Annotated in this window: 50 protein-coding genes, 3 tRNA genes and 3 pseudogenes (1 of these 56 only partly in view); 42 read left to right on the forward strand and 14 right to left on the reverse strand. The window is 45.7% G+C overall.

Features of this window, described 5'->3' with window-relative positions:
- On the reverse strand, nt 1–1,291 hold the 5' portion of the coding sequence (locus MUN53_RS02255) for a cytidylate kinase family protein (RefSeq protein ID WP_243323258.1). Its footprint begins 2 nt before the window's first position; the window shows 1,291 of its 1,293 coding nt (coding positions 1–1,291); the start codon lies at nt 1,289–1,291; the stop codon is cut by the window's left edge — 1 of its three bases falls inside, at nt 1.
- A gap of 131 nt (nt 1,292–1,422) precedes the next feature.
- On the opposite strand from MUN53_RS02255, the gene MUN53_RS02260 reads away from it, so the two are divergent.
- Complete coding sequence (locus MUN53_RS02260) at nt 1,423–2,289, forward strand: AraC family transcriptional regulator (RefSeq protein WP_243323260.1); 867 nt, start codon at nt 1,423–1,425, stop codon at nt 2,287–2,289.
- Between the two features lie 79 nt (nt 2,290–2,368).
- Here the strand turns inward: MUN53_RS02260 and MUN53_RS02265 are convergent.
- From MUN53_RS02265 to MUN53_RS02275, 3 genes are all read right to left on the reverse strand, one after another.
- Nucleotides 2,369–2,442, reverse strand: a tRNA-Asp gene (locus tag MUN53_RS02265).
- Between the two features lie 29 nt (nt 2,443–2,471).
- A tRNA-Asp gene (locus MUN53_RS02270) sits at nt 2,472–2,545 on the reverse strand.
- A 28-nt stretch (nt 2,546–2,573) separates the two neighbouring features.
- Nucleotides 2,574–2,647 (reverse strand) — tRNA-Asp (locus MUN53_RS02275).
- A gap of 764 nt (nt 2,648–3,411) precedes the next feature.
- Between MUN53_RS02275 and dnaK the strand changes: the two genes are divergently transcribed.
- The 22 genes and pseudogenes from dnaK to MUN53_RS02385 all read left to right on the forward strand — a co-directional run bounded on the left by dnaK (nt 3,412) and on the right by MUN53_RS02385 (nt 22,944).
- Nucleotides 3,412–5,331 carry a molecular chaperone DnaK gene (dnaK, locus tag MUN53_RS02280; RefSeq protein ID WP_243323261.1) on the forward strand — a complete coding sequence of 640 codons (1,920 nt, stop codon included), beginning with the start codon at nt 3,412–3,414 and terminating at the stop codon, nt 5,329–5,331.
- Between the two features lie 201 nt (nt 5,332–5,532).
- A complete protein-coding gene (locus MUN53_RS02285) occupies nt 5,533–6,099 on the forward strand; it encodes a hypothetical protein (RefSeq protein ID WP_005812876.1) in 567 nt (188 codons plus the stop codon).
- Complete coding sequence (locus MUN53_RS02290; protein WP_005812874.1) at nt 6,096–7,343, forward strand: site-specific integrase; 1,248 nt, start codon at nt 6,096–6,098, stop codon at nt 7,341–7,343. The genes MUN53_RS02285 and MUN53_RS02290 overlap by 4 nt, the downstream gene beginning before the upstream one ends.
- A gap of 410 nt (nt 7,344–7,753) precedes the next feature.
- Complete coding sequence (locus tag MUN53_RS02295; RefSeq protein ID WP_021935591.1) at nt 7,754–8,308, forward strand: hypothetical protein; 555 nt, start codon at nt 7,754–7,756, stop codon at nt 8,306–8,308.
- Between the two features lie 133 nt (nt 8,309–8,441).
- On the forward strand, nt 8,442–8,810 hold the full coding sequence (locus tag MUN53_RS02300; RefSeq protein ID WP_004320284.1) for a helix-turn-helix domain-containing protein: 369 nt from the start codon (nt 8,442–8,444) through the stop codon (nt 8,808–8,810).
- A 43-nt stretch (nt 8,811–8,853) separates the two neighbouring features.
- Nucleotides 8,854–9,195 carry a helix-turn-helix transcriptional regulator gene (locus tag MUN53_RS02305; protein WP_005812869.1) on the forward strand — a complete coding sequence of 114 codons (342 nt, stop codon included), beginning with the start codon at nt 8,854–8,856 and terminating at the stop codon, nt 9,193–9,195.
- A gap of 2 nt (nt 9,196–9,197) precedes the next feature.
- Nucleotides 9,198–10,304: an AAA family ATPase gene (locus MUN53_RS02310; protein ID WP_005812867.1), complete on the forward strand. Its 1,107-nt coding sequence runs from the start codon at nt 9,198–9,200 to the stop codon at nt 10,302–10,304.
- 200 nt (nt 10,305–10,504) lie between these two features.
- Complete coding sequence (locus MUN53_RS02315; RefSeq protein WP_005812865.1) at nt 10,505–11,404, forward strand: toprim domain-containing protein; 900 nt, start codon at nt 10,505–10,507, stop codon at nt 11,402–11,404.
- Between the two features lie 183 nt (nt 11,405–11,587).
- Nucleotides 11,588–12,532 (forward strand): hypothetical protein, encoded by a 945-nt coding sequence (locus MUN53_RS02320; protein WP_229102524.1) that lies wholly within the window; start codon nt 11,588–11,590, stop codon nt 12,530–12,532.
- Entirely contained in the window at nt 12,520–13,299 is a 780-nt protein-coding gene (locus tag MUN53_RS02325; protein ID WP_005812861.1) for a hypothetical protein, read from the forward strand. Before MUN53_RS02320 ends, MUN53_RS02325 begins: the two co-directional genes overlap by 13 nt.
- On the forward strand, nt 13,296–14,066 hold the full coding sequence (locus tag MUN53_RS02330) for a metallophosphoesterase (RefSeq protein WP_007837351.1): 771 nt from the start codon (nt 13,296–13,298) through the stop codon (nt 14,064–14,066). The genes MUN53_RS02325 and MUN53_RS02330 overlap by 4 nt, the downstream gene beginning before the upstream one ends.
- A gap of 221 nt (nt 14,067–14,287) precedes the next feature.
- Nucleotides 14,288–14,740: a hypothetical protein gene (locus MUN53_RS02335; RefSeq protein WP_005812857.1), complete on the forward strand. Its 453-nt coding sequence runs from the start codon at nt 14,288–14,290 to the stop codon at nt 14,738–14,740.
- Complete coding sequence (locus MUN53_RS02340; RefSeq protein ID WP_005812854.1) at nt 14,737–15,069, forward strand: DUF4134 domain-containing protein; 333 nt, start codon at nt 14,737–14,739, stop codon at nt 15,067–15,069. The genes MUN53_RS02335 and MUN53_RS02340 overlap by 4 nt, the downstream gene beginning before the upstream one ends.
- Nucleotides 15,070–15,127: 58 nt before the next feature.
- The gene (locus MUN53_RS02345) at nt 15,128–15,493 is read left to right on the forward strand and encodes a DUF4134 domain-containing protein (RefSeq protein WP_007837354.1); all 366 of its coding nucleotides are present in this window, start codon (nt 15,128–15,130) and stop codon (nt 15,491–15,493) included.
- A 48-nt stretch (nt 15,494–15,541) separates the two neighbouring features.
- A complete protein-coding gene (locus MUN53_RS02350) occupies nt 15,542–15,841 on the forward strand; it encodes a DUF4133 domain-containing protein (protein ID WP_005816074.1) in 300 nt (99 codons plus the stop codon).
- Nucleotides 15,842–15,963: 122 nt separating this feature from the next.
- Nucleotides 15,964–17,331: pseudogene (locus MUN53_RS02355) on the forward strand (TraG/VirB4 family ATPase); the annotation flags it as partial.
- 228 nt (nt 17,332–17,559) lie between these two features.
- The gene (locus MUN53_RS02360) at nt 17,560–18,381 is read left to right on the forward strand and encodes a helix-turn-helix domain-containing protein (RefSeq protein WP_032541195.1); all 822 of its coding nucleotides are present in this window, start codon (nt 17,560–17,562) and stop codon (nt 18,379–18,381) included.
- Nucleotides 18,382–18,420: 39 nt separating this feature from the next.
- Nucleotides 18,421–19,527, forward strand: coding sequence for a site-specific integrase (locus tag MUN53_RS02365; RefSeq protein ID WP_005815567.1), 1,107 nt, complete (start codon nt 18,421–18,423; stop codon nt 19,525–19,527).
- Nucleotides 19,528–19,546: 19 nt separating this feature from the next.
- Entirely contained in the window at nt 19,547–19,933 is a 387-nt protein-coding gene (locus MUN53_RS02370; RefSeq protein ID WP_243323263.1) for a helix-turn-helix domain-containing protein, read from the forward strand.
- A gap of 14 nt (nt 19,934–19,947) precedes the next feature.
- Nucleotides 19,948–20,295, forward strand: coding sequence for a hypothetical protein (locus MUN53_RS02375; RefSeq protein ID WP_243323265.1), 348 nt, complete (start codon nt 19,948–19,950; stop codon nt 20,293–20,295).
- Between the two features lie 32 nt (nt 20,296–20,327).
- A complete protein-coding gene (locus MUN53_RS02380) occupies nt 20,328–21,005 on the forward strand; it encodes a hypothetical protein (RefSeq protein ID WP_243323266.1) in 678 nt (225 codons plus the stop codon).
- Nucleotides 21,006–21,396: 391 nt separating this feature from the next.
- The gene (locus MUN53_RS02385) at nt 21,397–22,944 is read left to right on the forward strand and encodes a mobilization protein (protein ID WP_243323267.1); all 1,548 of its coding nucleotides are present in this window, start codon (nt 21,397–21,399) and stop codon (nt 22,942–22,944) included.
- On the opposite strand, the gene MUN53_RS02390 is transcribed toward MUN53_RS02385, so the two are convergent.
- From MUN53_RS02390 to MUN53_RS02400, 3 genes are all read right to left on the reverse strand, one after another.
- The gene (locus MUN53_RS02390) at nt 22,939–23,844 is read right to left on the reverse strand and encodes a DUF4377 domain-containing protein (RefSeq protein ID WP_243323268.1); all 906 of its coding nucleotides are present in this window, start codon (nt 23,842–23,844) and stop codon (nt 22,939–22,941) included. The genes MUN53_RS02385 and MUN53_RS02390 overlap by 6 nt on opposite strands.
- A 1-nt stretch (nt 23,845) precedes the next feature.
- Entirely contained in the window at nt 23,846–24,676 is an 831-nt protein-coding gene (locus MUN53_RS02395; protein ID WP_243323269.1) for a DUF4377 domain-containing protein, read from the reverse strand.
- A 518-nt stretch (nt 24,677–25,194) separates the two neighbouring features.
- Nucleotides 25,195–26,793 carry an ABC-F family ATP-binding cassette domain-containing protein gene (locus MUN53_RS02400; RefSeq protein WP_243323270.1) on the reverse strand — a complete coding sequence of 533 codons (1,599 nt, stop codon included), beginning with the start codon at nt 26,791–26,793 and terminating at the stop codon, nt 25,195–25,197.
- A 462-nt stretch (nt 26,794–27,255) separates the two neighbouring features.
- Between MUN53_RS02400 and MUN53_RS02405 the strand changes: the two are divergent.
- From MUN53_RS02405 to mobV, 11 genes and pseudogenes are all read left to right on the forward strand, one after another.
- Nucleotides 27,256–28,602, forward strand: a pseudogene (locus MUN53_RS02405) (TraG family conjugative transposon ATPase); the annotation flags it as partial.
- A gap of 220 nt (nt 28,603–28,822) precedes the next feature.
- The gene (locus MUN53_RS02410) at nt 28,823–31,363 is read left to right on the forward strand and encodes a hypothetical protein (protein ID WP_005816117.1); all 2,541 of its coding nucleotides are present in this window, start codon (nt 28,823–28,825) and stop codon (nt 31,361–31,363) included.
- Nucleotides 31,364–31,377: 14 nt separating this feature from the next.
- Entirely contained in the window at nt 31,378–32,103 is a 726-nt protein-coding gene (locus MUN53_RS02415; protein ID WP_005816118.1) for a hypothetical protein, read from the forward strand.
- Nucleotides 32,104–32,130: 27 nt separating this feature from the next.
- Entirely contained in the window at nt 32,131–32,895 is a 765-nt protein-coding gene (locus MUN53_RS02420) for a DUF5045 domain-containing protein (RefSeq protein WP_005816119.1), read from the forward strand.
- A gap of 43 nt (nt 32,896–32,938) precedes the next feature.
- Entirely contained in the window at nt 32,939–33,769 is an 831-nt protein-coding gene (locus MUN53_RS02425; protein ID WP_005816120.1) for a phage antirepressor, read from the forward strand.
- 15 nt (nt 33,770–33,784) lie between these two features.
- Complete coding sequence (locus MUN53_RS02430) at nt 33,785–34,186, forward strand: hypothetical protein (RefSeq protein WP_005816121.1); 402 nt, start codon at nt 33,785–33,787, stop codon at nt 34,184–34,186.
- A complete protein-coding gene (locus tag MUN53_RS02435) occupies nt 34,186–35,313 on the forward strand; it encodes a hypothetical protein (protein WP_317236334.1) in 1,128 nt (375 codons plus the stop codon). The genes MUN53_RS02430 and MUN53_RS02435 overlap by 1 nt, the downstream gene beginning before the upstream one ends.
- Nucleotides 35,314–35,562: 249 nt before the next feature.
- Nucleotides 35,563–35,892: a helix-turn-helix domain-containing protein gene (locus MUN53_RS02440; RefSeq protein ID WP_087321708.1), complete on the forward strand. Its 330-nt coding sequence runs from the start codon at nt 35,563–35,565 to the stop codon at nt 35,890–35,892.
- 8 nt (nt 35,893–35,900) lie between these two features.
- On the forward strand, nt 35,901–36,197 hold the full coding sequence (locus tag MUN53_RS02445; protein ID WP_243323271.1) for a hypothetical protein: 297 nt from the start codon (nt 35,901–35,903) through the stop codon (nt 36,195–36,197).
- Nucleotides 36,198–36,521: 324 nt separating this feature from the next.
- Nucleotides 36,522–37,229 (forward strand): hypothetical protein, encoded by a 708-nt coding sequence (locus tag MUN53_RS02450; protein WP_243323272.1) that lies wholly within the window; start codon nt 36,522–36,524, stop codon nt 37,227–37,229.
- A 274-nt stretch (nt 37,230–37,503) separates the two neighbouring features.
- Nucleotides 37,504–38,967, forward strand: a complete 1,464-nt coding sequence (gene mobV, locus MUN53_RS02455; protein WP_243323273.1) for a MobV family relaxase — start codon at nt 37,504–37,506, stop codon at nt 38,965–38,967.
- Here mobV and MUN53_RS02460 read toward each other — a convergent pair.
- The 7 genes from MUN53_RS02460 to MUN53_RS02490 form a co-directional block, all read right to left on the reverse strand.
- Nucleotides 38,945–39,922 (reverse strand): hypothetical protein, encoded by a 978-nt coding sequence (locus MUN53_RS02460; RefSeq protein WP_243323274.1) that lies wholly within the window; start codon nt 39,920–39,922, stop codon nt 38,945–38,947. The genes mobV and MUN53_RS02460 overlap by 23 nt on opposite strands.
- Before the next feature lie 124 nt (nt 39,923–40,046).
- Nucleotides 40,047–40,748: a macro domain-containing protein gene (locus MUN53_RS02465; RefSeq protein WP_243323276.1), complete on the reverse strand. Its 702-nt coding sequence runs from the start codon at nt 40,746–40,748 to the stop codon at nt 40,047–40,049.
- A 10-nt stretch (nt 40,749–40,758) separates the two neighbouring features.
- Nucleotides 40,759–45,243: a DarT ssDNA thymidine ADP-ribosyltransferase family protein gene (locus tag MUN53_RS02470; protein ID WP_243323277.1), complete on the reverse strand. Its 4,485-nt coding sequence runs from the start codon at nt 45,241–45,243 to the stop codon at nt 40,759–40,761.
- 1 nt (nt 45,244) lies between these two features.
- Complete coding sequence (locus MUN53_RS02475) at nt 45,245–49,453, reverse strand: AAA domain-containing protein (RefSeq protein WP_243323278.1); 4,209 nt, start codon at nt 49,451–49,453, stop codon at nt 45,245–45,247.
- 39 nt (nt 49,454–49,492) lie between these two features.
- Nucleotides 49,493–49,714: a helix-turn-helix domain-containing protein gene (locus MUN53_RS02480; RefSeq protein WP_229094575.1), complete on the reverse strand. Its 222-nt coding sequence runs from the start codon at nt 49,712–49,714 to the stop codon at nt 49,493–49,495.
- 293 nt (nt 49,715–50,007) lie between these two features.
- Nucleotides 50,008–51,153 carry a site-specific integrase gene (locus MUN53_RS02485; RefSeq protein ID WP_243323279.1) on the reverse strand — a complete coding sequence of 382 codons (1,146 nt, stop codon included), beginning with the start codon at nt 51,151–51,153 and terminating at the stop codon, nt 50,008–50,010.
- On the reverse strand, nt 51,150–52,343 hold the full coding sequence (locus tag MUN53_RS02490) for a site-specific integrase (protein ID WP_243323280.1): 1,194 nt from the start codon (nt 52,341–52,343) through the stop codon (nt 51,150–51,152). The genes MUN53_RS02485 and MUN53_RS02490 overlap by 4 nt, the downstream gene beginning before the upstream one ends.
- 235 nt (nt 52,344–52,578) lie before the next feature.
- Between MUN53_RS02490 and MUN53_RS02495 the strand changes: the two are divergent.
- From MUN53_RS02495 to MUN53_RS02530, 8 genes and pseudogenes are all read left to right on the forward strand, one after another.
- Nucleotides 52,579–52,890: pseudogene (locus MUN53_RS02495) on the forward strand (hypothetical protein); the annotation flags it as partial.
- Between the two features lie 65 nt (nt 52,891–52,955).
- The gene (locus MUN53_RS02500) at nt 52,956–53,357 is read left to right on the forward strand and encodes a hypothetical protein (protein WP_005816123.1); all 402 of its coding nucleotides are present in this window, start codon (nt 52,956–52,958) and stop codon (nt 53,355–53,357) included.
- Between the two features lie 3 nt (nt 53,358–53,360).
- A complete protein-coding gene (traK, locus tag MUN53_RS02505; protein ID WP_005816126.1) occupies nt 53,361–53,975 on the forward strand; it encodes a conjugative transposon protein TraK in 615 nt (204 codons plus the stop codon).
- A gap of 12 nt (nt 53,976–53,987) precedes the next feature.
- Nucleotides 53,988–54,407, forward strand: coding sequence for a hypothetical protein (locus MUN53_RS02510; protein ID WP_005816127.1), 420 nt, complete (start codon nt 53,988–53,990; stop codon nt 54,405–54,407).
- The gene (gene traM / locus MUN53_RS02515) at nt 54,391–55,533 is read left to right on the forward strand and encodes a conjugative transposon protein TraM (RefSeq protein ID WP_005816128.1); all 1,143 of its coding nucleotides are present in this window, start codon (nt 54,391–54,393) and stop codon (nt 55,531–55,533) included. Before MUN53_RS02510 ends, traM begins: the two co-directional genes overlap by 17 nt.
- Nucleotides 55,534–55,602: 69 nt before the next feature.
- Entirely contained in the window at nt 55,603–56,448 is an 846-nt protein-coding gene (gene traN, locus MUN53_RS02520) for a conjugative transposon protein TraN (protein WP_005816133.1), read from the forward strand.
- 71 nt (nt 56,449–56,519) lie between these two features.
- Nucleotides 56,520–56,993, forward strand: coding sequence for a hypothetical protein (locus MUN53_RS02525; RefSeq protein WP_425285375.1), 474 nt, complete (start codon nt 56,520–56,522; stop codon nt 56,991–56,993).
- A gap of 8 nt (nt 56,994–57,001) precedes the next feature.
- A complete protein-coding gene (locus MUN53_RS02530) occupies nt 57,002–57,655 on the forward strand; it encodes a hypothetical protein (RefSeq protein WP_005816136.1) in 654 nt (217 codons plus the stop codon).
- Nucleotides 57,656–57,671: the final 16 nt, after the last annotated feature.

Genomic DNA, 57,671 nt, shown 5'->3' on the forward strand with positions numbered 1-57,671 from the left:
ATCCTTTTTGTTTCTTCTGATAGATGTTTTTAATCAGTTCGCAAGCCACCGGAAGTCCGATCTCTCCAGTATTGATCATCAGGTTGTAATGATGAGGTTCGCCCCATTTCTCACCGGTATAATATTCGTAATGGGCAATTCTGCTTCGGTTGATCCGCTTGATTTCACTCTCTGTCTTCTCTAATGGAATGTCATACTCTTGAACACAACGTTTGCGGGCGTTCTCAAGATCTGAATAGCAGAATACTTTGATGACATTCGGATGATGTTTTAATATAAAGTCTGCACACCGGCCGATAATGACACACGACTCTTTTTCTGCCAGTTCCTGTATGATTTTACTTTCGGCAACAAACAGAACATCGTCTGAAGAAAGGCTGCGTTCCAACGATTGCTCGCTGCTTTTGGCCAGTATGCATTTTAACCAGAAAGAGGGAATGGATTGTTCGTTTCGGACAATATACGATTCGTCAATCCTGCTTTTCTGGGCTACCAGGTGAATGAATTCTTTATCATATAATTTAATGCCCAGGTCTTTGGCAAGCATTTCTCCTAAAATATGGCCACCACTACCGAATTCGCGGGCAATGGTAATAATGGTATGACTGCTTGCCGGTGTTGGTGTAACTACCGATTGTGGCATTTGGATCCATTTATCAAAACATTGGTAATATGGACTGATGAAATGGACAATAGGACCAACGACCAATGCGGCTATAACCGTTCCTTCCCGTACACCATAAATACCCGACATGAAACAGAGGGATAACAGGCAGGCTATGACAACGAGTGAAATGTCAAATCCCAATTTGATATATCCAAATTCTCCATGAAACCTTTTGGAAATAACCCGAACGAAATATTCGCCAGCCATCATTGCTATGTCGGCTTTGACTTCAAGGGTGATGCCTGCCGCCAGGATAAAGCATCCGATGAGCAGATAAAGGATATGACTGATATAGCGTACGGGTTCAACCCAGAATAGCAGGTTCATACATACGTCGATAAATGTTCCGAAACATAAGGAGATAGGTATTTGGAGCAAAAACATGCGCAAATCTTCTTTTAACTCTTTTCGGGTCATTAATGGAAGTTCCAATACGACGAAAAGTAAATTGAGGGCAATGGTCCATTGGCCGATTGTCATGGGAGTGAACATACTTAATACGTACGTAACACTTGTGATGGGTGAAGTGCCTAACAATGCTTTCGTGATTAATGCGATTCCCAAGGCATTAACAAACAAAGCGATTGCAAATAAACAATAACGTCTGAATGTATAGGTGTTCATATGCTTGATTTTTTAATTGCGGATGCAAAGTTCTTCTTAATTCCTGAATCCATGTACATAAAAAAACGACCATCATTGGTCAAATACGAAACAAGTCTTACCTTTACGCCCGGAAAAAGATCTTGGTAAATATGTCGTTGATTGAAGAAATAGAAGCTCAGGAAAATACGGAAATCCATGTGAAATGTATCCATATTGATGCAAGTTCGTATGGAAATGATCCAATAAAGTTGGAGGATGGTTTCTTTTTTGCATTGGTTACAAACGGAACAGCCTTGTTAGGTGATTTGTATCAGTCGTATACCATCCGAAAAGGTGATCTGTTTCTTCAGACTCCCAGTATGAGTAGTGTACTTCAAGGTCGGAGAAATGATTTTCAGTTGATCTGTATTTATATGGCTCCTGATTATTTTGATGGATTGTCGCATGGTCAGCCTCTTTATAATCAGTTATCGAAGTATTTAGGAAAGAACTGTTTGCCTATTTTGCATTTGGAGATGCCTCATTTCCGCTATTTGCAAAAGACGATGCAATTATTTTCTGAGGAGCTGGATTTGTTTCATCTGTATAAAAACGGGATTATCCGGAATCTATGTAATTTATTGTCGTTACAAATGACAGATATCCTTTGCCAGCGCACAGAAGAAGATACTTCTACCTATGTCAAGCGTTCCAACGAAATATTCCTGAAGTTCAGAAGATTGCTGACTTCGAATTACCGGAAGCATCATAATATTCAATTCTACGCAGATAAGTTAAACATATCAACTACTTATCTTTCAAGAATCGTCAAGAGAATCACCGGCCGTACGGTTTATTCGCATATATCTGAACTGATTTGTGTGGAGGCAAAACGATTATTGGAATGTTCTGATAAGGACGTCAAGGAAATCTCCGATTGGCTGGGTTTCTCGGATCAATCGGTTTTCGGCAAGTTTTTCTTAAAGCGAACGGGACTTTCTCCTATGAAATACCGGACGATGCGATTGGGTAACTGACGAAAGAACGGACATGCAGAAAAAGGTGATGGGATTCTAACAAAAAAGCTCCGAAATCAATGATTTCAGAGCTTTCCTGCGGTGCGTACGGGACTCGAACCCGTGACCCCATGCGTGACAGGCATGTATTCTAACCAGCTGAACTAACGCACCTTGGATAGGAGAATAATTATTTTAAGAAGCGGTGCGTACGGGACTCGAACCCGTGACCCCATGCGTGACAGGCATGTATTCTAACCAGCTGAACTAACGCACCTTGAATAGGGAATAATTATTTTAAGAAGCGGTGCGTACGGGACTCGAACCCGTGACCCCATGCGTGACAGGCATGTATTCTAACCAGCTGAACTAACGCACCATTCTTTCTTTATTTATTCTTGCTATCTCTCTCGATTGCGGTGCAAAGGTATGCATTATTTTTAAATCTGCAATAGTTTTTGAAATAAAAATGCAAACTATTTTATAAGTGCCTTGTTCTCAGGTATGTTTTTGGAAGCTTGTTTTTGAACTCTCTTTTAGAAATCATTTATCGCGTGCATAGAAAAGGTGGTATTTCCATGTATTTATTTGCTTTACAATCGTTGAATCACCTCATCTTTCAGATAACCAAGGGAATAGAATGATTGTGAAGGATGGTTATTTATGAATAGACCGCTTTCTCATAATATATAATATAAAGAATGATACTAACGAGAATCAAAAATGTTTCTCGAGGGTTCTATTTTTGATTCTCGTTGGAAACATTTACCAATCATATAGGCTTTATTTCAAAAGCCGGCGTATTTTGGTCAAAAGCTGGCGTATTTTGATGAAAAGCCGGCGTGTTTTGAAGATTTCTTAGGCATGAATTTATTTCATGTTGGGAGATTCTGGAATCAAGGCCAGAATGAGTAGGGAAAAGTATAATGGATTTGGAGCCTATCCTTGAGCATAAACTGACAAAAAAACGTTCTAAGAAACGAAAAGATGGATTCTTTAAGCCATTTTGTCAGAAGTTATGACAGGAAAAAGGACAATGGCATCTTTTTTTTCTTTGGCATAAGGTTTGTTGAATATTAGGTGTGCGACTTGAAAACGCACACAAATGAAACTTGAATAATAACAATAAAAAATATAAACATTATGGGAAAGATTATAGGAATCGACTTAGGTACAACCAACTCTTGTGTTGCTGTTTTGGAAGGTAATGAACCGGTTGTCATTGCAAATAGTGAAGGTAAAAGAACAACTCCTTCTATTGTAGCGTTTGTTGAAGGTGGTGAACGTAAGGTAGGTGATCCGGCTAAACGTCAGGCTATCACAAACCCGCAGAAGACAATCTTCTCTATCAAACGTTTCATGGGGGAAACATACGATCAGGTACAGAAGGAAATTTCTCGTGTACCTTATAAAGTAGTACGTGGCGATAACAATACTCCGCGTGTGGACATCGATGGTCGTCTGTACACTCCGCAAGAAATCTCAGCTATGGTTCTGCAGAAAATGAAGAAGACAGCTGAAGATTATCTGGGACAGGAAGTAACAGAAGCTGTTATTACCGTTCCGGCTTACTTTAGCGATGCTCAGCGTCAGGCTACAAAAGAAGCTGGTGAAATTGCCGGTTTGACTGTACGCCGTATCGTAAACGAACCGACTGCCGCTTCATTGGCTTATGGTTTGGATAAAGCCAACAAGGATATGAAGATCGCTGTATTCGACTTAGGTGGTGGTACATTCGATATTTCAATCCTGGAATTGGGTGATGGCGTATTCGAAGTTAAGTCAACTAATGGTGATACACACCTGGGTGGTGATGATTTCGACCATGTAATCATCGACTGGTTGGCAGAAGAATTCTTGAAAGACGAAGGTGTTGATTTGCGTCAGGATCCGATGGCTTTGCAACGTTTGAAGGAAGCTGCTGAAAAGGCAAAGATTGAATTGTCAAGTACAACTTCTACTGAAATCAACTTGCCGTATATCATGCCGGTTAACGGTGTTCCAAAGCACTTGGTTAAGACATTGACTCGTGCTAAATTCGAACAGTTGGCTGACAGCTTGATTCAGGCTTGTATCGCTCCTTGCCGTCAGGCTTTGCAGGATGCCAATTTGTCAACTTCAGATATTGACGAAGTAATTTTGGTAGGTGGTTCAACTCGTATCCCGGCTGTTCAGGCTATCGTTGAGAAATTCTTCGGTAAAGCTCCTTCAAAAGGTGTTAACCCGGATGAAGTAGTTGCCGTAGGTGCTGCTATCCAAGGTGGTGTCTTGACAGGTGAAGTAAAAGACGTCTTGTTGCTGGATGTTACTCCGCTGTCATTAGGTATTGAAACCATGGGTGGTGTGATGACAAAACTGATCGAGGCTAATACAACAATCCCGACCAAGAAGTCTGAAACATTTACAACTGCAGTAGATAACCAGCCTTCTGTTGAAATCCACGTATTGCAGGGTGAACGTTCATTGGCAAAGGATAACAAGTCAATTGGTCGTTTCCACTTGGATGGAATTCCAGCTGCTCAGCGTGGTGTTCCTCAGATCGAAGTTACATTCGATATCGATGCCAATGGTATTTTGAATGTTTCTGCTAAGGATAAGGGAACTGGTAAGGTACAGAGTATCCGTATTGAAGCTTCAAGTGGTTTGAGCGAAGACGAAGTTAAGCGTATGAAGGAAGAAGCTGCTGCTAATGCTGAAGCTGATAAGAAAGAAAAGGAACGTATCGACAAACTGAATCAGGCAGACAGTATGATCTTCCAGACTGAAAAACAGTTGAAGGATCTGGGCGATAAGATCCCGGCTGATAAGAAAGCTCCGATCGAAGCTGCCTTGAACAAACTGAAAGAAGCTCATAAGGCTCAAGACATTGCTGGTGTAGATGCTGCTATGGCTGAATTGAACAATGTATTCCAGGCTGCTAGTCAGGAAATGTACAATGCTCAGAACGCTCAGAGTGGTGCTCAGGCCGGTGGTGCAAACTTCGGTGGTCAGGCAAACAACAATGCCGGAAACAACAACGGTAAAGACAATGTAACTGACGTGGACTTCGAGGAAGTGAAATAAGCACATAGAGAAATAAGAATACAATATCAAATGGAAAGCGTGTAGCTCAATGAGTTACACGCTTTTCTTGTTTTTGGCCGTACACAATAATATTGCTATCTTTGCGTTATTATTATAAACATCTGTACCTTATTTGTACCTGTAAGAAAAAGTAGATATGATGAGAAGAATAGATATTAAGAACTACAAAATGAATGAATTATGGCAGTAGCAAAGTATAAGATAGTACGGAAATGTCCTGTGTGCGGAGAAGAGTTCTTCGCAAGGACTTTGGAGTCCTGGTATTGTTCACCCAAATGCTCCAAGGTGGCGTGGAAGCGTAAGCATGATGAAGAAAAACGCCAACTTGAACTGGACAAGATTGTAAGCAATATGCCCAAGTCTAAAGAGTATATCAGCATAACGGAAGCGTATGCTATGTTTGGTGCAAGCCGCTCAACCATTTATAGGCTCATCTACATGAAAAAGATTTCCTTCATTGAGCCAGAGAAAGGAATACGACTTGTATGCAAAGGAGAACTAATGAATCTGTTTCCGTTAAGACAGTCTCCGCTTGACACCAAGCCAAGGAAACCAGTTACCATGTACCGCATGGAACCAGAGGATTGCTATACAATAGGTGAGATTTCCAAGAAATTTCATCTGGATGACAGCACCGTGTATGCTCATATACGAAAATACTCAATACCGACCCGGCAAATCGGTAATTATGTGTATGCTCACAAGGAATCAATAGACAAACTTTATAAAGATATAAAACCATTATGAAAAGATTAGATTATACTAAAGTCTCCGTCAAATTAAAGAAAAGTGAGTGGAGAGATGAGTGGTTCATCTATCTTGAAGCTTATCCTGTTTATGAGACGGGAAATGACAAACCCAAACGAGTGCGTGAATATCTCAGGAGGTCTATTACTACCCCTATATGGGATAAACGACGAAGCGAGCGAGCCGTTGCTGGTAGAATAAAGTACAAGCCCAAGCGAGATGACAATGGCGTTATTCAGTGTAAATCCAAGCAAGATATGGAAACTTGCCTTTATGCGGATGGCGTTCGAGTCCTGCGTCAAAAAGAGTACGACAACATGGCTCTCTTTACTGACCAGCAAATGGAAATGGCAGAACAAAGCGAACGCTCAAAATGCAATGTTCTGGAGTATATTGAGAAGTTAATCAAAGAAAGAGAGGAAACTGCGTCAGAATCGATAGTTGTCAACTGGCGCAGATTGCACACACTGTTGTCAATGTTTGCCAAGTGTGACTACATACAGTTCTCGCAGATTGACATGAAGTATATTGAGGCATTCCGTTCCTTCTTGATAAAGGCACCGCAGGGTGGTTCTAAGAAAGGAACTATTTCAAGGAATACGGCATCGACGTACTTCTCTATCTTCAAGGCGGCACTCAAACAAGCTTTCGTGGATGGCTATCTGAATTGTGATATTGCTGCCAAGGCTAAAAATATCATGTTTCAGAGTGCTCGAAGAGAGTATCTGTCACTGGAAGAACTTAATATATTGGCAAAGACTCCGTGTGATGATATACTAAAACGGGCAGCCTTGTTCTCTGCACTGACAGGAATGCGACATAGCGATATTCAAAAGCTTAAATGGTCAGAGGTTGAAGAATACAATGGTGGGTACCGTCTCAATTTCACTCAGCAGAAGACTAAGGGCGTTGAATACATGCCTATATCGCCACAGGCATACAAGCTTTGCGGTGAGCGCAAGAAAGACGGAGAACTGTTGGTGTTTGCCGGACTGCCTGACCCTTCATGGATATCTAGGCCTTTGGAACGGTGGGTAAAAGCATCAGGGATTACCAAGCACATCACCTTTCATTGCTTCCGCCACACCTATGCAACGTTACAATTGGCTAACGGTACAGACATATATACCGTAAGCAAAATGTTAGGGCATACCAATGTAAAAACCACGCAAATCTACGCAAAAGTAATTGACAAGAAGAAAGATGAAGCTACAGAAGCTTTTAAGTTGGACATAGATGAATAGTGATTATCATTTGTAAGCACTTAGTATAGAAGACCACTTGTATCAATAAGTCCTTTATTGTACAGGTGGTTTTTAGTGCCTTTCATTTTCAACATTCTATGTAATGATGCTATTGTTTTGGCACTTTAACCTTTCGTGGAAACCAAACATTTATAACAATAAACAGATAAAAATGAAAAAAGACAGCCTTTTTTGGCTTCTCTCTTTTTGAAGAGAGCAAGCGTGTCCACAAACATGTGGAGTGTACAGAAGACTTCTACAGAGAACTGTATGAGTTGTTTGAGATCGCAAGAAGTTGGTATCTTCAAGCTGAAAAGAATCATATGAAGACAGAGTACTTCATAGAACTATTTGAGCGCAGTCACCAATATATTGACTGTGATTGTGCACGTTGTAAGAACTCGCGACAGATGGCAATTGGCATTATTGGTACTTTGTTTAGAGACTCTAAGTGTGTGTCAATAATCAAGAAAAAAGAAGATTATTCCAAGCAGGAACTTATTGAGTTGTTTCTTCAACATGTGGGTACTGGTCTGCCAATCCTTACCCGAAAGAAATCGTCCATCCTCACTTTGGGATGCCAATTGTCAGACAGACAGATGGATTTGTTGGTAGAACTTGTCCAAAGTCACGACATATTTGATTTTGCCGACAACAGTGATGTGCGTAGCGAGTTGTGTCGCCTATTCAAGTGCGACTTGGACGCATCTATCCGTGTAAAGAATGTACGTAATGTAGCCGTACTGTTTGACGCTATGGCTCAATACCATTTGATAAACAATAATTGGCAATATGTCATGGGAGAAGGTCGCTTCTTAACCAGTATCAAAAAGGATGGAACAGAGAAATTCATAACTTCAAGTTGTCTTTCCTCTTCTCTTTCAAGGATAAGAAGAAACGTTTCCATGACAGCAAGTCAATATGCCATCTGCAAATCCATCGAACAGATATTAAGAGAGGAATAAATCACAATAATTCTGCTAAATGAAAGTAAAAACGTGATAGTTTGGTTGATACTGCCTTACTATCACGTTACTTTTTCTATTTAGTGACAGTCTCCCCATAACTTTGCATCAAAAATCATAAAAAATAATTAGCATGGAAGAAAATAGTATAAGATTTGAAGATATTCCCAACGCTATAACGGGGGTACTGAAAAAGCTGTCATCATTAGAAGACAAGATTGATGGTATATATGAACTTGTTCAATCAGAAAAAGAAGAAACATGGTTTACGGTTGCTGAATTATGTGCTTATCTCCCAACACATCCGGTAGAGCATACCATATATTGCTGGACAAGCAATCGGGAAATACCGTTTCACAAGAGAGGCAAACGCATCATGTTCCTCAAATCTGAGATAGATGAATGGCTTCAAGGAACCAAGGGCAAATCGAAGAACGAGATTCAAAGAGAAGCAGAGGAATATGTACTATCTACACAAAGAAAGAATAGACGGCTAATATAACCGTGCTACTGTCTGTAAACAATTTAATTAAGGTACGTGACACATGAATGAAAGACATTTTAGACTCTATGAGCGAATTGTCGCAATAGAAGACAGTTTGGAGGCTTTGGGACCTATTGACAAACTAATAGAGCGAATCGAGGAATTGGAGAAGATGGTCAAGCAGACCAAAACCGTCTTGGGGTTTGACGAAGCATGTAAGTATATTGGTGTTTCTGAAAGCCTGCTATACAAACTTACAGCCGCAAAAGAAGTTCCACACTATAAGCCAAGGGGAAAAATGCTGTATTTTAATAGAGAAGAAATCGACAAGTGGCTGCTCCAAAACAAACAAGAGGTCATTGGAATGGTAACGAAAATAGAAATTGATAATCCGAAAGAATGAAAATGGAAGAAAATAACAAACATGTACAGCCTAACTCAAAAGAGGAAGGAGTACAGCGTCTCAATCGCATATTGAGCGAATCGTTGATAAAGGCAACAGATACTTATAAAACACCTCCTCAGATTATATGGGTTGATAATTCCAGCATAGCCACATTGGGCAACTTCAGTGCTTCTACTGGTAAGGCAAAGGCGAAAAAGACCTTCAACGTGTCTGCCTTGGTAGCCGCTTCCCTCGCCAACGGCAAGGTACTGAACTATCGCGCCAGTCTGCCAGAGGGGAAACGCAAGATACTGTATGTAGATACGGAGCAGAGCCGCTATCACTGCCATAATGTGCTGGAGCGCATCCTGAAGCTCGCTGGTCTACCTACAAGCATCGACAACGAGAACCTTGACTTTATCTGTCTGAGAGAGTACACGCCCTCCGTCAGGATAGAGGTCATAGACTATGCGCTTGCCCAAGACCAAAGCTATGGACTGGTCATCATCGACGGAATCAGAGACCTGCTTCTCGACATCAACAATGCGGGAGAATCGGTCGAGGTCATCAACAAGATGATGGAATGGTCATCAAAGTATGACCTGCACATCCATTGCGTATTGCATCAGAACAAGGGCGACAATAACGTGCGCGGGCATATCGGTACGGAGATGAACAACAAGGCAGAGACGGTGCTTGTCATCACCAAGAGCACCACCAATCCCGACATCAGCGAGGTGAAGGCGATGCACATCCGTGAGAAGGAGTTCAAGCCGTTTGCCTTTACAGTCAATGAGGAAGGGTTGCCAGAGATTGTCGAGCACACGCCGGAGAAGGAAGAAGGTGACAAGCAACCGTCAAGGTTTACTTACCAAGACTTGACATCCGAACAGCATAACGAGGCGCTGACGGCTGCATTCAAGGAGAAACCTATCAAAGGATTCGATCGCATGGTGGAGGAATTAACGCAAGCCTATGCAGACATTGGCTTTAAGCGTGGCAGAAGCGTCATCATCAAAATGCTGAAATACCTGATTAACGAGCAAAAGCTCATAGTGAAGCGGGATAATCATTACTATTTCGGATATACACCTGCCGAGATTGACCTGTTCCATGAAGAGGAATAAAAACAGTTCAGAAACCAGTTTAGTTTACGTCCGTACCTATATATAAGAAATAAGGCCAAAGTAAACCGAAATCGGAGGCTGAATTGGGAAGCGGAAAAGTAGTTTAGCAAATGGTTTAGTTTACGGGTGTGCCTATATAGGAGAAAGGGTAAAGTAAACTGTTTCCATGGACAAAGTAAAACCGAACAAATGAAAGTACAATGAATATTGAACAATCGAAGAAACTGAGCATTATAGACTTCTTAGACAAGGAGAATGTAACGCTGAAAAAGAAGAAGGGCAATGCCTACTGGTATCTGTCACCCTTCAGGGACGAGAAGACCGCATCGTTCAAGGTCAGCAAGAAGGAGAACCTGTGGTACGACTACGCCATTAAGGAGGGCGGTGACCTTGTGGAGCTGGTAAAGCGTATGTATAACAAACAATCCGTTTCCGATGCCCTTGCCTACCTTGCGTCCAAGAGTATTGCCACTGTGGATAAGGCAATCGAGACCGCTATCGCAGCCAAGGAATACACGACAACCAAGATGAACGATGTGAAGCTGCTCCCACTGAGCAACCATTCTCTGCTGTCCTATTTCAGTAGCCGACGGATAGACATCACCATTGGCAGGATGTATTGCAGGGAGATACACTACAAGGTTGAGCAAAAACATTACTATGGCATTGCCTTTGGCAATCTGAGTGAAGGACATGAGGTGCGCAATCCCTATTTCAAGGGCTGCATCGGGCATAAGGACATCACCCTGCTTGCCCATACGTTCAACGAGTGGCAAAACGGTTGTCTGGTCTTTGAGGGCTTCATGGACTTCCTTGCTTATATGACCCTCGTTAAACAGCAAGACCGATGGTTTGTCGTTGAAAGCCCTTGCGACTATATGATACTGAACTCAGTCGCCAACCTCAAACAGGCATTGCATTACCTTGACCGTTACACCCACATCCATTGCTTCCTCGACAACGACCAGGCAGGACGCAAGACGGTTGAGAGCATCAGCAATGTATTCGAGTACAGGGTGACGGACGAGTCCTTCAGATATGCCGACTACAAGGATGTCAACGACTATCTGATGAGGAAGAAACGAACGGCATCTGAATGACATTATAAAGACGAAAACACCATCATTTGATGCAAAAATGGCTCAAATGCATTGAAATTACATATCAAATCTGCACTTTTTCGCCCAAACATGCTTGATTCTCAATTATTATCCTTATTTTTGCATCGTTTTAATACATTATTAAAATGTAGCAGAATGGAATTGAAAAAAGAAATAAGGATATTGGGCAGACGCTTTGAGGTGGAACCTCGTGCCAAGGAAAGCCTGAAAGGCATCACGGTTGGCGAGAAACTCTCATACCGTTTCTATGATGGCACATACCAAGGCACGCCCCTGCTGTTCGTTGAGCCCAAGAAGGGCAATCCCTCTCCACGGACTTGCGCCATCACGGGCAAGCGGTTGACCGAAGCCCTGGGACTGCCTGCGGTGTTTATCCTTGCGCCCGGACCCACCTACGAGCGACACAGACTGGCAGACAAAGGAGTCTTCTTTGTCATGTCCGAGGAATATGCCCATCTGCCAGGCATCATAGCATTGGAGAAGACAAGCAACAGGAAGATTGCCGAAGTATTGACCCCTGTGGCGCAATACATACTACTCTATCACCTACAGGTGGGCAGTATTGAAGGAATGTCGCCAAGGGATATTGCACCGTTGCTTCCATATTCTTACGAAAGCGTCACGTTGGGTGTCACCTGTCTTGAAGATGTAGGACTGTGTCAAAAGATTCAGAACGGACAGCGCAGCAAGGTGGTACACTTCGAGTTGAAGGGCAAGGAACTGTGGGACAAGGCTCAGAACGTCTTGCTGTCACCTGTGGAGAACCGCATCTTTTGCGATGACATACGCTTGGATGCGGAATACCCCGTATGCGGCATCAATGCCCTGGCACATTATTCCATGCTTAATCGTGACCGGGAAGAGATGATAATGATGACAAGCAAGGAATATCGTGCCGTCAAGTCGGCTGATGTCATGGAGAATCCCAACATCTATGACGGCAACTATATCATAGAGGTATGGAAATACCCTGTTGTCAGCAAAATGGGCGACAAAAGCCAGTGGGTTGATCGCCTTTCCCTTGTCCTTTCGTTGAGAGATGATGATGATCCGAGAGTAGAAAAAGAAGTAGAACGAATAATCAGTGAACAGAAATGGAAGGATTAGTCAAGTTCCGTGAAGCATTTGCGGAATACTCAGAAAACTATGTGGTGATAGGCGGAGCAGCCTGTGACATCACCATGACCAATACCGTGGTGCGTCCACGCGCCACACACGACATCGACATGATAGTCATCGTAGAGAACATGACCGAGGCTTTCGCCAATCGCTTCTGGCAGTTTGTGCGGGAGGCTGGCTATCGACCTGAAAAGAGGAAACAGGAGGCTGGTGAGCCACCAAGGTATGAAATGTATCGTTTCCTTGATGGTAAAGACGGCTATCCCGAGATGATAGAACTGCTGTCACGCCACCCCGACGTGCTTGGAGAGCCAAAGGGATTTGTCATAGAACCTATCCCGACCGATGAAGATGTGTCGAGTCTTAGTGCCATCATCATGGACGATGATTACTATCACTTTACTATCGCACACAGCCAACTGACTGATGGCATACGCCATGCCAATTCCGCTGCCTTGATAGCACTGAAGGCAAGAGCCTACCTAAATCTCATGGCAGACAAGCGGGACGGCAAGCATGTGAACACCAAAGACATCAAGAAGCACCGTTCGGACATCCTGAAAAATGTGGTCATAATGACTGAGGACAACATTGAGGCTCCTGCTTCAATAGTGGCATGTATAAGGGAGTTTGTCGCCTCCATCAGAGCCGACTGGTCAACTCTCGCAGAACCATTGTCAAAGTCACTCGGTCAAGACGAGGCATTTGTGACCGGACTGTTAGATCAACTGGATGAATTGTTTATAGAAGCATGACCAATATGAAGATACAATACGCATCCGACCTGCATCTGGAGTTTGCCGACAATTGGCGGTATCTGAAAGCCCACCCCTTGGAGGTGACGGGCGACATACTGCTGCTTGCCGGCGACATCGGCTATCTCGGCGATGACAACTACTCCAAGCATCCCTTTTGGGACTGGGCATCGGAGAACTACAAGGAGGTGCATTGCTGCATGGGCAACCATGAGTTCTACAAATATTATGATGTGGCGACACTGCCCGACGGCTATCTCTTGGAGGTACGTCCCAATGTATTCAGCCACTACAACGGTATTGCGAGGATTGGCGACACCGACATCATCCTCTCCACCCTTTGGTCGAGGATTCCTTTGGAGGACGCTTACTTCACCGAGCAAGTGATAAGCGACTTCCGCCGTATATTATATAAAGGTGAGCTGATGACCCATGCCCAATTCAATGCTGAGCATGAACGTTGCCTCACCTTTATCAAGGATGCAGTGGCATATTCGCAAGCAGCCCATAAGATTGTTGTCACCCATCATGTACCATCGTTCCGTATGCTCCACCCAAAGTTTCAAGGCAGCAAGGCAAACGTGGCGTTCACCGTAGAGTTGGAGGACTATATCACCGATAGCGGCATAGACTATTGGATATACGGACATTCGCACACCAACATCGATGCCAGGATAGGCAACACCCAATGCTTGTCCAACCAGTTGGGCTATGTTTTCTCTAACGAACATCAGGACTTCTCCCATGGCAAGTACCTGACCATATAGCCATCCACATTTTTTTCATCCACCCTCTTTACAAGCTCTTCCCTATCGGAAGGGCTTTTTTTGTGCCTTTCGAGTTTGATTTTTGAGTATGATTGCGAGTGTAATCAAAATTAGAGTTAAGATTTGGCTCCGCGGAAAGTCATTTCGGTTTAAGATTGAAGAAAAGGTAGTTCCTTTGCATCGGCAATAAGCCAAACCATAGTAAAATCAAACTTGAAAATATGAAGTCATTTGTAATATTCGCCATTGTCGTGACCATAATCTATGTCATCTACTATACGGTCATCATCGTGCAGGATCTGTACGGAAAGCCCAAGGACGAGAAGTCACAGGGCGAGTCGTTTGATGTCAGTGACATGACCGACGAGGAAGAGTCGATAGCGGTCAGCGAGAGCGACGGTGGTTTCAGCGTAGGCGACAACCAATATGAGACAGCCTACGAGGAGAAGCAGCTTGCAGAGCCTACAGAGGAGGCAGCCGCCACTGCGGAAGAGAGCAAGCCTCATGTGCTTGAAAAGATACAAAGCGCAATCGAGAAGAAGATGGAGGAAGTGAATACCACCTATTCCGACCCCATGTATTCGGAAGAATTGAACAACACCATCATCGCCCGCGGTCTTCGTCACAATGGACGTGACATGGTCAAGGTGGAATCACTCAATAATGAGATATGATGTCAAAAACAAGAAGTGCATTTCTATCATTATATGCCGCTTTAACCCCAGCTCTGGCCAGTGCTAAGTGTGGCAACGTGGACTACAGCTGGGGAGCGGACGCACTTGCGAGTGCCCATGACTATGCCGTGACGATGATGCTCTATATCGTTTATCTGTGCTATGCAGTGGCGGGCATCGTGGTCATAGTCAGCGCCTTGCAGATATATATAAAGATGAATACGGGCGAAGAAGGAGTGAAGAAGAACATCATGATGCTGGTGGGAGCCTGCCTGTTCCTCATAGGAGCGACCATCGTCTTCCCCGCTTTCTTCGGTTATCAGATTTGAGATACAGGTGATACGAGATAAGATAACTCAAAGTGTAACAAATTAAAAGGTAAAAAGAATGTTTGAAAGGATTAACAAGAAGGTGAAGGGATTCTTCTCTTCACAGCGCATGAAAACGCTCGCCCTGATGTTGCTTGTCGGCACCACCGCAGCAATGGCACAGAACGCAGCCGGCGACTACTCGGCAGGAACGACCGCGCTTACCACAGTGACGGAGGAGATTGCCAAGTATGTACCTATCGTGGTGAAGCTCTGCTATGCCATTGCAGGTGTCGTTGCAATTGTCGGAGCCATAAGCGTTTACATCGCCATGAACAACGAGGAACAGGACGTGAAAAAGAAGATCATGATGGTCGTCGGCGCATGTATTTTCCTCATTGCAGCAGCCCAGGCACTGCCTCTGTTCTTCGGCATTGGAGGTTAAACGCAGCGTGAGATTGTGAGTATGTAGAACGTTAAAACACTGACAGTTATGGCAGATACAAAGCAAGAGCGTTTTCCGGATTATCCCATTTTCAAGGGACTGCAACGTCCATTGGAGTTCTTCGGGTTGCAGGGACGCTACATCTACTGGGCGGCAGCCACCGCAGGAGGAGCCGTTGCGGGTTTCATCCTCGGCTACTGCATCTTCGGTTTCGTGGCAGGACTCGTGCTGCTAGTCCTCGCCGTAGCTGTCGGTGGCGTTCTCATCGTCATGAAGCAGCGCAAGGGCTTGCACAGCAAGAAGAGTGACAACGGCATATTCATCTATGCCTATTCAAAGAAAGTGTAAAACAAAAAAGAGAATCCATTATGTCCAAGTGGAAAGCTATCAATGATTGTAAGTGAATGGAGGTGGGGGCATCACGCATGAGGGTGCGCCCGCCTTTTTGCGATTAAAAAAGAAAAAGAACAATGACCCTATACATCATACTCATATTCTCAGCCATCTGCGTGGGCATGGCCATCAGTGTCAAGGCATTCGGCACGGGAGGGAAGCGCAAGCGCATCTTCCAGGACATCTACTTCTCCATCGAGGAAGTGGATGGCATCGGCGTGCTCTATACCAAGACGGGCGAATACTCCGCTGTTCTGAAGATGGAGAACCCTGTGCAGAAGTATTCCGCCAACATCGAGGCCTACTATGAGTTCACCCACCTCTTCGCCGCCCTTGCCCAGACCTTGGGCGAAGGCTATGCGCTGCACAAGCAGGACGTGTTTGTGAGGAAGGCATTCAAGGAAGAGAACGGTGGAAATCATGAGTTCCTGAGCGAGAGTTACTTCCGCTATTTCAACGGCAGACCCTTTGCCGACAGCGTCTGCTACCTCACCATCACACAGGAGAACAAGAAGAGCCGTCTGATGTCGTTCGACAACAAGAAATGGCGTGACTTCTTGGTGAAGATACGCAAGGTGCACGACCAGCTGAGGGATGCCGGCGTGAAGTCCCGATTCCTCGGCAAAACGGAAGCCTGCGAGTATGTGGACCGTTTCTTCTCCATGAACTTCCGTGACAAGGTGGTGTCGATGACCAACTTCAAGGTCGATGACGAGACCATCGGCATGGGGGACCGTAGCTGCAAGGTGTATAGCCTTGTGGATGTGGATTATGCCAACTTGCCGTCGGTCATCCGTCCCTACGCAAATATCGAGGTGAACAACACCAGTATGCCCGTTGATCTCGTGAGCATCGTCGATAGCGTGCCCGGAGCCGACTGCGTGGTGTTCAACCAGATGGTGTTCGTGCCCAACCAGAAGCGTGAGCTTGCCCTACTCGACAAGAAGAAAAACCGCCATGCCTCCATGCCCAACCCCAGCAACCTGATGGCTGTAGAGGACATCAAGCGTGTGCAGGAGGTGATAGCCCGTGAGAGCAAGCAGCTCGTCTATACCCACTACAACCTCGTGGTGGCAGTGAGCGGCGACACCGACATACAGAAATGCACCAACCATCTCGAAAACTCCTTCTCGCGCATGGGCATCCACATCAGCAAGCGGGCCTACAACCAGTTGGAGCTGTTCGTCAACTCTTTCCCCGGCAACTGCTATGGCATGAATGCCGACTACGACCGATTCCTCACCCTCGGCGATGCCGCCACCTGTCTGATGTACAAGGAGCGCATCGTGCATAATGAGGACACCCCGCTGAAGATATACTATACCGACCGCCAAGGTGTGCCCGTAGCCATCGACATCACAGGAAAGGAGGGAAAGGAGAAGCTGACCGACAACTCGAACTTTTTTTGTTTGGGTCCTTCGGGCAGCGGCAAGTCGTTCCACATGAAGATTCGGAGGTCAAAACGACGGCAAACGGAAGCAAAAGTTAGCGTTATAAAATACTGATTTACAGGATATAATTTTTAACAAACCGAAATTTTGGCTATTGGCGAATCGTCCTTTTTGGAGTAATTTTGTACCGCCATTGTACCACGTGAGAGGGGTCGCACGGCACGACATCCTTTCAACAGCGTGCAACAATGTTCAACAGTGTGCAAATAAATTTCTTCGATTATGGACCGTCATATTAAACAGAATTTAACAGGTCAGTCCCATTCAGAATGGGATATGCCAAGCAAGCCGTTCCTCACCATTGGAGAGGTGGCGAACCTTCTGCAAGTGAGCAACAGAACTGTGTACAACTTGATATACAAGGGTACACTCAGAGCTTGCAAGATAACGTATCACATTACGCTAATCACCAAAGAGGATTTCTTCTTGATGATTAAGGAAACAACCTACTGCAAGCGCAATACTTCGATATTCGCCAAGCAGATAAAAAAGAATAAAGAGAAGATGAAAGCAGACATACAGAATACAGACAAGGTTTCTTCTTTTCAACAAGAGGGAAAGAAGAAAACAAAGAGCACCCCAACAAAACGGCAGCTCATACCATCGAGTAACTACAAACAATCCGTGCGTGACACATTCACGGAAGATAAAAATGTCGGTGGAGACCTTTATACAATGGCTGAGATTTGCCAAAAGTTCAATTATACCTATGGGCGGTTTTACAACCTCCGTATGCGTTACTCTATCCCTTGTGTCAAAGCCAATTCAACCAAGTGCTTCCCCAAAGCGGAAGTGGACAAGGCTATGGCAGAAGAAAGTGAACGGCTGGGCACTAATCTGACCGAGCATTGGTATTCCTGTTTCGACATTATGCGTCTGTTCGGTTTGGGAAAGACCCAAGTCCGCAGGTTCGCCCTCACTCATGGGGTCAGAACCAAGCGCATACACGGCAACCGCCTGTACTATCTCAAAGCGGATTGGGATGCCGCCCGAAAGGTATCAGAGCGGAAAAGCGCAAGCACGAAAGCCAAACGTGAAGTATAGCATCCCCTTAACAAGAGCAATAATCAAAACATCAAAGATATGACAAACATTTGTACAAAGGTAACGGTCAGAAAACGACCTATCAAGAATGGGCAGGTGTCGCTTTATTTGGATTTCTACCCACCTATCAGACACCCTAAGACAGGCAAACCGACAAGACGTGAATATCTCGGCATCTACATCTATGCCAACCCGTCAGAGAAATTTGAGGTGGAGTTCAACAAGACTATGCTCCGCAATGCGGAACTTATCAAGTGCAAGAGAACCGAAGCCATCATCAATGAGGAGTTTGGCTTTCTTGACCACAACAGGGGCAAGGAAAGTTTCTTGGAATACTTCCGCTCAAAGATGGCGGACAATGATAATTTCAGAAATTGGAATACCGCCTACAAGCACTTTGAGAAGTATTGCGGTGGCAGTTGCACGTTCAATGACCTATCAGTGGACTTCTGTCAAGGCTACCTCACTTATATGCTCTCACTCACCACACAGAACAAGAGCAAGATGATGGCTTCCACCGCCAACAACAATCTGAACAAGTTGAAATGCGTGTTGCGCCAGGCATACGAGGAAAGACGTATCAAGGAAAATATCGCCCCACGGCTGAAACACGCCAAAGAAGCCAATACAAAGCGTGAGTTCCTGACACTTGACGAAGTGAAAATGCTTGCGAACACTCCTTGTGAGAAACCAGTTATAAGGTCGGCTGCTCTCTTTTCCTGCCTTACAGGATTGCGTATAAGTGACATCATCCGTTTGCAGTGGGAGAACATCATCAAGGGTGCTGATGGTGGCTGGTGCATGCACATCGTGACCAAGAAAACGAGGACGGAAGCCGTGCTGCCATTGTCTGAAGAAGCCCTTGCCTTGTGTGGTGAACGCACAGAGGGACAAGTGTTCAAGGGACTGACACAAACCATTCTCCCTTTATATCTCAAAGATTGGATTAAGTCGGCAGGGATTACGAAACACATTACTTTTCACGGGTTCCGACACACCTATGCTACCTTGCAACTGGCTGCCGGCACCGACTTGTACACCATATCAAAGATGCTTACGCACAGCAATGTCGGAACGACACAGGTCTATGCCGATGTGGTGAACGACTTGAAGCGCAAGGCTTCCGAACAGATAACACTCAAATAGTAACACAAAACATTGATATATGGACAACATCACATTTGAACAGTTACCGCAGGCGGTATCTCTTTTGATTGAACGTGTCGGGCAGCTTACAAGCAAAGTGGAGGAAGCATTGGGCAAGAATGACAATCCACAGAGCAGAAAGCACAAGTTACTGACATTGGACGAGGTGGCTGTATTGCTTAACAAATCCGCATCCACCATTTATACAATGACTTCCGAGAAGCGCATACCATACCATAAACAAGGGAACAAGCTCTATTTCTTTGAAGATGAAATCATCCATTGGATTGAACAGGGCGGAACATCGGGAACGGGTTGCGAGGAAGATTTCAACAAACGGCTTGAATCCTTGCGGAGTGGCAAGAAGCGCAAGCCGAGTTCTCTGAAAACTGAAAAGAACAATTAAATGCAGGAGGCAATATGAACAAGGACACTTTAATAGTCACCATCACAAATCAAGACCCCAAACTGGCACAGGCGGTCAGCAAAATGGTCGATTATATCCAAGACAGATGGGCAGCACCATATCCCAGCAAGGAACAGACGGAAGCGGTCAACGACTACCTCCGTTCTGTCCATGCGGACAAAGGCGGTGCATTGAATGAAACCGACATTGCCCACCGCAAGATAGCGTCACAGAAAATAACCATCAACGCTATCCGTTTGCTTGACCATGACCAACTCGACCGTCTGCAGGACGTACTGAACCACATAGCAGAGGATAGGGAGTATTATATGCCCGAAAGGAAATACGGAATGGGTAGATAGCAGACCATTGTAACACCATCATATCATAGATTATGGACACCAAGAAACAAAACATACATTATTGCACCATCCTGTCTTCCGAACAATGGATTTTTCTTTTGGAAGGCAAATCATCCGTGAACCGATACAAGTGTCTGTACAGGCTGATGTCCGAAGCCGTGCGGACAAAGACCGTTTATAAAATCAAAGGAATAGAGATTGCTTTGGAGGTGGGACAGGTCGCAACCTCCGATGTGGAGTTAGCCGAATACTTGGACTGTAACCGCAAGACCATCGGCAAACTCATAGACAGTTTTAACAGGCTCGGTATGCTGACCACCAAGACCAACAACCGAACTTCCGTTCATACCTTGCATTTCCTCACAGGCTGGTATGTCAATGGCGTTCTTTTAACCAATCCCCATTATGTCAGACCTTCGGCTACCGCCAAAGGACAGACTGGTGATATACGGACACCTGCCACCGACACATCTTTTTCTTTTGGTGGGCAATGCAATGCCCAACGGCAAGAACAGGAAACGGACAGCACAAAGTGCGATACATTCTCTCTTTCTTCTTCCCTCTGTTCATCTGATACTCCCGACCTGCCACCTCCTGACTTTTTTACCGAGGATGAAACGGACAATCCCCATATCATAGACTATGGGAACAGACCGTTTGACAACATTTCCACGGAAAGCCACAAAAAAGGCGCAGGACGGCACGAATGACGGCGAGACTATCCCGACATAGGTGCGAGTGAAAGACGGGCGCAGAAAGCGGAATTTCAAGCGGTACTCCGTTGTCGTTGGGGGGGACTGACTGGACTTGTCCAGATATAGCCCACTATAACTACACGCTCCGCTTCCGTAGTTGTGGGCTCTCCCGAGGGGCTGGGCTTTGCCCCGTCCCACTTATGGCTCTGCCCTAAGAACCCGGTCGGATGGCTGTCTGCCCCCAACGCCCCTGACCAAAGAGTGACCCTCTCTTTGGAAACTCCGCCCAGTGGTCTCGACCCCTGGGAACCCTGAGCAGGAAGTGACCCTCTCCCTGCACCCTCCGATTAAGGCTCCGCCCTAATAACCCTTTCCCTATTGTAAATCTGTAAACATCATCATGCCTATGGCACAGAAGACATCAGTCAATATCAAGCCCTGCAACATCGGAAGCAGCGAGGAACACAACAGGCGGAAAGCCGAATACCTCGCCCGTGTCAATAAGGAAAAGCTCTACATCCGTACCGAACTCATGACCCGAAACGAGGCATGGGTAGCACCTGATTTCGGCGGCACTTCGCTGTCGGAACGCTACAATCAGATAGCCGCGATGGTAAAGGAAAAGACAGGTCGGGCGATGCAGACCAAAGACCGGGAGCGTGTGAACAAGAAGACCGGGAAGGTGACCGTCGTGCGCGGCAGCACTCCGCTCAAGGAGGGTGTCGTGGTAATCAAGGATGATACCACGATGGAGCAGTTGCGCCGTTTCTGCGAGGTGTGTAAGGAGCGGTGGGGTATCACGGCTTTGCAAATCTTCATCCACCGTGACGAGGGGCATTACGGCACTCCCGGAGAGACCGCCACTTGGAAACCCAACCTTCATGCCCATATCGTATGGGACTGGATGAACCACGACACCGGGAAATCCTGCAAGCTGGACGAGAAAGCCATGAGCGATATGCAGACGCTTTTGGCTGAGTGTCTTGACATGGAAAGGGGCAGCTCAAAGGAGCAGACGGGAAAGGAGCATCTTGAACGCGCTGACTTCATCATCGCCAAGCAGAAGCAGGAAGCCGAACAGGTAAAGGCGGAAAAGGAAGCAGCCGAAGCCGACAGGGATGCCGCGCTCCGGGAAACGGACAATGCCAAATCCGAACATGAAAAACTCCAGATCGGGAACGAGGAGAAGCGGCGGCGCAGCGTGGAACTTGACAGCGAAATCGCCGAAAAGGAGGAACGTGCGAGAGAGGTTGACAGGGAGAACACGGACAGCATAAAGTCCGGCATCGCCAACCTTTTCGGCAAGGGCAAGTACGCAGCCATCGAGCAGGAGAACGAGAGACTGAAAGCCGAGAACGAGCATATCAAAGAATCGTTCCCCGATGAAGTCAGGAAAGAGGTGGCGAAACGGACAAAGGCACTGACCGAGGCGAAGCGGACGGTCGAACTGGAGCGTGACAGTGCTATGGCAATCGCTGACACTTATGAATCCGAGAGGGACACGGCTCTGCGACAGCTTCAGGAGCAGAAGACCGAGGAGCAGCACCGCATCAGCATGGCGGTGAGCCGAGCAACGGCGGAGAAGGACAAGACCATAAGACAGTTGCAAGGTGCGCTGAAATCGAGCCGGGATATTCTGAATATCATCGCCGATATTCTCTACAAGGCAAGCGAGGTTTTCCGGCGAGCCATTGAAGCGATTATCCATTTCGCCACGGAACAGCACAAGTCAATCTTCTCTCCCTCCGAAGCCGCCGACATCAAGAGCGTCATGCAGAGCTACGGCGAAACCATCGAGCAGCGGAAAGCGGTCGGCACATGGCTCTGTGACTATGCGGAACACCGACAGCCCTTTGATGAAATAAAACATCGCCATACACTCAACGAGGTTGGCGATGTCGCGGAAGGTCGGTATGATTGGAAGATTGATAGAGGGCGAGGACGTTCACTATAATTTCTCCACCGTATAACGAATCACGACAGCTTTGACATTAGCTTTCGGGTATTTGTTTTGATAATATGCCGTAAGGTCTTTATATAGCCATATCTCAGCAATCTGCGGTGCAGGTGCATAGTCTCTGCTTCGATTCCGAGTATATATAAACGCATCATACTGCATTACAGAGTCTTCCATATCATCGCCTTTAACAAAATAAAACTCTCCATATCCGGAAACTTTACTTTCCGGCGGAAGGAGCTTGTATGATTCCGGGAACTCTGCTGGTTCCTTGCCCCTGCTAATCAAAAAGCCTTGATTAACAACGTGCATATCGGCATCCAATAAGAACCATTTACTTGTTCCGGTAAAAGCAATATAACAACGCAAGCCTCCGAATTTATAGGCCGCATCAGTTTTAAGGTCATTCTCTATATCCTCCTTTTTGTCGGCTTCAATGGCATAAGCAAATTCAGGATCGATATATGGGCAATGTTGCTCAAAATACCAGTCCGGGATAAAATGAGGAGGCAAATTCTCGGAGTCCTTGCGTTTTTTCGATATGACTTCCAATAGCTCGTATTCAGTCCATGCCGGATCGCCCATACTATAATCCAGATAGTTCGTTTCGCTGATGCGTATTTGGTACTCATATCCTTCTTCGTATCCAAACTTACCGATGCTTCCATGAGCCTCCCAATCGGTGGACTGCTCGTTTTTTACAGCATATACATCTGAAAGTACATATTTACCACTCAATGTTAAAACACCGGGAAGTTTTACAGAAGCTACCGTAAGCGTGTATTCCTTATAACCGGTTACCTTCCTACCTTCTTCATCATCGTCATTACACGATGTTACCCCTATCATAGCAAGAATAGCTACCAATAGTATTGTTAAATAATTTTGTTTCTTCATTTTATTGTTTCTTTATAGTAAATTCCACCTTTTGAAGACCTTTTTTATAGACATTGGCAAGGATAAGCGCATAGCGGACTTCCTCGCCGGAGTTCATGGATTGGGTAATGCGTGTAAACTCATCTTCGGGAACAACATTCTTGAACATCGGACCTGAAGACTCGTTGCGCACCAAACGAATGTTGTCGGAAAATGGAGACAGGACAAACGAGTAATATGCCTGATAAGGAGCAGTTTGGAATTTTACCCAATTAGGGTCTTCCATATCGAGAACTTTTTCCAGCCAAATACGGGCATGCTCATATGACGGCAACGAGGAACCATCGCCATAGAGTATTTTCCCATCCTTATCGACAATAAACTCTTTGCTGATAGCATACTTCTCAAAAGGGCACAAGTCATAGTATTCTATGTCTGCTTCCGTTTTTATCTCTTTATCAATCGGAATTTCAGGGTCTGCTACAAGCCTGTCTTCAAGAACACGGATAAGTTCATATGTGCGGTCGGAAGCATCTGCAGGTGGATTAGCGAGGATTGTGCGCTTTACCGAGAGATAATATTCGTGTCCGCGTTCATAGGTAAAGCCTTTTATCTGTTCAAATCCAAGGTTTTGCCATTCTTCGGAATCACCTTCCGTCTTGACGAGCAAGCACTCTATGGGGTTTTCCTTCATGTCATCGCCCCACGCGTACATCACGCCTGTTTCTGCCGACACCAGCATCCTGATTTCTTTGGCTGAATCTTTAGGCCCATCATCATCGCTACAGGCAGTCAACCCTACAACAGCGAGGAATGCCATGAGTAGCATTCTGAAAAAGTTTTTATTCTTCATTCTTTTTAAGTTTTAATTGTTCTCTACATAATAAATGCCGGAAATGCAAAAACATTGCATCGCAAACACAACTTTTTTATTTCGAGGGCTCTGCATCTTAGGCAAAAGCTCCTCAGAAATTCATACCCTGTCGGCTCAATGGGGAATTATAGTTAAAGAAAGCGTGAGCCAACTATGCCACGTCTTAAGTGAAGGTCGTAGGAAACCATTTGAGCAGATGTAACAATAGCAGCCCACGCTATATGCGTGAGAACCACTATGCTATCCTTGCTCGGTCGAAAATTTCCTACGTTTTCACTTACAAGATAAGCATAACGCTTCTTATTATTTCAAAATGTCGTGGAAAGAGTTGCCCCAATCCAAATACAAAGGTAATACAAATACATTAAAGAACCCTCGTTGACAGGCAAAAATCAGCGTTTCAAAGCTCATTTTCCTTCATTTTGTACCGCTATTGTTTCTCCAAGCGTCCAACCCCCTGTTTTATAGCAGTAAAAAACAATTCCTTGACAACTATATTAAGAAAAATTTATTGTCCGCTCTATACCCAGATCATGGATGAATTGCTCATCATGACTGACTACAAGCAATGTTCCTTTGTAGTTTTTTAATACCGCTGCCAGTATATTCATACTTGCTATGTCGATATTATTAGTCGGCTCGTCAGCGATGATCATGTCTGGCGCATCTTCGCAGACAATCAGGTGACATAAGGCAAGTTTCATTTTCTCTCCTCCACTAAGACTTCTACACTTCTTGTCCCATGTAGAAGGTGTAAACAGAAAACGGTTCAACAGCATCTTAAGTTCGTGCTCTGGTCTCTTGGAGTTACAAGCCTCCAACTGATTGTAAACAGTCAACTCATTGTCAAGGCACGAATATTCTTGGTCAAGATACAATATGTTCAGCGTTTCTTTAAGAAGTATTTCACCGCTTGTAGGCTGCAATGCCCCTGTTATAAGTTTGAGCAAAGTGCTTTTACCACATCCGTTATCTCCCTGAAGCCGTATGCGTTCACCGCTGAATATGGATAAATCCAAGGGATGTTGCCTCCACATAGTATTCCGACCAACATACTTGAAAGTAACATGTTTTGCCTCCACAAGTAGCTTTTTGCCTGCCAAGGCAGAATTTCCCATGTCGATTTTTATCTCTGTATATTCATTGATGGACGAACGTATTTCGTGTATATCTCGTCTCATTGCCTCCATTTTTCCCTGTTGCACCTTATTCAGCCTCGATGTTGTTGCTTCCGATTTGTTACGTAATAATCCCATGGAAATGCGTGCGACACATTTCTTTGCATTCTGCTTTTCTCCTCTCGAAGCATGTTTCTGTTGCCGTTCTATTGTTTTACGGGCAGACTTCTCGGCTTTTGCTAGCTCCTTCTGTTGATTTTCCAGCCGTGTCACTTTAGCTTTAGTTTCCGCATCAACAGTTTCCCGATACGCATCATAATTCATGGGATAGAATTGCATCCCTGTCGGAGACATTTCATAAATTGCGGAAAGCCTGTTTAATAACGTTCTGTCATGGCTGACAATGACGGTGGTACGGTTTGTATGGGCAATGTCTTCATACACCAAAGCTCTGCCTGTCGTGTCGAGGTGGTTGGTCGGTTCATCCATTAGGACAATGGAGGGTTTGAAAATATCCTGTCCGGCAAGAAAGACTCTTGTTTTCTCGCCGCCGCTAAGGTTGCCCATGAGCATATCTGGAGCGATATGTCCGATTTGCCATTTGGCGAAAGCTTCCGTCAACCTTTCCGGAATGTCCCATTCATCGTTTAGCTGTTCGTATTCTTTCTCTGTACCACGCCCGTCCAATATGATTGACAAAGCTCTTAACTTATCTGCCAATCCTAATGCTTCCGCAACACTCATACCATCGAATTGCCCGAAATGCTGTGGTATCATGTACAAGATGTCATCACACACGATGGTTCCTGTTGCAGGAGGGATTTTTCCTGCCAATATTCTCAGGAGTGTGGATTTTCCTACACCATTATTCCCGACAATGGCGCATTTCTCTCCAGCCGGTATGGTGAAAGTGATATTTTGAAACAGGAAATCCTTATTTGGATGTATATACGATAAATCTTGAACTATTAAGCTCATAATTATTTGCAATTATTAAATGTAAAACAAAACGGGATATGACATAAGTTATACACAAGGATCTGGCATAAATCCAGCCCGCTCTATAATTTGTATTTCGTGTATAACCTTTCTTTTTACATGATTAAATAACTATTTTGTGCAAAGGTACTACTTTATAGCGATATATCAAAATGACACGTTGCCTTTTGGGGTAGAATTATAGTATTCTTGATATATATCAACAATTTCAAGAGTTGCATTTGGTGTCTTTGATCCTTCCAATTCGCTATTTTTCAAAACACTAAAAATGCTTATCAACTGTTAAGATTTAGTTAAATCTTCCATTCAAAAACACACGACTTTTCTAATCCTTTCACTCCCTGAAAACAACTTTTTCTTTCCCACTTTTCCCTAACGGATAGCTGTACCGTTATTTTCTTATATAGTTGATTTTCAGCAATAAAAGTCGTTGAAAATCAATTCCACATGAACAGCGTGGTGCGTCAGTTGTGGGAGCAGAACACCGACATCGTCATGGTCGATACGGGTAACTCGTATGAGGGACTCTGCGAGTATGTGGGCGGCAAGTACATCGCCTATACGGAGGACAAGCCCATCACCATGAACCCCTTCAACATCAGCAAGCGGGAGCTGAACATTGAGAAGATAGACTTCCTGAAGAACCTGATACTGCTGATATGGAAAGGCTCGGAGACGCAGATACCCGAACTGGAGTTCCGTGTCGTGGAGCAGTTGGTGACGGAGTATTACGATTTCTATTTCAACGGTGTGCAGCCCTATCCTTCCTCACAGAAGGAGACACTGAGAAAAAACCTCTCCACCATGGAGAAGCGGCGCGGCACGGAGCTGACGCAGATACACGACAAGGTGGAGAAACTCATCAAGGGACTGGAGGAACGGCGCATGGCATTGAGCGTGAAGACCCTCTCCTTCGACTCATTCTATGAGTTCGCCTGTGAGCGTCTCGACCAGATCTGCATCGAGAACAACATCACCACCATCGACTGCGACAACTTCGCCTATATGCTCCAAAACTTCTACCGTGGCGGCAAGTACGACAAGATTCTCAACGAGAACGTGGATAGCACCTTGTTCGACGAGACCTTCATCGTCTTCGAGGTGGATGCCATCAAGGAGAACAAGCAGCTCTTCCCCATCGTGACGCTCATCATCATGGACGTGTTCCTGCAGAAGATGCGCCTGAAGAAGAACCGCAAGTGCCTTGTCATCGAGGAGGCATGGAAAGCCATCGCCTCGCCGCTGATGGCCGAGTACATCAAGTACCTATACAAGACAGCCCGAAAGTTCTGGGCGAGCGTGGGCGTAGTGACACAGGAGATACAGGACATCATCGGCAGTCCCATCGTGAAGGAAGCCATCATCAACAACTCCGACGTGGTGATGCTGCTCGACCAAAGCAAATTTCGTGAGCGATTCGACGAGATCAAGGCGATATTAGGATTGACGGATGTGGATTGCAAGAAGATATTCACTGTCAACCGCTTGGATAACAAGGAGGGAAGAAGTTTCTTCCGTGAGGTGTTTATCCGACGTGGATCGACGAGCGGAGTGTATGGTGTGGAGGAGCCGCACGAGTGCTATATGACCTACACCACCGAGCGAGCTGAGAAGGAGGCATTGAAACTCTATAAGCATGAACTGAAGTGCAGACATCAGGAGGCTATCGAGCGGTATTGCAGAGATTGGGATGCCAGTGGCATCGGGAAGTCGTTGGCATTTGCGCAGAAGGTCAATGAGGCGGGGCATGTGCTCAATTTGACGGACGATGGAGCCACTCGCCGCTGACACGGCGAGCACGGGGGCTGATTGATGGAAACGGAAATCCCGGAATAGACGTAAAGCCCAGATGCCCGAAAGCAAAACTTTCGGGAACGGTGGCTGGGTAGTATTTACGATTAGTAGTAAATACGATTAGTAGTGAATACTACCAATAGTAAATACTACAAGTAGTAAAGTAGTGGAATAGTAGAAACTGAAAGTAGTAAAAACGTAAAGTAGTGAAGCAATGAGACGTTTATACCTTATTATAATATATATGTGTCTTACACTTGTCGTGGGAAGGGTTCATGCGCAGTATTACAGCGTGAACTACGACAAGCAGATCGTTGCCGCCATGGCTGCCGCATTCGGTGCTGGAGCTATGGCAGAGAGCTATTATAACGAGCAGGTGGGCGAAATCTTGAAGCACTACAATGCCGCAGAGGTTGCCACTGCCGGCATCTTCGCTGCCAAGTTCTTGGAGCGCAAGGCATTCACCGACCTCGGCATTTGGAGCAGTAGCACGGAGAACTACTATTACCGCCGCATCCACAATATGGTGGCGAACAAGATTATGCCCAAGATATGGACGGTGGCAGGAATGATGCTGAAAAGTCCGCAGACCGCCCTCTACTGGGGCAGTTACCTGATGAAGATATGCGCCGACACAAAGTCGCTGTGTATGCAGTTTGAGAGTGTCGTGACCAACAGTAGCTTGACCTTTGCCGACATTCAGTTCTTGGAAATCAACCAAGAGATAGCCGCCATCCTCAAACTCTCGGAGATAGGCAATGTAGATTGGCAGCAGCTGTTGGATGACATCGCCAGTGTGCCCGGCAACTTCACCGTGGAGAACCTCACCGCCGACATCGAGACGCTTTACAATATGGGAGCATCGTTGGCGACGGCAGGTATCAACGGGGCATCAGGCGCACTCTTGCAGCAGAGTGCCTTCAACGACCTTTTCAATGGCAAGGTGAGTAAAATCATCGACATCTATGACAACTACCATGACCTCTATGAACAGGCAGAGAACGGCATCGGCAGCACACTCCTTAGTCTGGTGGGTGGCGAGGACAACGTGGCAGCCCTCTTCGACCTCTCCAACTACAACATCACCTCGTGGATGACAGACTATCTGAGCGAGACGCAGGGCAACTACTATACACAGCGTTGGTACATTGCCCGACGAGACCAAGGCAGCGTAAGCCTCTGTGACTACTATCCGCCGACCGATGACAACAGTATTCTGAACGGTGACCATTGGTATCGTATCAACACCTCCGACCCCAACTTCTACCCTAACAGCACGCAGCGAGAGCAGATACTGGCCAACTCGGAGAACCATGCCGGATGGAGCCGCAGCCGTGTGCAGCAGCTCAACGCCCAGAGCGACGGCTTCACCTATACGATGAACTATTGGATGTCGTCGTACATCATCAGCCGTGGCGGCAAGCAGACCAAGAAGGCCTACGCCTACGAGATACACGTTACCAAGAGCTGGAACAACGTGGAAGAGGTGTATGAGGATGTCTTCGACTCCTACAGCATGGACTTGAATACCTTCAAGCGTCAGTTGCAGGCACGTCTCTCGGAGTATAACGACAACGAGGAGGGCTATGTCTATTACATCGGCAGTGACGCACGCCGTTACTATCAAGCCACCGATGCCGCCAAACTGAAGGGCGTGGAGAGCGTGACCATCAGCGTCACCTGTTCGGACGGTGTCACCCTCGGACAGGGCAGCACGCAGTACAAGTGCCGTGAGTGCGGCGGTTCGCTCAATGCCCACAGCAAGGAATGCGCCATGAGGACAAGCGTATCAGAAAATAATCTCGACCTATCGGAACTGGACGAGAAGGAACGTGAGGCGAATAGCAAGATAGCCCTGTTGGAGGCGCAGATAAGCCAGTTGGAGACAGAGAACAGGAACCTGCTCACGCAGATAGCCAATGCCTCTGTGGAGGAAGCCCCTGCCTTGCGGCAGCAACATAATGTCAACAAGACGAAGATAGACAACCTGAAGAAGGAATTGGCGACATGGCAGCAGCAGTTGGCAGACATACAGAATGCCAAGAGCGAGGCGGCTAACGACAATGCCACCTCCACCGATGACTACTACCGCATCCCTGCCATCATGCAGGATGTGAAGTCAGCCTACAATCTCACGTGGCAAGGTGCCGGTTCGTGGAACGGCTACACCTACGTCCGAACTGCCACCATGCCCAACATCAACGGCATTATCACCTTCAAGGCGACACTGTCCATTGCAAGGAAGCCCAAGTACTTCCTTGGCATCAAGATACACCGTGCGATACTGCAAATATCGTGGGAGCTGACCTCGGAATACACCGACACACAGGTGGTGGATGTGCTGACCCTTGACCCGAATGCCTCTGACGAGGAGAAGACGAGGCAGGTGAACAGCCGTATCTCGGAGATAGCCCAGGAGTTCCCGTCGTGCAGCATCACCACAGAATATGCCAAGAGCGAGGCAACCCAGACCGCCGACAATGACGATGTAATACACCTGCTCTGGTCGAGCGACCGTCTGGAGATAGCCCGTGAAGTAGATAGCCGTATCACCAAGATTTACGCCGACTTGGTATCATTAGAAAAAATGATGCACTACAAGCGCAGCATCATTGACGTGCTGAAGGACATTCTTCCTTCAATCGACGCAGACCAAGGTCGCAGAAGGACACTCATTGAAGAGTGCTACGAGCGATGGAGAGAGAATGCAGACCCTAACAGAGGGAATGGTGAAGATAACGAGAACGAAAACTGAGGGAGGAACGGAGAATGAGACATACCATCATCATAGCTCTCCTGCTGATTACCCTCTTCCCCAATACAGCCTTGGCGCAATGGGGATTCGATGCGGTATCGGTGGAAGCATACATCAACGACCACAAGAAGCAGCGCAGCCTCTTGCTGGCACGCAGCACTTTGGAGTACAGCAATCAACTGCTGCATGAATACAGCAGTGAAGAGGTGGGCAAATACAAGGAACTGAATGTGGATTTGGACAAATACACCCGGGCCTTCGACATCATCGATGTGATGTACCAGTCGTTGCGCACGGTGCTGAACGTGAAGAGCACCTACCAGACGGTGAGCGACCGCATCAGTGACTACAAGAACCTGTTGGAGGACTTCAATGATAAGGTCATCAAGCGGAAACACATCGAACTGGCTGACACGATGCTCATCAGCATCAACAAGAAAGCCATCGACAACATATACAACGAAGGAAGCCAACTCTACCATAGCGTCAACGACCTCGTGTTGTATGCCACAGGAGCGGCAGCCTGTTCAACTTCCGACCTGCTGATGGTGTTGGACAATATCAACAATTCGTTGGACCTGATAGAAAAACATCTGAACCAAGCCTACTTCCAGACATGGCGGTATGTGCAGCTGCGCATGGGCTATTGGAAGGAGAAGGTGTATCGGACGAGGACGAAGGAAGAGATACTGGAAGATGCCTTCAGCCGATGGAAAGTGGCAGGAAAACTTGACTATTGACGGATTGTAAACAAAAGAAGAACGGACATGAAGAAGACAATGATACTCATCATGGCGGTAGCAACCACCATCAAAGCCACAGCCCAGAGCGTGACCTACAACCACGACTCCTCCAAGCAGAACCAGATAACGGTGATGGAGACAGGTGGCGGTTCTCTCACCCCTGAGTTCTATTATTGGCTGTTACATAACAACTATAAGAAGACAGCGGCAGAGAAGAACAAGTTAGGTTTCCGCACTCTTGCCGGCATCAACCTCTACAACCAAGTAGATGATGCGGAGAAGATAGACTCTGCCCTCACCAAGCGTGCTGAGGTGGAAGCCTTGAACGTAGCCGACCGACAGATAGACCTCGCCTGGCTTGCCGAAAGCAGCAAGATCAACGGTCAGTTGGACAAGATGAAGGCGAACATAGACCATATCATCCCTACAGGAGGCACCATCAACGACAAGCGTCGGTGGGAGGAACTGTACAATATGTACCAGTGTGCCGTGAAAGCCACCAAGGATGCCTATATGCCCAATGCACAGAGAAAGCGGCAGTATCTTAGCATCTATGCCGACCTGACGACACAGAACGAGACACTACTGAAATACCTTGTGCAGCTCAACACCCAAAGCCAGACTACCGCCCTCTTGGCAGCCACCAACGACCGTGTAGTACATAAAGGCAGCATCATCAGCGATGCCAAGAGCCGTTGGCAGGAAAACATGAAGGGCGTGAGGAGCTCGACAGGCACTGACGGCGATGATGCCAACAGCGGTGAGGGTGAAGAAAGTGTGAACAGATAGAAATAAGGGAAGAGAAGAAATAATCACAAAACAGCATAGAGATATGAACGATATTCAGATTTTCAACAACGAGGAATTTGGAGCAGTCCGAACCACAGGAACACCAGAGCAACCCTTGTTCTGTTTGGCTGATGTGGCAAGAGTTCTTGGACTAAAAACCAGCAAGTTGGTACAACGACTTTCGGATGATGTACTTTCAAAGTACCCCATCTCGGATAGTCTTGGAAGAGAACAGGTTACAAACTTTATCAATGAAGACGGACTGTATGATGTCATCCTTGACAGTCGCAAACCCGAAGCCAAACGTTTCCGCAAGTGGGTGACATCGGAGGTGCTCCCCTCTATCCGCAAGCATGGTGCCTATATGACACAGCAGACCATCGAGAAGGCATTGGCAGAGCCAGACTTCCTGATACGGTTAGCAGTCAATCTGAAGGAAGAACGACAAAAGCGTCTGCTTGTCGAACAGGAGTGTGAACACCAAAGGACACGCATCGTTGAGTTGGGATCCAAGGTGGATGACCTGCAACAGGAGGTGACGGAGATGAAGGACAAGGTGAGTTACCTTGACATCATCCTTGCCACGAAGAGCAGTGTCCTGGTCACACAGATAGCACAGGACTATGGCGAGTCGTCCATCCGCTTCAACCGACGTCTGAAGGAGATGAACATCCAGTATCAGCGTGGCAAGCAGTGGATTCTGTATGCCGACTACAAGGACTGCGGTTATGTGACCAGCGAGACCTACCTCATTAAACACAAGGACGGTACGGAGGATGTGCGCATGAACACCAAATGGACACAGAAAGGTCGCCGCTTCCTCTATGAGAAACTGAAGAGCGTGGGAGTCATTCCTGTTATCGAAAGAACATAAAATAAAGAAATAGCTATGGAATCAATATCAAAAATACAGTTACGTCTCTATGCCGCCAAGAGGAAAAACGGCAAGTGGCAGTTGGAGATGTCAAGGATGCCGAAGCGAATCAGCGTTATCGGCAGGACACCCATCGTTGATGAGCATTATATGCCATCTGATTTAGAGGTAGTTTCAATGTCAAAGCTTCACAAATATGTCGGAAGTTACTACGGCAAGATTGTGAAGACCCTCAAAGAGGAAGGCATCATCACCAAGGAATATGGAATGTGGAAACTGCGTGAAGACCTTCAGGACAAGGGCATTGCGGTATATGTCACAGGCAGGATGCGCTGCTTCTACCACTTCTATCTGTCATGGACACCGAAAGGCATAGAGTTTATCAAAGAGATTATCAACAATAGAACCAGGCACTGATGGCAGACAACATACTCAGCGATTTCGGCATCAACATCCTCGAAGAGGAGATTGACGATGTGATATTCCAGACCAACGAGTTCCTGACCGATGCCACCTTCACAGGCTCACAAGGGCCGTTCTGGTGGATCCTCCAAATGTGTATGGCATTGGCGGCACTGTTCTCTATCATCGTGGCGGCAAGCATGGCCTACAAGATGATGGTGAAGAACGAACCGTTGGACGTGATGAAACTGTTCAAGCCCTTGGTGGTGAGCATCATCCTCTGTTGGTGGTACCCACCTGCTGACACAGGCATGACCAACAGCGGCAGCAGCTGGTGCGTATTGGATTTTCTATCCTATATTCCCAATTGCATCGGCAGTTACACCCACGACCTCTATGAGGCAGAGGCGACCCAAATTTCCGACAAGTTTGAGGAGGTGCAGCAGTTGGTATATGTCAGGGACTCGATGTACACTGACCTCCAGGCACAGGCAGACGTGGCGCATAAGGGCACATCAGACCCCAACCTGATAGAGGCGACGATGGAGCAGACGGGCGTGGACGAAGTGACCAACATGGAGAAGGATGCCAGCAAACTGTGGTTCACCTCACTGACGGCAGGGGCCGTGGTGGGCATCGACAAGATAGTGATGCTGATAGCCCTGATCGTGTTCCGCATCGGTTGGTGGGCGACGATATACTGTCAGCAGATATTGCTCGGAATGCTCACTATATTCGGTCCAATACAATGGGCATTTTCGTTGCTGCCCAAGTGGGAAGGAGCGTGGGCGAAGTGGCTAACCCGTTATTTGACAGTTCATTTCTACGGAGCCATGCTCTACTTCGTAGGTTATCTTTACAACTTAACTCATTCTATATCAGACAGATTATATCTATACATAAGCCATCCGCAACAAACCTGCACCAAAATAGCAATAAAAAAATCAAATGAAGGTGGTGCGAGGGCATATTGGCAGGTCGGGATTGAAAATATAGATGTTTTTCTTTTTCGATTACCCTCTCATCTTTCTCTTGTTTGTAGTTGCTTTCTCTCTAATTTTTGTCCTCGGATTTCATCAGATTTCGGTCTCGTCATATGGCACGAAGTTGCGATGTTTGATATATTTTCAAATCGAAGATAAAATCATTCCCCGGCACTTTTAAGTATGATTATTGGCTCAAAATCATACTCAAACGATAATAAAATCAAAATTCAGCCTTCTATTCGATACTGAATTGCATTACGCTGATATACCCATAGTAACTTTGCTCTTGCCAGACTGATGTTCTTGGGCAGATGTGGACAGTTGTTCCTTATCGAAGTGGCTTATACACCTCCTGACATCATCAAGGCACATAGACATATATATTCACTCTAATAATAATTGCGTATGACACAACAAGTACAAAGTAACAAGGAGGCAAACCTCAGCAAGCAGGTTGCCGAACTCCAGGGGCGAGTCAAGTCCTTGGAGCAGCTTCTCCATCAGGGGAAGGATGTGCTGACCTTGGAAGAGGCAGCCAAGTTCATGGGCATTGCCCGCAGTTCTCTCTACAAGATGACCCACGAGCAGACCATCCCATTCTACAAGCCGAATGGCAAGATGATCTTCTTCGAGAAGTCAGACCTCTTGGCATGGGTACGAAAGAACCGTGTGTCCTCTGAGGCGGAGATTTCCGAGGAGGCTGAACGGATCATTCAGCGTCTCGCTACCAAATAGGCTGGAGTATGGCAGAATACGAGGACAAGCAGAAACTGGCAGTAGAGCTGGCTGTCCACTGGGCAAAGACAGGGCTAAGGCAATTCTCCATGCGTGATGCAGTCAATGACTATATGGAGGAGGTAGGTGCGAACAAAGCCATGACGGATGAGAGCATCATCGGCAGGAGAAGAATCTGTGCGCAGCAACTCACCATCAAGAGTATTGCTTTCCTAAGCAAGGATGAATTGCAGAGGGTGGAACAGGAATTGAAGCGGATAGCAGAGGACGATGCGCCCAAGCAACAATTGGGCTGGCATAGATGATATTTCCCTTTCTTCCCTCTGTTTTGGAACAACAACGTCTATTGACTTCTGTGCTTAGAAGGTTAATAACCTTAATGCCGTAAGATTAATAATCCTACTGCTGCAAGGTTAATAACCTTATCAGGAATGGAACCGTATAACTACGGAAGGACAACAGAATTACACGTTACATCTTCCTATCTCTCCCGACCAGTCCAAGCCAACGGCACAGCAATCGTACAGACCTTTGCACGAAGACATTATATCTGTCTTGTAAATGTGGAAAGCCCACGGAATTTATCAATTAACCAAATGTCAAACCCGGGACGGCATGGCAGGAACACCATGCGCAAGAAGCAAGGCACATCTGTCTGCCGTTCCTTTTTCTCTTTACTGAATATGCAAAGTAACAACAACGAGGCAGCAATTCTGCCTATTGACTCCTTTCTGGAGAAGTCATTTCCCTTTACTGACATCACGCTTCATCTTTCAGCGGATGCGATTACATTCCTTATGGGGACAACAAAAGGACGGCTTAACCTCATGTACTATCTGTACATCCTCCACACTATGACCATCGGTGACAAATCGCAAATGGTGCGAGGCATCCGTGTCGATACGGGCACCTGCCAATGTTCGCTCTCGGTCTCTTCCCTTGAAGAAGTGTGGGGTATCAAGCGCAAGCAAGGGCGTAACCTGCTCGACAAGATGGAACAGCTGGGACTTATCAGCCGCTCGTCTGATTTCGTCACCTCCATCGTTGATGTCGTGAGTGTGCAGGATGGTCATGCTATGGGACAGGTGTTTACCAATCCCAACCGTCTTCTCCTTGCTGAGGGAAGTCAGACCTCACCAGTTTTATCACCACCAGTCCAATCTGCACAAGGCGCAGATATGGCTACTGTCATCATGGAGACATCAGAAAAGCCTCAGACGGCTATTGTAACCTCTTCCGAGGCAACTATACCCTCCAAGGCTACAAAGATGCCCCAGAGCCTCTTTGATTTCAATGACGAAGACGGAACTGTTGTTCCTTATGGGCGGCATGAGTAGGATGGTCGGGCACGCAGAGCTTGCTCCACGGCCCAACTGATTAAGTGGGGGCATAACACAATATGCCCATTCACCTCTGCGAGGTTCAGGGCGGCACAGCAACAGTCTCATGCCCCACATGTTCCCGTGCCAGCCATGCCAGCCTATCGTCAAGGACAAGGATGAATGCCCCCACAACCCCAAAGCAATACAAGAAAAGGGATGTCTCATGATCCATAGGCATGGAACGTGAGGACATCCCCAATGTAGAACGATAACGTAACAGAACAGAAATATGAGTAATGAACCAAAAGGTGCGATGCACTTTGAGGGCAGAAAGTCCATCGGAGCGATGGAGGCTGCCGAGAACCAGCGCAGGTGGGACGAGAAGCACTATCAGACAGTGAACAAGAAACCGCTACATTGGTACGACATCACCCGGGCGCATCTCAATTTTGAGGTTGCCAAGGGTGGTATTATCCAAAAGATAGGAACATCAAAACCTGTTGAGGAACGTTTCAAGGAGAGGCTGGAAGAACTGGGTGTGAAGCCTAACCCAGAGGTAAAGAAGAACGACCCAGCAGCTGCGAAGATGTCTAACCAGATTGTGGAGTTCGTTTTCAGCGGTGACCACGAAGTAATGAACATGATGGCATTCGGCAATCAGGCTGTCGATTTCGAGCGTGACGGAACAGCGGACAACAGTCACGTCCAGCGAATGAATGAAATCGAGCAATGGGCTATCGACCTTTATGATTGGATGGCAAAGAAGTATGGCGAGGAGAATATCATCGGATTTGATGTGCATCTTGACGAGACTACGGCACATTGCCATGCGACCATCATTCCTGTTGTGATGAGAACAGAAAAGAAGACTGGCAGGGAGCGACCTGTGGTTTCATACAAAGGGCTGTTCGGCAAGGACAAGGCAACAGGACAGGAGATTATGAAGCAGCTGCACACGGAACTCTACGAACAGGTGAACAGCCAATATGGATTGATGCGTGGCGACCCTGTGGAGATTTCGGGCGCACAGCATAAAGACAAAGTGCAGATGTACTATCAGTTGAAGCGGGAGTTACCGGAGTTGGAAAACCGCGCCATTGAGCTTAGAATCTTTATTGGCAAGTTGGAACTGCAATACAATGGACTTAGCCATCAGATTGAATCCTTGAAGCAGGACTTGGAGAACAAGAAAATCACTCTGGATGAATATGAGGAACGAACATCAGAACTGATGAAGCAGAAGATTGCCTTGGGTGACAAAATCCGTGACCGCAAGAGCCGACTCATGCAATGTGAGAACCAGATTGCATCGCTTCGCCAGCGGCAGGCTAATGCTGAGGTAGCGGTGAGACAAGCGGCAAATAATGTGGAAAGGATGAAGGAGGCACAACTGGGCAATTCAGTCATGATGGTCAAAGGGGCAATCTTCGATGAACTGCTTTCTGGCTTGCGAACATTCCTGGAGAATATGCCGAAGCCAACTGCCTATGCTTTGCAGAGTGTGCAGGGAACTATCGTTGAAGACCTGTTTGACGGCTCTCTTGGTGATGTCATTTCCAGTGCCGCAGGGATGGTGGCAGCCGCCATCGGTGATGCTACCACTCCGATGTATTCAGGTGGTGGCGCTTCGTCTTCGGATGACAAACCAAAGAAAGATGATGATGAGGACTGGTGGAGGTATGCCCATCGTGCAGCACGATATGCCAGCAGGAACAAACTTTCCAAGTCTGCTACTCGGAGCCCGAGAAGATAGGCATCAACCGCTTCCAATGCTCTATGCAGGGGAAAGGGTCGTACAGGGTGAACAGCCCTCGGAAGTACGAGACCTTTTCCCCTTTTCTTATGGCTTCCGTTGCCACCTCTTTCACTCTCTGCTGTTCTGCAAGTGCGGTCAGTTGCCGTTCCATCCGTTCACGTCTCTTAGAGAAATGGTCTATGGAATAAAGGCGTAATGCTTCAAACGCATCGTTCTTGCCATTGTTACGATACAGTTCCAACAACTCATCGTAGGCATCAGGTTCCCAAGGATGATGCCCTATAAGGAACAGATAGTATTGTTCCGCTGCCACAAATCCTTGCTTCTTCTCAACATCCCTACAATAGGCGAGTGTGTCTGCCAACCTGTTCAGGTAATCATTGATTTCCATGTCCGCATCAGCTGGGATTTTGTCTTCGTTATCACCCTCATAAAAGTCAAATGGTGGAAGACTGGCACAATACTCGTCATAGCGTTCTCCGAGGGTCGGGTGCTTGATATTCGTTGGAAAAGTGAGAACGAAAGGTTTCTTTTGCTGTTCCTTTTTCTCGCCTTTGGGCGAATCCGCTGTTTTCGGGTTGGATGAACAAATCTTTGGCTCTTTCGGATTTTGCTGTTCCTTCACCTCTATTGGCAACAGACCTTGCCTTCTGAGTTGCTCAATGGTTTCCTTTTCAATCTTGTCAATCCACCCTGAGTTTTCTTTTGGAAACCTCTTTCGATAGACTTTGATACAATCAGGTAACTTTTTCCATTCATCATGTTCCATGCACAACTCAATGTAGGGCACAAATGGCTTTACGCCAAGGTCACCATGATTGATGACTTTGGCGTAATAGCTCAATGCTTCAACTATATTGCCTTTGGCTTTCTGTTTCTCGGCATAGTCGAAGTATTTCTGTGCATCATATTTTGTTGGTGCGCCACCAAACAGGCTGTATAGGAATCCCATTCTATATTATTATCCATTCAATTTGTGAATTTGTCTGCAAAGTTACGCTTGAAAAGCGCAAATTCAATCAAATGGACAGAAGTTTTACTTTGATTAATAATGCCAACCAACTTATGAATACAAACTATTCTGTAACAAACAAAGCTGTCTGTTTCTGATATCTCATCACTATCTTAAAACAGCATTCCATCGTTTTGATTCCAATACCAGGATATGAAATGAGAGAAATCATAGATTTGAGATTATCGTTACGAAGTGCATTGTTTATGGTTTCAATCTGTCGCTTCTGCCGAATATGAGTTACTTTCTTCAATTCATCGTATGGAATGGATAACCATTTTTCTCGGAATGTTTCAAACATGTCATCTGAAGCCATAGGATCATAATCGTAAATCTCAACAGGAATATTGCATTGCGACAAATAGCTTACCATGAGTGTTCGGACAGTGTCTTTATCAAGTCCACCGTTATGTGTTCCCAACATCGGGAACGCAACGGATGTAATGCCGCGTTCCTCATATGTGTCAACAAACTTTTTCAGTCCTTGTTCCAGATACTCAATTTTGCTTGGATATTTCCAATGAAATTTTGTTGGGAAATTCAGCACCCACGGGTCGGTTTCATCACCTTTATAAAGCCACAGCTTGCCAATACCGATAAGATGCCGCTTGCAATAATCGTGGTAAATATCAAACATCTGCGGATAACGCAGTTTATAAACCAGCGCAATGCCTTTTCCCATCACGCCCACGCAATTAACCGTGTTGACAACGGTCTGTGCTTTCGTATTGAAGATGTTTCCTTTTACTATCGTTATGTTGTTCATATCGTTTATGCTAAATGTTTTGATATACGAGCCATTCTTTTGTCCTTGCTTTCGGGTCAACGAAAGAGATATTGAACGGAATGTCTGTCTTCTTCCATGCTATAGTTCCCTTTAAGCGTAGTTCGTTTGTTGTGTCATAGATAACTTCGCAAGCAGACAAGTCGAACTCTACTTTAGAGATTTTCTCGCCCGTGATGTTGAAATAGTATTCATCCTCAAAGTCAGTTGACAGACGAACGTTGTCTCCTGATGACGAAAGATTAAGTCTGCGGTTTTCTCTCTCAAAAAGACTCTCATCGCAATATGCCACAATTTTCTCAGATATTGGATCATCTGCAAAGATTTGTTTCAATAACTCCGCATAAAAACTGTCGTAGCATATAATTTGGAGAGACTTGAGTTCGCTAAAGTCAAATTCCGACATAACAAGAAATTCTTGCTGAGAGTATCTCATTACTTTACTCATCTCGTTCAAATGAACTTCACGATTATATTTGCCAGAACTTTTTGCTGTTCTATATGCATCTTGCATTGTGCTATATAGATATTCAAGCCCTAATGATTCTGGTTTAGCAATGATTTGATACACATTCGGGTTGTCCGACTGCATATTTTTGTCACTGTAATAACATTTCTCTGGAATCTTCGCCAAGACTTCATCTATATCAAACCTGAAGAACACAGGTATAGGACATTTCGGTAAGCCCAACCCGACAGCTTTTGGATATTTGCTTTTCCATTCGGGTGTTGATTCCCATTCTCCATACCAATTTTTATACCACTTTGTTCTCCACTCTCCTAATTTTGAATCAGCGCCCAAAGCCTCATTGTAATACTGTGTGGGAGTACAAGGACGGAAATAGAAGCGAGCAAATTTGTGTGCCTTGCTGCTACGGAACACAACAGAACCCGCAGAGTCATATTTCAATAATCCCAATTCCTCTGCACTGTCACGGCTGAGGATTTTTCGACTACGTATAACATCTATTGCGTTGTAGAAATGCGTGAAATGGTAGATGTGCGGATTGCTGTGATAATCCTTGATTCTGTTGGTAAATGTCACGATGCTGCGATGGTTAGCAAAGATGCTTTCAAAATCAGGAATGTCTTCTTGAACTTTTATATTCCGCATCAATTCTGGCCAGAACCATTTGTCCTCGTACTTGCGAACCAGTTCCTCTGTAAACTTTATTTTCTGCGACTGAGAAACAAATCTCCAATTGAGTCGGTTGGCAAATTCCTGCAACATTTCAGTCGTAACATCCACACCAAGACGTTCATTAAAGTCATCCCATGAAATAACATCCTTGTATTTCTTCAAGAAATTAACTGTTGCGATAGAAAGGAGTGCGGGACAACTATTGACAAACACATTCCAGTTAATTTTATCCTTGAATGTATCAATGACATCGCCTGTAAGTTTCTTATTCTCAGAAACTGAATTCCAGTCTATTTCATAATCATGCTCGGCAAGATAAGTCAACAAATTAACAGACGGCTCAAAGATGTCGAGAGTTGATAGATAATGCCAATCCCAATCTTTTTCCTTGTGGCTGAGAACTACATCAAACGGCAAACCTTCGCGATGTGCAAGGAAATGCCAATTCCAAGGTTTGTCTTCGTGCTTGTCGATATATTCAAACGAAAAGTTTATGCTTTCGTTCTGCACCAAAGCATCCCAATCCCATTGCTTTTTCTTGTCGTATCGTTCAATTACTTTTTCTGTTAGCTTAATGTCTGTGCGATGTGACAACTTGCCAAAATCCAACGAGTCGGCAAACAGGTTGAAGTAATAGTTTCTGCCTTCCTGAGCAGATATCCATGTTGCGTGTTCAGATATGTATTCCCAATCCCATTCTTTTTTCTGTAAGAACAGTTTTGGTAGTTTCAAGATGTTTGGCTGTTTTGTCAGTTTGTTATAATCCCATTGATAACTGTCATTGTTCAGAATATCTTCGTATATGCGCAACCACAAACTTTGTGTTTTGCTTGCACCAGTCTTTGAGAACAATCTGTTTGCTGCGGCAGATGCCGAGAACTCTGCCCACCGCACTTTCTCTGTATGTTGCTCAATATATTCCTTTGCAGGGAAATCAGTCAGCTCATACATGTGAGCATAATCCCAATGGTATTGTTCGCCGTTGTATTCCTCTACGAGCGAAATGAGTTCGTTTGCAGGGAACTTGCATGTTATTACTGGCCAGATTATTTCTGCCAAGTTCTGTCCATAAATTACCTCGGCATAGGTTTCCAAAAACTTGTCAGCCAACAATTCTTTGCCAGTAATACGATTGGCAAAAACAGTATGATTCCATTTGTCAGCATACTTGTTTATATTAGATTGAATATCTGCAACAGGCAGATTTGCTGTCAGATATTCCCAATCCAACATTTCATGCCACGCCATTTCATCCAATGTTGTCAAGTCAACAGATTGACAAATACTTTCTGTGAACAGAGTTTTGTTCCATCCTTCTGAGTAGCTGTCAAGGATGGTTTCTGTAGAAAGATTTGTAATCAGCCGTTTCTGAATATCCAACGACGTAGCTAACAATTGACCGACCATTGCTTTCGCTGATAGCGAAAGGAACAATTCCTCCAACATTGCAATATCGCAACACATGATAATTGTAGCGGCATCCACTACATCCCAATGCGAGGTAATGAAAGCGATATCGTGGCAAATTGCAGGATTCTGTGACAACGCAATCTTATTCCATTTGAAATTCGGGTTGTTATCAACAATTGATGAATCTGTTACACGGCGAGAGACCCAACTGTAACCTTGCTGAGTTGTTACTTTATCGCTGTATTTCTGGAAGAAGTTCGCATCCCATACCAAGTTCGGGTTACACTCAAACCCCATCTTATATGTAGTTGATGGCCAAGAAATCAACCCACACGATTCACAGAAATCAATAATTTCGTCAGTCCAAACAAAGCCAAGACTGTTGGCATTGAATCGCAGAGGAAGTTCCGAGGCCCGAATACTGTCTTTCAGCGGTTGCGATGTCGCATAAAGGTTGGCGAGTTCATTATCAGTAAAAATGCGCTGCACAAGTATCTGCATATTGATATGCGGATACAAGACAGTGATGTTAGAGACAATAAAGTCAATAGGATATTCAGTCACTACAAATTGCCAATCCCAACGTGCATCGGGATTTGTTACTATGTATTGACGTCGTGTATCATCCAGTTCTTTTGTGATATCGGTAAGGTCGAACGGAATGTCGCCAAGATGTTGCATGATGAAGTCCATACCAACAATAGGTAGAACATCATCCCAATCCCATTGGTCATCGTCTTTTCCCTCTGGGAATGAATGCTCGACGAGGAATTCCTGTATCAACTCTTTCTCTACGGGAGTGCGGGCAAACAGCGTGTATTTATCCCACGGATAATCCGTTGAATGAGTGGAAATATATTGGCTGTCAAGCCTAACTGTCAATGTGCCCCAGTCCAAATCTTGAATGTGGTCAGGGATTATATTTTTTAAAACGTCTACATCGCAATGTTTTGACAAAGAATGCCAACGATCAGCATCACATCGTGAAATTATAAGCTGAAGTAATTGTGGATCAGTCCAAACTAATCTGGAATCTTTTATCAGTCGGTCAACCTCGATAATATCATCAAATGGCTGCAATGCATTGTAGTCCAGAATAACATCTGGATTGTTGACAAGGCGATAGTACAGGCATTGTTCAACTTTACGTTCTTTTGCATCGGCATTAACTTCAAGGTCAAACAGAGCATTCAACATCGGACAGTTATTGCCAGCCGAGATGAAATTCAGTAAATATTTGCCTTCTGTCTCATAAAGTTCAATATCCAGTTTGATTGGCTTTACACCCAGGTAATTTGTGAACTCGGCTTTGTAAACACAGATTCCTTCTGGAACTTGCAACTTCAAGCTGTTTACCAGCACATCGTTTGTCTCACTGTTGATTACTTCACACAAACAATCTTCGTAATTGAGAGTTTTGGAATGGTCAAGCGAAAGAGACAAACCTAATTCAGAATGGAACGGATAAAGCGATACGATTCTGCCATCAGCAGCTTTCAAATTGACAAACTCCAAAGAATTTGTGTTAGCAGATAAGAACTTATATTTCTCTTTGTTCTGCAAACAAACCTTGCCTAAAGCTGTAAGGGCTACAATACCGTTTTCTTTGTCAACGTTAATTATTCCCCATTCTTGCACCGAATGTAGGAATTTATGGAACAGATTATCTTCTGCCTCATCGTAGTACATGCCATTTTCCGGGTGCGCTTCTACGTCGAAACCGAGAACTCGTCCAAGAGCAACACATTCCAGTTGTGCGTTTGCGCTTTCCAAAAGCAATTCGCCAACAAGTATGTCTAATGGCTCCAGTTTATGGGTTGTGTAGTATTCAACTGTGCAAGAGCGCGTTTTCAGAAGAAGTGAACGCAATTGACGGTCTTCTTCTATAGAACGATATATCAAATTGTTATATGTCTGATTTTCCATATTAGTCGGCTACATTAAAAAGATGCTGCAAATAAATACCATACCACAAGCCTGTTCCACAAACGTGGATTTGCTTGATATTAAATTTCTCCATAAGCAGAAGATACATCGGCAATCCCATGCGCAGGGTGAGCATATCGTCAATGGTGTCGCCTGTCATTTGTCGTTCCCAACGTACCAAATCGCCAACGGTGTTGAACATCTCCAGCAATTTTGCTGTGAGATTTTCTATTTTATCTGCAATCTGCTCGTAGTTGAGAATACAATCATGTTGTTGCGCATTTTTTTTCTTTCCTGTCGCATGAGTTATGGCAGAACCTACGCTAACGCAGAATGTTTCTTCGTTGGTTTGCATTGTTGTGTTCATATTCTTGGTGAACGCCACCATTCTTTCTCTTAGCATTTGGTCGCTCTTTTTGAATGCATCGACCAAAAGTGTGGTTGGTGGAATGTCTTTTGTCAAAATATTGCGCAAGGCTGTTGTACCGAGGTTTATACTGTACGAACCTTCCAATTCACCCCGATTGAACACGCTGACTTCGGTAGAACCGCCACCTTGGTCAACCATCACAGAATGTCTTGACTTCTGAATATCCAACTTGTAGCGTGATGATATGCCATAGGCAAACATTGTCGATACAGATTCCTCTTTCTTTGACAGAATGCGCACATTTATTCCAGCCTCACGACGGATGCATTCTATCACTTCGTCACGATTCTTTGCTGTACGATAGGCAGCTGTGGCAACGGTGTAAACAACATCGACACCTTCAGAACGCATTTTCTGTTTCATCCTTTTGATTACAGGAAGAACCCTGCCCCTAAAGTATTCCATATTCATCAAGTTCTGACTGTCCAATCCTTTTCCTGTTTCTGGTTTGGCAGCATCACGAATGAAGTTATTGAAATCGAATCGTGTTGCAGTCCTGATTGTTTCCTCGTTTCTGCCGATAAGCAGTTTCACAGCTTTTGTTGACAATTCAAGAACTGCGAAATGCGGATTTTCAGTAGGTTGCCCGTCTGGTGTAAGCCATGTTTCTTTTATACGCAGATTCTTGTCTGTTTCTGCGTTGATATCACGAGTGTTCAGGTTTACAGAACGTTGTATAGGCATTGGTACTCTGACAATCTTCGCCACACGTTCTTGTTTCGGTTTGCGAACATTCCATTCTATAATCCTGCCATTAGGATTGTTTTTTACCTCATCAAATACATTCTTGTAAATGGCTTGCCCTTGCGGATTAGTGTAGTTGCTGAAATGTTCGCCGTTGCCAACGATGATAAGCAGCCTCTTTGCTCGTGACAAAGCCACGTTAAGACGATTGGGCGATTTGGCAAAACCATATTCTTTTTGTGCAGGAAAACCTACATTAGGGAATCTGTTGTAGTCTGGTTTCTGTCCCCATTTCTGTGCCATGGAATTGCTTCTTACCATCGAGACAATGATGATGTTGCGCTCCATTCCTTGGAATCGGTCAACAGAACTCATCTTTATACTTAGTCCTTTCTTCGTTTCCTTATCCACAATCCCTTTCAATCGTTTCAACTGACTGCCATAAAATGTAATCAGTCCGATTTCTCGGTCTTCATTGGTAGGCAGAGATTCCTGATAGCAACGGAAACTCTCTGACTTTGAAAGCTGCGACAACACCCACTCTATGGCTTCCACCTCACCTCTGTTTGCTCGTGATGTTCCGTCTCGAACTTCCGGAGAAGATGTGTTTATCCAAATAACATGATTGTCTGGCGAAATGAGATTAGGAATATCAATGCCGTGTTCCCGGCTTTCGTTGGCTACACCACATTTAAGTCCACCGTCATCAACATAGAACTGCTCAATGACACGATTTATGTCATTGTGCATACGATACTGTGTGTCGAAAGTACCACGTAGAGACGAGTCAATCTGTCGGAAGAGTCTTTCAAAATGAGACTTCTCCAAAATGTCGAAATTCTTTCTTACATACGACTCTAATTGTTCTATCTGGTCATGTTCTTCCCTGCTGTCGGCTTTCAACTTTTGCATATGCAGTTTGAACAAGATGTCTTCCCTGTCAAGATTAGGTGGCAACTGACGATGGTCACCAATGACCACGGCCTTCTCGCCATATACAAGAGGAAGAGACAACTCGGCTGGAGTCGCTTTGCTGGCTTCGTCTTGAATAACCGTGTTGAAACGCAAGAATACAGGATAACCGTTTATCTCTGTCTCGCCAAAAATTGCACGGAACCGTTTGATGAAACGGGAATCTCTATGTTTTCCCTTTGCTTCTGTGGCAGAGTAGTTAGTATCGGAAATAGAACTACAAGTAGCTCCTATGACATTGCAATGACTGACGTATTCCTGATAGACTTCCTTTCGCCATTTGGACGGCAAATCCATGAGAAAATCAAACCACAAGCGCTTCAAATCTTCTCTTTGCAAGTGAAGTTGTGAACGCTTGTAGATGTTCTTCATCCATCTGTTCAATACAAGTTCCTGCGGATTAAACGACTTGTATTCATCTGTATCTATGGCAACAGCATTGTCTTCTGTATCAATATCTGACATTTCGATTCCTGCCCACTTCTTCATCTCCACTTGGGAGTACGCAAAGCCTTCGGCTGAAAATTTGTCACCCGCAGCTACACGAATTGGTTTAACGATGTTGTGGAGGGAGAATTTCAGTCGGTCTAAAGCATTGTCAACTGCAAGGTTGGCTTCCGATGTAAGTAATATTCTACTGTCGGGCTTTTGCTGTGCCAGTTGCCAAATCAGTTCGGCAATAGCTGTTGACTTACCTGTTCCAGGAGGACCTTGTATGATGGCAAGGTCTTTGGCTTCAACTGCTTTTGCTATTGCCTGAATTTGTGATTCATTGAGAGAGTTGTTAAGTTGGCATTTCTTTATTTGTTCGACTCGTTGTTCTATAACTTCATGTGTTAACTTGGTTGCTTTTGAAGCATCAAACAAATAGGAAGCCAGTTGAGGGTTGACCAAATCTTCGGGATGCTCAGTGATTCTATCGAACGAATCTCTAAGGCGATTAACCTTTTCTATTTCGCCAGTCATATCATCCATGTCTGGAATAACTGCTGTGATGCAATCATTCTCAGCCATTTTCTTTATCTTGTCGCTATCTTCTGGCAAAAGATTAAACGTAACATTTGGATATTCAATCTTGCTAAGTTTGCCGAGTTTGTATTCTTTCTCTCCGTCTTTGATGATGAAACTTTGTCCATAAAGTCCACCAAAGCGAAGTCCTTCTTTGTCTAATAAAGCTTCATTGTCGAGAGTCAACAGGAAACGGTCTGCTCCATCTTGCGGATAATTAATTTCATATACAAATCTTGCCGGATCGAAAGTGGTTTGTTCGCCTTCTTCTGCAAAGTCTGGCACACCATTGCGAATACCGTTGAGAGCATAGCCGAGTTCTTCCTTCAAATCCTCCAAAGCAGCACGGTTCTCGTATGGAACAGTGACAACCATTAAATCTTCGTTGATTTCAAAAAAATCCAACTGAGAATAGTAGTTCTGAAGGCGAGTCTTTATGATTCCTTTTGAAGTTGAGTCTGCACCCTTAATCTGTATCTCAACAACTGGATTTGAACGAACAGCAACATACATATTATTGCAAGAGTCAACAAACTGTTGCATATCTGAACACAAATCAGCATCTGTTTCAAAATACCAAAATCCAGGCAGTTGACTATGACGGACAACATTTGCACTATACAATCTTCTTACTTCGCTCTTGAAATTATCAAAGTGGATTTGTGAGTCTATCTGAGCAATCAGTTTGTTTCCTTTTGTATTCAAACAGGCAGAACCTTTCTTCAATGGAATTGCCAACTGCATGTATTTTAACATGTAGTGTTGTATATTGGTCAACACCATCCATATAGAACGTAAACTCGTGTCTTCATCAGACATGTTGGCGATATCTTTTTTAACTTGTTCAATCTGATGTTTGCGCTCAATGCGCTTCCTGATTTTCATCGTCAAATTAATCTTTCCATCAAGTTTGATTTCAGACACAGCACATCGCACTTTATCCCCAACAGACAAAACATTACCAATATTGCCATATTCGACTTTCGGAATAATCTGCGAGAAATGAATCAATCCATCTTGAAATGGACTGATTTCAACAAAAACTCCAAAATCTTTTATATTGACAATTTTTGCTTCTTCTATAATGTCACCAACTTGCATATTAATAACAGTCATTTTTATATCACAAAAGATATCTCATTATTTTACCAGTTGCTATTTTTTTAATATCTCAATGTTTAAAGCGCTTTCTATCTTACACAATGTTTCCAACGACATATTCTTTTGACCTTTCAACACTTTGGAGACATATTGCTGCGTGCAATTCATCTTCTCTGCAAGCATCTGTTGCGTCATTCCGAGTTCTGCCATTCTTTTCGACATGGCTAACACTATTTGTCGGGAGTATTTCTCCCAATCTTTGACTTCTTGTTCCATATTCACTCGTTGTTCATTTACGCTTGTTTGCGTCAAAGTTCTATTGTCAATCGTTGTGCTCATGAAGATATTCCTGCATCTTATTATACGGGTGCAAAATTACATAAAAAAAATGAATAACACAACTTTCTGGTTGTATTTTTGATATTTAGCGTAGAAAAAAACTCCTTTTGTATGTGTTTTTGCCTAACATTCCCATTTCACATAAGTATTTTTTCATCAACAAGAGGGAAAAGAAGTGTTCCAAGCACGAACCCTTATTGTGGCTCGCACATAGAACACTTCTTGTGAAATCAGAAGATGCCGTTAAGCATATTAACCGCATCGACTTTCTTTTCCATCACCACATCGGCATAGATTTCCGTGGTGTGGATGTTGGTATGCCCCAACATCTCACTTGTGGTGTAGATGTCACTTCCTGCTGTCAGGATGAGGGTGGCGAAGGTGTGACGGCTGCAATGGAAGGAAATGGATTTGTCTATTCCTGCTTTAGCTGTCATACGCTTCAAAGCACGGTCGGCATTGCAGAGAAGGGGGATATGTGTGAACACCCTGTCATCAAGTGAGGCGGTGCCACGTTCCGGCATCCATTCCAAAGCCTGCCTCCCCAAAGGGATTACCGCAGATTTCTTCGTTTTCTGCATGGATTGGACATACACTTGTAGCCCATCCTCTGTTTCTCGGATGTCTCGCCAATACAGTTGCAGCAAGTCGCTATGGCGCAAACCTGTAAAGCAGCAGAACATAAATGTCTGCTTCGTAACAGGACTGCCAGTTTCGACTTCCGCCATGCGATTCAACTCTTCTACGGTAAGATAGTCCCTGTCGCTCGGTGTCTTTGCAAAGGTTTCTCGCTTTTCCAGTTCATAAAACGGATGCTTCTGTAACACGCCTTGCTCCACCGCATATTTCAGCATAGAGTTGACATTGGTCTGTATCAGAAGCATTGTTTTGGGTGACAATGGTTTCGGACGATTGGGAGACTTCATGTTTCGGTACACATCTTTGATATATGTGAGAAAGTTCTTGTAGAAGGACTTGTCCACCTTGTCCATCATGAGACTGGGACGGTTGATGTGAGCCAGATATGACTTGACGGTGTTGACGGTACTCCGCATATGCTTCTGATACGCAAGCGAATATCTGTCTCCCTTTTGAAGGTGAAGTAAGTATTCATCCATCCATTTTGAAAACTCAGCGGTAGGTGTAGATACCGCCTTTCCCTCTGGTTTGCTGCAAATACCCAGTATTCTCTCAGACTTTATCTTCAATGCCTTTTTCAGCGTGGCTTCGTTTACCCTGCGGTCGTTATCTGTCTTCTCGGGAATAAGGTAAAGGTTCAGCGATTCATACTGACGCTTTCCTCCCTTTTCATAGAACTCCAGATATAGGGTCGTGTTGCCGCTCTTATGCTTGCGGCTGCGTAGTTCTATCTTCATAGTTTTTCGGTATTATCATCCTTTGTAAATAGGTCGTTGACGAGGTTCATTGCATCCACTTTCTTCTTGTCCACGATTTTGGCATAGATGGCTGTTGTAGTCACATTGGCATGACCAAGCAGCTTGCTCGTCGTGTATATGTCCACTCCGAGAGTCAGCATCATGGTTGCAAAGGTGTGGCGGCTGCAATGGAAAGAGACCTTCTTCTCTATCCCTGCTGCCTTTACCAACTTCTTGACATGATAGTTGATGGTCGCATCACTGGCTGGTAAGGTAAATATAGGCTCATCCAAATCATCCTTCGCCTGCAAGCAGTTCAGCGCCTCCTGCGACAAGGGAATATTGTTAGGCTTCTGCGTCTTCTGCATGAACACATGGATGTAGAGGGTCTTGCCATCAGGAGTCTTATAGACCTTGCGCCATGTCAGTGTGCGTGCATCACTCAATCGCAAGCCTGTGAAGCAGGAGAAGACAAACGCTTTCTTCACCTGCTCATTGGAACACGGCAAAGCCATCAATGAGCGCAGTTCCTCAATGGTCAAAAACTCCCTGTCCTCTGGTGAAGGCTGGAACTTCTCTTTACGGTCAAGGCTCTTCATCGGATTTGCCGTCAACAATCCTTCTCGCACAGCCTTGTTCAATGCTCCATTAAAGACGGCTTGATGATGGTGGGCACATCCTGGAGATATAGTTCTCTCATTGATTGTACAAACGCTGTTCTTAGCTGTTGCAAGGAATCGGAGGAAGCCACGACAGAAGTCAGCATCCACCTCGTTCATGGAAATATAAGGTGTCTTTTGCTGTTCCAGATATTCCTCCACTTTCTTCCGCATATCGACACGACCTTTCAAAGTCGATGGGCGAAATCCGAAATTCTCCTGTTCGTACTTGCGCAGCCAGTCAAGCAAAGACATGTTCGACTGCTTAATCTTCTCGTACTGTTTGATGCCTCGCTCCTGCAATGCAATGATACGGTCTGCCTTGATTTTCTCCGCCACCTGTCGGGTGTGGATGTTCATCTGCTTGTCCAGTGGGGTCTTCTCTGGGATGAGATACAGCCCTAAGGATTCATACTTGCGCGTACCCTTTACATAGATGTCGAGATAGAGCCCAAGGTTGCCGTTAGCAAGCTTGCGCTCCCTGAGCCTTATCGGCTCTTTTACTTTTAATGCTTTCTTGGGTCTTCCCATATTTGTCTGTTTTTATTTGTTTTGATTTGCTTTCGGCGGTGCCTCAAGCATCTGATTTTGATGCAAAGTTATACCAAATTTCTGAGAATACGCAACAAATCTGCAACAAATTTGCACCTAAAACATCAAATATAAGGAAATCAAAGAATAAGAAAGAAATAAGCGTAATACGTTATATATCAGTTATATTACTTCACTTTTGTTTCTTTTTATTAGATTTGTTATCATTCGTTTTTGCCTATACTTCGTCGGTTTCTACGTCCTGTTGCTGTTTGATATTGTGCTCTGCATACAGGTAGAGAACCTGACGGCCATCACCGCCAGTGAGCAGACGATGGCAGCCTATCTGCAAAACTCGTTCTTCTCGGCAGGCTATCTGATGGCAGCGAGCATCGTGGCGTTGAAATGCCTGAACCTCGTGCCCGACCTTGCGGCATGGATGATACCAGAGGGCGACACCGCCTTCTCAACCCGAAACTTCGGCGAGGGCGTGGCACAACAAGCCAAGATGACGGCTACGGGAACCATGGCGACCGTGATGAGATAACATGTGAGTGTGCGGTGAGTCACCGCACCTCCTATTGAAACAAATAAAAGTAACCATCAAGAAAAATGAAAGCAAAAAATGAAATTGAGCGTTGGCTCAAAGATGAGAAATTCATGGCGTTTGCCAACAAGCGTGCAAAGGAAGAGTTTTTCAATTCCGAAAACAACTACATCGACCCACAGTATGAGGAGATGGCAGAAGGCTTTGAGGATAACGACGAGTATGTAGTGCCTATGGTAGATTACCTGAGTTATCGCTTGCATCGTGCCAAAATCTACAGAAATCGACGGAGACGTGAACGTGACATCTGGTGGGTGTGGATCCAACTGAAATACGAAGGCATCTACGTAGAGGCTTGCATCAAGTATTACGCCAAACTGGTGGAAGAAGTTGAGAAGGACATATACACCATCCTGCACCGTGAATATGTGAGAATGAAGAGAAATCAGACCTCAAACAAGCAGTAACGTATGGTAATCAAGAACTTAGAAAACAAAATCAAGCTGGTGGGCATCATCTGCTCTGCGTTCCTCATGGGCTGCATCATCATCTCGGTGTCGAGCATCTGGACGGCGCGCTGCATGGTGACGGACGCGCAGCAAAAGGTGTATGTATTGGACGGCAACGTGCCCATACTGGTGAACCGCACCACGATGGAGGAAACGCTGGATGTGGAGGCAAAGAGCCATATCGAGATGTTCCACCATTACTTCTTTACGCTTGCTCCCGATGACAAGTACATCCGCTATTCGATGGAGAAGGCGATGTATTTGGTCGATGAAACTGGTTTGGCGCAGTACAATACGCTGAAGGAAAAGGGCTTTTACAACAATATCATGGGTACGAGTGCCGTGTTCAGCATCTTTTGCGACAGCATCAAGTTCAACAAGGAGAAGATGGAGTTCACCTACTACGGTAGGCAAAGGATAGAGCGAAGGAGCAATATTCTGATGCGTGAATTGGTGACGGCGGGACAGGTGAAGCGCGTGCCGAGGACGGAGAACAATCCTCATGGACTGCTCATCACGAACTGGAGAACCTTGCTCAACAAGGATATTGAGCAGAAGTCGAAGTCAAACTTCTAATATCCTAGCGGTATGAGTGTAAAAGGAATCAGACGGATGCTTGTGGGCGAGGATATGCCCGACAAGAACGACCCCAAGTACAAGAAGCGGTATGAGAAGGAGGTGGCGGCAGGGCGCAAGTTTGCCAAGACCGCGAGGATAGACCGTGCGGCGGCTAAGGTGCAAGGCTTTGCCAATGCCCACAAGACGCTGTTTCTCGTCATCGTCTTCGGCTTTGTCGCCACGTGCTTCGGCATCAACATCTACAGGATGGTGCGGTATTACGGTCATCGGACGGAGGCTGCAAGTGCCATCGAGCGGCAGGAAGGGCGCATGAAGCAGATGATGAATGCAGCCCATTGCATCACTCCTCCCGTGACGCATCGAACCAACGAGGAGAATCGAGACAAGTCAGTAACATCAAAATCAGACAGCGATGAGAATAACAGATAAGATAAACTTCCGTCAGCCGAAGTACATGCTGCCAGCCATCGTGTACATCCCGTTGATTGCCACAGGCTATTTTGTCTTTGACATGTTCAATACGGAGGTGGCGGAAACGCAGGACAAGAACCTGCAGACCACCGAGTTTCTGAACCCCAACCTGCCCGGAGCGCAGATTAAGAATGGTGACGGCATCGGTGGCAAGTATGAGAACATGGCGAAGTCGTATGGTCGCATAGCAGACTATTCGGCTGTTGATAACATTGAGCGTGACAACGAAGAAGAGAAAGAAGCGTATGAATCCAAGTACACAGAAGAAGACCTTGCGGAACTCGTCCGTCAGGCAGAAGAGAAGGACGATGCAGCCGAAGTGGCCGATGCCAAGGCGCGAGAAGCGGAAGCACTCGAAGCACTCAACAAGGCACTCGCCGAAGCGAGGCTGAGAGGACAGGCGGCAGTTGCCCCCGTGGCCCAGGATACCACACAGGCTGGGCCTCCCAAGGAGCAGATTGAGGTGAAAGGTCAGATTGCCGAGGACAGCAAGGCGGTGAAGGCACTGGACGAGGAGGACAAGGCACAGGAGGTGGTGAAGAAGGTGAAGGTGACTTCGGACTATTTCAACACCCTGACGCAGAACGAGCATGAGCCAAAGCTCATCAAGGCCATCATTGACGAGGACGTGAAGGCTACGGACGGGTCGAGGGTGCGGCTGAGACTGTTGGACGATATTGAGATTGGTGAGACCGTGGTGAAGAAAGGGTCGTACCTCTATGCCACCATGAGCGGTTTCGGTTCGCAGCGAGTGAAGGGTAGCATCAACTCCATCCTTGTGGATGACGAGCTGATAAAGGTTTCGCTTTCGCTTTATGACACGGACGGACTGGAGGGACTGTATGTCCCCGGCAGCCAGTTCCGTGAGACCACGAAAGATGTGGCGAGCGGTGCTATGCAGAGCAACATGAACATCGACCAGAGTGGAGCGAACAACAGTTTCTCGCAATGGGGAATGCAAGCCGTGACCAATGCCTACCAGAAGACAAGCAATGCCATCAGCAAGGCTATCAAGAAGAACAAAGTGAAGCTGAAGTATGGGACGTTTGTTTACCTTGTAAATGGGAAAGAGAAAAGGAAATAGACACTGCCCGACAACGGAATTGTCGGGAACGGTGGCTCATAGAGTATAAACATCAAAAAATCAACTAATATGAATTGTTTTCAGAAAATGAATGTCTGTGCATTGCTTTCGCTGAGCGTGCTTTCAGCCAAGGCGCAGACCACCTACATGGAGATGGAGCAGCTGACGGTCAACGACCAAGTGACCACCGTCATCACCGCCTCCGAACCCATCCGCTTTGTCGATATATCCACAGACAAGGTGGTGGGCGACCAACCCATCAACAACACCATCCGCCTGAAGCCGAAGGACAACGTGTATGCCGACGGTGAGGTGTTGGCGATAGTGACAATCGTGACGGAACGCTACCGCACGCAGTATGCACTGCTCTATACCACGAGGATGCAGGAGGCAGTAACCGATAAGGAAATAGAATGCTCGGAGCGCAATGCCTACAACAATCCCGCTGTAAGCCTGTCCACTGCCGACATGACCAAGTATGCACGTCAGATATGGTCATCGTCTGCCAAATACCGCAACGTGGCGACGAAGATGCACCGCATGGTAATGCGCCTGAACAACATCTACAGCGTGGGCGAATATTTCTTCATCGACTTCTCCGTGGAGAACAAGACCAACATCCGCTTCGACATCGACGAGATGCGCATCAAACTATCGGACAAGAAGCAGAGCAAGGCTACCAATGCGCAGATAGTGGAACTGACCCCATCTCTTGTGTTGGACGATGCGAAGACCTTCAAGTATGGCTATCGCAACGTGATTGTGGTGAAGAAGATGACCTTCCCCAACGACAAGGTGCTGACCATCGAGCTGTCGGAAAAACAGATAAGTGGACGCACCATCTCGCTCAGCATCGACTATGAGGATGTGCTGTCTGCCGATTCGTTTAACCATATACTGTTGGAGGAGGAATAATGAGAATTAGGAATGAGGAATTAGGAGTGAGGAATTGGCTTGTGCATACCTTACTCGTTGTCATCTGTTTTATGGCAAGCATGACTCCGGCAATGGCGCAGCAGAATAGCGACCGCATATCCTTGGGGTTCGGATGCCTGTATGAGCGAGGACTGGACGTGACGCTGTCCTACGAGTATGAGACGAAGTACCACAATGCGTGGGAGTATTTTGCAAACGGATATATCAAGTGGAACGAGTGCGCATCGTGCGGTCATGTCTGTCCTGAGAGTTTTTGGAACAACTACCGCAGTTATGGTTTCGGCTTTGCCTATAAGCCCTGTGTGGCAAGAGGACGCAACCACCATGGCAACATGCGCATAGGAGCATCGGCAGGTAGCGATACTGACAGGTTCTTGGGTGGCATCCACCTCGGCTATGAGCAAAACTATACACTCAGACACGGCTGGAAGCTCTTCTGGCAGGTGAAGACCGATGTGATGATCAAGGGTGAAGACCTGTTCAGAACGGGTATTGTCCTGGGTGTGAAACTTCCTGTAAAATGACTATGCGTATGAAGAAACTGTTTTCAATCTTGGCAGTTGCGGCAACGGTGTTGCTGACTGCCTGTGACGAGCATCAGGACTTTCCCGACACAGCCATGAAGGTCACCCATATCTTGACCACTGACGGCAAGGTGATGCCCTACGAAACCTACGAGCAATCGTGCAAGCAAGCCATTGCAGTGGTGTTCAACGTCAATCAGAGGGAAGAAATGGAGGGAAACGGATATGCCGTCTATCTGTGGGACATCGCTCCCGAAGCCTTTGCTGACAGTATCGGTGTGGAACAGGACACATCCTGTGACCTCACCGCCTACGACGGCAACAAGAACACTTTTGCCCTTTATGGCACGACCGATGTGAAGTCGCCTTTGGCTGAGCGTGTCTTCGACATGTGGCGTTACGGGCAAAGTGCCTATATCCCCAGTGTGGCACAGATGCGTCTGCTCTATCATGCCAAGGACATCATCAACCCATACATCCTGAAATGCGGCGGCACACCTATCCCCGATGAGGATGATGACTGTTGGTATTGGACTTCAACGGAGGTAGAAGGACAAGCGACCGCCAAGGCATGGCTTTACTCACTGGGAAGCGGTGCCATACAGGAGACTCCCAAGTGGCAGCCGCATAAGGCGAGACCCATCATCACGATTATGGATTAGCCCATATACAGACATC

The organism is Parabacteroides faecalis (assembly GCF_022809355.1).
GTDB classification, from domain to species: Bacteria; Bacteroidota; Bacteroidia; order Bacteroidales; family Tannerellaceae; genus Parabacteroides; species Parabacteroides faecalis.

Excerpts from the sequence above, each read along its gene's own strand:
- MUN53_RS02260 (WP_243323260.1), top strand. The coding sequence starts at position 1,423 with ATGTCGTTGATTGAAGAAATAGAAGCTCAGGAAAATACGGAAATCCAT.
- dnaK (WP_243323261.1), top strand. The coding sequence starts at position 3,412 with ATGGGAAAGATTATAGGAATCGACTTAGGTACAACCAACTCTTGTGTT.
- MUN53_RS02285 (WP_005812876.1), top strand. The coding sequence starts at position 5,533 with ATGGCAGTAGCAAAGTATAAGATAGTACGGAAATGTCCTGTGTGCGGA.
- MUN53_RS02290 (WP_005812874.1), top strand. The coding sequence starts at position 6,096 with ATGAAAAGATTAGATTATACTAAAGTCTCCGTCAAATTAAAGAAAAGT.
- MUN53_RS02295 (WP_021935591.1), top strand. The coding sequence starts at position 7,754 with ATGGCAATTGGCATTATTGGTACTTTGTTTAGAGACTCTAAGTGTGTG.
- MUN53_RS02300 (WP_004320284.1), top strand. The coding sequence starts at position 8,442 with ATGGAAGAAAATAGTATAAGATTTGAAGATATTCCCAACGCTATAACG.
- MUN53_RS02305 (WP_005812869.1), top strand. The coding sequence starts at position 8,854 with ATGAATGAAAGACATTTTAGACTCTATGAGCGAATTGTCGCAATAGAA.
- MUN53_RS02310 (WP_005812867.1), top strand. The coding sequence starts at position 9,198 with ATGGAAGAAAATAACAAACATGTACAGCCTAACTCAAAAGAGGAAGGA.
- MUN53_RS02315 (WP_005812865.1), top strand. The coding sequence starts at position 10,505 with ATGAATATTGAACAATCGAAGAAACTGAGCATTATAGACTTCTTAGAC.
- MUN53_RS02325 (WP_005812861.1), top strand. The coding sequence starts at position 12,520 with ATGGAAGGATTAGTCAAGTTCCGTGAAGCATTTGCGGAATACTCAGAA.
- MUN53_RS02330 (WP_007837351.1), top strand. The coding sequence starts at position 13,296 with ATGACCAATATGAAGATACAATACGCATCCGACCTGCATCTGGAGTTT.
- MUN53_RS02335 (WP_005812857.1), top strand. The coding sequence starts at position 14,288 with ATGAAGTCATTTGTAATATTCGCCATTGTCGTGACCATAATCTATGTC.
- MUN53_RS02340 (WP_005812854.1), top strand. The coding sequence starts at position 14,737 with ATGATGTCAAAAACAAGAAGTGCATTTCTATCATTATATGCCGCTTTA.
- MUN53_RS02345 (WP_007837354.1), top strand. The coding sequence starts at position 15,128 with ATGTTTGAAAGGATTAACAAGAAGGTGAAGGGATTCTTCTCTTCACAG.
- MUN53_RS02350 (WP_005816074.1), top strand. The coding sequence starts at position 15,542 with ATGGCAGATACAAAGCAAGAGCGTTTTCCGGATTATCCCATTTTCAAG.
- MUN53_RS02360 (WP_032541195.1), top strand. The coding sequence starts at position 17,560 with ATGGACCGTCATATTAAACAGAATTTAACAGGTCAGTCCCATTCAGAA.
- MUN53_RS02365 (WP_005815567.1), top strand. The coding sequence starts at position 18,421 with ATGACAAACATTTGTACAAAGGTAACGGTCAGAAAACGACCTATCAAG.
- MUN53_RS02370 (WP_243323263.1), top strand. The coding sequence starts at position 19,547 with ATGGACAACATCACATTTGAACAGTTACCGCAGGCGGTATCTCTTTTG.
- MUN53_RS02375 (WP_243323265.1), top strand. The coding sequence starts at position 19,948 with ATGAACAAGGACACTTTAATAGTCACCATCACAAATCAAGACCCCAAA.
- MUN53_RS02380 (WP_243323266.1), top strand. The coding sequence starts at position 20,328 with ATGGACACCAAGAAACAAAACATACATTATTGCACCATCCTGTCTTCC.
- MUN53_RS02385 (WP_243323267.1), top strand. The coding sequence starts at position 21,397 with ATGGCACAGAAGACATCAGTCAATATCAAGCCCTGCAACATCGGAAGC.
- MUN53_RS02390 (WP_243323268.1), bottom strand. The coding sequence starts at position 23,844 with ATGAAGAAACAAAATTATTTAACAATACTATTGGTAGCTATTCTTGCT.
- MUN53_RS02395 (WP_243323269.1), bottom strand. The coding sequence starts at position 24,676 with ATGAAGAATAAAAACTTTTTCAGAATGCTACTCATGGCATTCCTCGCT.
- MUN53_RS02400 (WP_243323270.1), bottom strand. The coding sequence starts at position 26,793 with ATGAGCTTAATAGTTCAAGATTTATCGTATATACATCCAAATAAGGAT.
- MUN53_RS02410 (WP_005816117.1), top strand. The coding sequence starts at position 28,823 with ATGAGACGTTTATACCTTATTATAATATATATGTGTCTTACACTTGTC.
- MUN53_RS02415 (WP_005816118.1), top strand. The coding sequence starts at position 31,378 with ATGAGACATACCATCATCATAGCTCTCCTGCTGATTACCCTCTTCCCC.
- MUN53_RS02420 (WP_005816119.1), top strand. The coding sequence starts at position 32,131 with ATGAAGAAGACAATGATACTCATCATGGCGGTAGCAACCACCATCAAA.
- MUN53_RS02425 (WP_005816120.1), top strand. The coding sequence starts at position 32,939 with ATGAACGATATTCAGATTTTCAACAACGAGGAATTTGGAGCAGTCCGA.
- MUN53_RS02430 (WP_005816121.1), top strand. The coding sequence starts at position 33,785 with ATGGAATCAATATCAAAAATACAGTTACGTCTCTATGCCGCCAAGAGG.
- MUN53_RS02435 (WP_317236334.1), top strand. The coding sequence starts at position 34,186 with ATGGCAGACAACATACTCAGCGATTTCGGCATCAACATCCTCGAAGAG.
- MUN53_RS02440 (WP_087321708.1), top strand. The coding sequence starts at position 35,563 with ATGACACAACAAGTACAAAGTAACAAGGAGGCAAACCTCAGCAAGCAG.
- MUN53_RS02445 (WP_243323271.1), top strand. The coding sequence starts at position 35,901 with ATGGCAGAATACGAGGACAAGCAGAAACTGGCAGTAGAGCTGGCTGTC.
- MUN53_RS02450 (WP_243323272.1), top strand. The coding sequence starts at position 36,522 with ATGCGCAAGAAGCAAGGCACATCTGTCTGCCGTTCCTTTTTCTCTTTA.
- mobV (WP_243323273.1), top strand. The coding sequence starts at position 37,504 with ATGAGTAATGAACCAAAAGGTGCGATGCACTTTGAGGGCAGAAAGTCC.
- MUN53_RS02460 (WP_243323274.1), bottom strand. The coding sequence starts at position 39,922 with ATGGGATTCCTATACAGCCTGTTTGGTGGCGCACCAACAAAATATGAT.
- MUN53_RS02465 (WP_243323276.1), bottom strand. The coding sequence starts at position 40,748 with ATGAACAACATAACGATAGTAAAAGGAAACATCTTCAATACGAAAGCA.
- MUN53_RS02470 (WP_243323277.1), bottom strand. The coding sequence starts at position 45,243 with ATGGAAAATCAGACATATAACAATTTGATATATCGTTCTATAGAAGAA.
- MUN53_RS02475 (WP_243323278.1), bottom strand. The coding sequence starts at position 49,453 with ATGACTGTTATTAATATGCAAGTTGGTGACATTATAGAAGAAGCAAAA.
- MUN53_RS02480 (WP_229094575.1), bottom strand. The coding sequence starts at position 49,714 with ATGGAACAAGAAGTCAAAGATTGGGAGAAATACTCCCGACAAATAGTG.
- MUN53_RS02485 (WP_243323279.1), bottom strand. The coding sequence starts at position 51,153 with ATGAAGATAGAACTACGCAGCCGCAAGCATAAGAGCGGCAACACGACC.
- MUN53_RS02490 (WP_243323280.1), bottom strand. The coding sequence starts at position 52,343 with ATGGGAAGACCCAAGAAAGCATTAAAAGTAAAAGAGCCGATAAGGCTC.
- MUN53_RS02500 (WP_005816123.1), top strand. The coding sequence starts at position 52,956 with ATGAAAGCAAAAAATGAAATTGAGCGTTGGCTCAAAGATGAGAAATTC.
- traK (WP_005816126.1), top strand. The coding sequence starts at position 53,361 with ATGGTAATCAAGAACTTAGAAAACAAAATCAAGCTGGTGGGCATCATC.
- MUN53_RS02510 (WP_005816127.1), top strand. The coding sequence starts at position 53,988 with ATGAGTGTAAAAGGAATCAGACGGATGCTTGTGGGCGAGGATATGCCC.
- traM (WP_005816128.1), top strand. The coding sequence starts at position 54,391 with ATGAGAATAACAGATAAGATAAACTTCCGTCAGCCGAAGTACATGCTG.
- traN (WP_005816133.1), top strand. The coding sequence starts at position 55,603 with ATGAATTGTTTTCAGAAAATGAATGTCTGTGCATTGCTTTCGCTGAGC.
- MUN53_RS02525 (WP_425285375.1), top strand. The coding sequence starts at position 56,520 with ATGGCAAGCATGACTCCGGCAATGGCGCAGCAGAATAGCGACCGCATA.
- MUN53_RS02530 (WP_005816136.1), top strand. The coding sequence starts at position 57,002 with ATGAAGAAACTGTTTTCAATCTTGGCAGTTGCGGCAACGGTGTTGCTG.